49 protein-coding genes and 1 riboswitch (2 of these 50 running past the window's edge) are annotated in these 57,244 nt (G+C 61.8%); of the genes, 24 read left to right on the forward strand and 25 right to left on the reverse strand.

Annotated features, from left to right (window positions below; genetic code table 11):
* Window positions 1-959: the 3' portion of a mechanosensitive ion channel family protein gene (locus tag LW136_RS11240; RefSeq protein WP_234175217.1), read on the forward strand. It extends 295 nt beyond the left edge of the window; the window shows 959 of its 1,254 coding nt (coding positions 296-1,254); its start codon lies off the left edge, out of view; its stop codon occupies window positions 957-959.
* A 31-nt stretch (window positions 960-990) separates the two neighbouring features.
* Here the strand turns inward: LW136_RS11240 and atzF are convergent, their stop codons facing one another.
* The 8 genes from atzF to LW136_RS11280 all read right to left on the reverse strand — a co-directional run bounded on the left by atzF (window position 991) and on the right by LW136_RS11280 (window position 13,312).
* Window positions 991-2,793: an allophanate hydrolase gene (gene atzF / locus LW136_RS11245; protein WP_234175218.1), complete on the reverse strand. Its 1,803-nt coding sequence runs from the start codon at window positions 2,791-2,793 to the stop codon at window positions 991-993.
* 714 nt (window positions 2,794-3,507) lie between these two features.
* Window positions 3,508-7,212 (reverse strand): urea carboxylase, encoded by a 3,705-nt coding sequence (gene uca, locus LW136_RS11250; protein WP_102831695.1) that lies wholly within the window; start codon window positions 7,210-7,212, stop codon window positions 3,508-3,510.
* Between the two features lie 158 nt (window positions 7,213-7,370).
* Window positions 7,371-8,006 carry an urea amidolyase associated protein UAAP2 gene (locus LW136_RS11255; protein WP_234175219.1) on the reverse strand — a complete coding sequence of 212 codons (636 nt, stop codon included), beginning with the start codon at window positions 8,004-8,006 and terminating at the stop codon, window positions 7,371-7,373.
* 13 nt (window positions 8,007-8,019) lie between these two features.
* On the reverse strand, window positions 8,020-8,748 hold the full coding sequence (locus tag LW136_RS11260) for an urea amidolyase associated protein UAAP1 (protein WP_234175220.1): 729 nt from the start codon (window positions 8,746-8,748) through the stop codon (window positions 8,020-8,022).
* Between the two features lies 1 nt (window position 8,749).
* On the reverse strand, window positions 8,750-9,634 hold the full coding sequence (locus LW136_RS11265) for an ABC transporter ATP-binding protein (protein WP_234175221.1): 885 nt from the start codon (window positions 9,632-9,634) through the stop codon (window positions 8,750-8,752).
* A complete protein-coding gene (locus LW136_RS11270) occupies window positions 9,631-10,446 on the reverse strand; it encodes an ABC transporter permease (RefSeq protein WP_046619411.1) in 816 nt (271 codons plus the stop codon). The genes LW136_RS11265 and LW136_RS11270 overlap by 4 nt, the downstream gene beginning before the upstream one ends.
* A 170-nt stretch (window positions 10,447-10,616) precedes the next feature.
* Window positions 10,617-10,716, reverse strand: a riboswitch (guanidine-I (ykkC/yxkD leader).
* Between the two features lie 210 nt (window positions 10,717-10,926).
* Window positions 10,927-12,396: a methyl-accepting chemotaxis protein gene (locus LW136_RS11275; protein ID WP_102831697.1), complete on the reverse strand. Its 1,470-nt coding sequence runs from the start codon at window positions 12,394-12,396 to the stop codon at window positions 10,927-10,929.
* A 109-nt stretch (window positions 12,397-12,505) separates the two neighbouring features.
* Complete coding sequence (locus LW136_RS11280; protein ID WP_102831698.1) at window positions 12,506-13,312, reverse strand: TatD family hydrolase; 807 nt, start codon at window positions 13,310-13,312, stop codon at window positions 12,506-12,508.
* Window positions 13,313-13,481: 169 nt separating this feature from the next.
* On the opposite strand from LW136_RS11280, the gene LW136_RS11285 reads away from it, so the two are divergent.
* Entirely contained in the window at window positions 13,482-14,897 is a 1,416-nt protein-coding gene (locus LW136_RS11285) for an MltF family protein (RefSeq protein ID WP_234172941.1), read from the forward strand.
* 6 nt (window positions 14,898-14,903) lie between these two features.
* On the opposite strand, the gene LW136_RS11290 is transcribed toward LW136_RS11285, so the two are convergent.
* The 5 genes from LW136_RS11290 to LW136_RS11310 form a co-directional block, all read right to left on the reverse strand.
* Window positions 14,904-15,917 (reverse strand): lipase secretion chaperone, encoded by a 1,014-nt coding sequence (locus tag LW136_RS11290; RefSeq protein WP_234172942.1) that lies wholly within the window; start codon window positions 15,915-15,917, stop codon window positions 14,904-14,906.
* Between the two features lie 62 nt (window positions 15,918-15,979).
* On the reverse strand, window positions 15,980-16,915 hold the full coding sequence (locus LW136_RS11295) for a triacylglycerol lipase (protein WP_044314780.1): 936 nt from the start codon (window positions 16,913-16,915) through the stop codon (window positions 15,980-15,982).
* A 311-nt stretch (window positions 16,916-17,226) separates the two neighbouring features.
* Window positions 17,227-17,724, reverse strand: coding sequence for a transcription elongation factor GreB (gene greB, locus LW136_RS11300; RefSeq protein WP_102831701.1), 498 nt, complete (start codon window positions 17,722-17,724; stop codon window positions 17,227-17,229).
* Between the two features lie 40 nt (window positions 17,725-17,764).
* The gene (locus LW136_RS11305; RefSeq protein WP_234172943.1) at window positions 17,765-20,269 is read right to left on the reverse strand and encodes an ABC transporter permease; all 2,505 of its coding nucleotides are present in this window, start codon (window positions 20,267-20,269) and stop codon (window positions 17,765-17,767) included.
* Window positions 20,266-20,952, reverse strand: coding sequence for an ABC transporter ATP-binding protein (locus tag LW136_RS11310; RefSeq protein WP_003300121.1), 687 nt, complete (start codon window positions 20,950-20,952; stop codon window positions 20,266-20,268). The genes LW136_RS11305 and LW136_RS11310 overlap by 4 nt, the downstream gene beginning before the upstream one ends.
* An 11-nt stretch (window positions 20,953-20,963) precedes the next feature.
* On the opposite strand from LW136_RS11310, the gene LW136_RS11315 reads away from it, so the two are divergent.
* The 3 genes from LW136_RS11315 to LW136_RS11325 all read left to right on the forward strand — a co-directional run bounded on the left by LW136_RS11315 (window position 20,964) and on the right by LW136_RS11325 (window position 22,928).
* Entirely contained in the window at window positions 20,964-21,569 is a 606-nt protein-coding gene (locus LW136_RS11315) for an arylesterase (RefSeq protein WP_234172944.1), read from the forward strand.
* A gap of 43 nt (window positions 21,570-21,612) precedes the next feature.
* Entirely contained in the window at window positions 21,613-21,894 is a 282-nt protein-coding gene (locus tag LW136_RS11320; RefSeq protein WP_041013972.1) for a hypothetical protein, read from the forward strand.
* A gap of 68 nt (window positions 21,895-21,962) precedes the next feature.
* Window positions 21,963-22,928, forward strand: coding sequence for a L,D-transpeptidase family protein (locus LW136_RS11325; protein WP_234172945.1), 966 nt, complete (start codon window positions 21,963-21,965; stop codon window positions 22,926-22,928).
* Window positions 22,929-22,991: 63 nt separating this feature from the next.
* Here LW136_RS11325 and LW136_RS11330 read toward each other — a convergent pair whose 3' ends face one another.
* Window positions 22,992-23,246: an Lpp/OprI family alanine-zipper lipoprotein gene (locus tag LW136_RS11330; protein WP_003294452.1), complete on the reverse strand. Its 255-nt coding sequence runs from the start codon at window positions 23,244-23,246 to the stop codon at window positions 22,992-22,994.
* A gap of 392 nt (window positions 23,247-23,638) precedes the next feature.
* Here LW136_RS11330 and LW136_RS11335 point away from each other — a divergent pair, with 392 nt between their 5' ends.
* Window positions 23,639-23,932: a GNAT family N-acetyltransferase gene (locus LW136_RS11335; RefSeq protein WP_014820327.1), complete on the forward strand. Its 294-nt coding sequence runs from the start codon at window positions 23,639-23,641 to the stop codon at window positions 23,930-23,932.
* 30 nt (window positions 23,933-23,962) lie between these two features.
* Here LW136_RS11335 and LW136_RS11340 read toward each other — a convergent pair whose 3' ends face one another.
* Window positions 23,963-25,039 (reverse strand): 3-deoxy-7-phosphoheptulonate synthase, encoded by a 1,077-nt coding sequence (locus tag LW136_RS11340; protein WP_234172946.1) that lies wholly within the window; start codon window positions 25,037-25,039, stop codon window positions 23,963-23,965.
* A 264-nt stretch (window positions 25,040-25,303) separates the two neighbouring features.
* On the opposite strand from LW136_RS11340, the gene LW136_RS11345 reads away from it, so the two are divergent.
* On the forward strand, window positions 25,304-26,260 hold the full coding sequence (locus LW136_RS11345; protein ID WP_228207028.1) for a putative 2-dehydropantoate 2-reductase: 957 nt from the start codon (window positions 25,304-25,306) through the stop codon (window positions 26,258-26,260).
* 178 nt (window positions 26,261-26,438) lie between these two features.
* On the forward strand, window positions 26,439-27,413 hold the full coding sequence (gene cysB / locus LW136_RS11350) for an HTH-type transcriptional regulator CysB (RefSeq protein ID WP_003300132.1): 975 nt from the start codon (window positions 26,439-26,441) through the stop codon (window positions 27,411-27,413).
* A 73-nt stretch (window positions 27,414-27,486) separates the two neighbouring features.
* Here the strand turns inward: cysB and LW136_RS11355 are convergent, their stop codons facing one another.
* The gene (locus tag LW136_RS11355; protein WP_228207027.1) at window positions 27,487-28,221 is read right to left on the reverse strand and encodes a phosphoadenylyl-sulfate reductase; all 735 of its coding nucleotides are present in this window, start codon (window positions 28,219-28,221) and stop codon (window positions 27,487-27,489) included.
* Window positions 28,222-28,413: 192 nt separating this feature from the next.
* Here LW136_RS11355 and thrH point away from each other — a divergent pair, with 192 nt between their 5' ends.
* Entirely contained in the window at window positions 28,414-29,031 is a 618-nt protein-coding gene (gene thrH, locus LW136_RS11360; protein ID WP_003284573.1) for a bifunctional phosphoserine phosphatase/homoserine phosphotransferase ThrH, read from the forward strand.
* A 35-nt stretch (window positions 29,032-29,066) separates the two neighbouring features.
* On the opposite strand, the gene pabB is transcribed toward thrH, so the two are convergent.
* Genes pabB through rloA form a run of 4 tightly spaced genes read right to left on the reverse strand, consistent with a single transcriptional unit; the run spans window position 29,067 to window position 33,528 of the window.
* Window positions 29,067-30,413: an aminodeoxychorismate synthase component I gene (gene pabB, locus LW136_RS11365; RefSeq protein WP_228207026.1), complete on the reverse strand. Its 1,347-nt coding sequence runs from the start codon at window positions 30,411-30,413 to the stop codon at window positions 29,067-29,069.
* 59 nt (window positions 30,414-30,472) lie between these two features.
* A complete protein-coding gene (locus LW136_RS11370) occupies window positions 30,473-31,456 on the reverse strand; it encodes an alpha-L-glutamate ligase-like protein (protein ID WP_228207025.1) in 984 nt (327 codons plus the stop codon).
* A gap of 3 nt (window positions 31,457-31,459) precedes the next feature.
* Window positions 31,460-32,986, reverse strand: coding sequence for an osmotic stress tolerance membrane protein RloB (rloB, locus tag LW136_RS11375; protein ID WP_228207024.1), 1,527 nt, complete (start codon window positions 32,984-32,986; stop codon window positions 31,460-31,462).
* 5 nt (window positions 32,987-32,991) lie between these two features.
* Entirely contained in the window at window positions 32,992-33,528 is a 537-nt protein-coding gene (gene rloA, locus LW136_RS11380; protein WP_234172947.1) for a retropepsin-like aspartic peptidase RloA, read from the reverse strand.
* 266 nt (window positions 33,529-33,794) lie between these two features.
* Between rloA and LW136_RS11385 the strand changes: the two genes are divergently transcribed.
* From LW136_RS11385 to prpF, 5 genes are all read left to right on the forward strand, one after another.
* On the forward strand, window positions 33,795-34,520 hold the full coding sequence (locus LW136_RS11385; protein ID WP_234175255.1) for a GntR family transcriptional regulator: 726 nt from the start codon (window positions 33,795-33,797) through the stop codon (window positions 34,518-34,520).
* Entirely contained in the window at window positions 34,517-35,404 is an 888-nt protein-coding gene (prpB, locus tag LW136_RS11390) for a methylisocitrate lyase (protein WP_014820318.1), read from the forward strand. Before LW136_RS11385 ends, prpB begins: the two co-directional genes overlap by 4 nt.
* 95 nt (window positions 35,405-35,499) lie before the next feature.
* The gene (gene prpC, locus LW136_RS11395; protein WP_023444338.1) at window positions 35,500-36,627 is read left to right on the forward strand and encodes a bifunctional 2-methylcitrate synthase/citrate synthase; all 1,128 of its coding nucleotides are present in this window, start codon (window positions 35,500-35,502) and stop codon (window positions 36,625-36,627) included.
* 75 nt (window positions 36,628-36,702) lie between these two features.
* Window positions 36,703-39,306, forward strand: a complete 2,604-nt coding sequence (acnD, locus tag LW136_RS11400; protein ID WP_234172948.1) for a Fe/S-dependent 2-methylisocitrate dehydratase AcnD — start codon at window positions 36,703-36,705, stop codon at window positions 39,304-39,306.
* Window positions 39,307-39,422: 116 nt separating this feature from the next.
* Window positions 39,423-40,610: a 2-methylaconitate cis-trans isomerase PrpF gene (gene prpF, locus LW136_RS11405; protein ID WP_234172949.1), complete on the forward strand. Its 1,188-nt coding sequence runs from the start codon at window positions 39,423-39,425 to the stop codon at window positions 40,608-40,610.
* Window positions 40,611-40,702: 92 nt separating this feature from the next.
* On the opposite strand, the gene ppsR is transcribed toward prpF, so the two are convergent.
* Entirely contained in the window at window positions 40,703-41,521 is an 819-nt protein-coding gene (gene ppsR, locus LW136_RS11410; protein ID WP_014820314.1) for a posphoenolpyruvate synthetase regulatory kinase/phosphorylase PpsR, read from the reverse strand.
* A gap of 154 nt (window positions 41,522-41,675) precedes the next feature.
* Between ppsR and ppsA the strand changes: the two genes are divergently transcribed.
* The 7 genes from ppsA (at window position 41,676) to LW136_RS11445 (ending at window position 48,671) form a co-directional block, all read left to right on the forward strand.
* Window positions 41,676-44,045, forward strand: a complete 2,370-nt coding sequence (gene ppsA / locus LW136_RS11415; RefSeq protein ID WP_014820313.1) for a phosphoenolpyruvate synthase — start codon at window positions 41,676-41,678, stop codon at window positions 44,043-44,045.
* 167 nt (window positions 44,046-44,212) lie between these two features.
* Window positions 44,213-44,701, forward strand: a complete 489-nt coding sequence (gene rraA, locus LW136_RS11420) for a ribonuclease E activity regulator RraA (protein WP_213574357.1) — start codon at window positions 44,213-44,215, stop codon at window positions 44,699-44,701.
* An 82-nt stretch (window positions 44,702-44,783) separates the two neighbouring features.
* Window positions 44,784-45,779 (forward strand): zinc transporter ZntB, encoded by a 996-nt coding sequence (locus LW136_RS11425; RefSeq protein WP_046619384.1) that lies wholly within the window; start codon window positions 44,784-44,786, stop codon window positions 45,777-45,779.
* 56 nt (window positions 45,780-45,835) lie between these two features.
* A complete protein-coding gene (locus LW136_RS11430) occupies window positions 45,836-46,078 on the forward strand; it encodes a hypothetical protein (protein ID WP_014820310.1) in 243 nt (80 codons plus the stop codon).
* 2 nt (window positions 46,079-46,080) lie between these two features.
* Window positions 46,081-46,905 (forward strand): mechanosensitive ion channel family protein, encoded by an 825-nt coding sequence (locus tag LW136_RS11435; RefSeq protein ID WP_014820309.1) that lies wholly within the window; start codon window positions 46,081-46,083, stop codon window positions 46,903-46,905.
* Between the two features lie 83 nt (window positions 46,906-46,988).
* Window positions 46,989-47,579 carry an RNA polymerase sigma factor SigX gene (sigX, locus tag LW136_RS11440; RefSeq protein WP_014820308.1) on the forward strand — a complete coding sequence of 197 codons (591 nt, stop codon included), beginning with the start codon at window positions 46,989-46,991 and terminating at the stop codon, window positions 47,577-47,579.
* A 99-nt stretch (window positions 47,580-47,678) separates the two neighbouring features.
* Window positions 47,679-48,671 (forward strand): OmpA family protein, encoded by a 993-nt coding sequence (locus LW136_RS11445; RefSeq protein WP_234172950.1) that lies wholly within the window; start codon window positions 47,679-47,681, stop codon window positions 48,669-48,671.
* 251 nt (window positions 48,672-48,922) lie between these two features.
* Here LW136_RS11445 and acnB read toward each other — a convergent pair whose 3' ends face one another.
* Entirely contained in the window at window positions 48,923-51,532 is a 2,610-nt protein-coding gene (gene acnB / locus LW136_RS11450; RefSeq protein WP_234172951.1) for a bifunctional aconitate hydratase 2/2-methylisocitrate dehydratase, read from the reverse strand.
* Window positions 51,533-51,939: 407 nt separating this feature from the next.
* Between acnB and LW136_RS11455 the strand changes: the two genes are divergently transcribed.
* A complete protein-coding gene (locus LW136_RS11455; protein ID WP_046619376.1) occupies window positions 51,940-52,416 on the forward strand; it encodes a DUF1289 domain-containing protein in 477 nt (158 codons plus the stop codon).
* A 41-nt stretch (window positions 52,417-52,457) separates the two neighbouring features.
* Here the strand turns inward: LW136_RS11455 and LW136_RS11460 are convergent, their stop codons facing one another.
* Window positions 52,458-53,318: a universal stress protein gene (locus LW136_RS11460; protein ID WP_102831892.1), complete on the reverse strand. Its 861-nt coding sequence runs from the start codon at window positions 53,316-53,318 to the stop codon at window positions 52,458-52,460.
* A 178-nt stretch (window positions 53,319-53,496) separates the two neighbouring features.
* Here LW136_RS11460 and LW136_RS11465 point away from each other — a divergent pair, with 178 nt between their 5' ends.
* Complete coding sequence (locus LW136_RS11465) at window positions 53,497-54,102, forward strand: MiaE family protein (protein WP_044314721.1); 606 nt, start codon at window positions 53,497-53,499, stop codon at window positions 54,100-54,102.
* Here LW136_RS11465 and lpxH read toward each other — a convergent pair.
* The gene (lpxH, locus tag LW136_RS11470) at window positions 54,099-54,821 is read right to left on the reverse strand and encodes a UDP-2,3-diacylglucosamine diphosphatase (protein WP_102831718.1); all 723 of its coding nucleotides are present in this window, start codon (window positions 54,819-54,821) and stop codon (window positions 54,099-54,101) included. The genes LW136_RS11465 and lpxH overlap by 4 nt on opposite strands.
* A 6-nt stretch (window positions 54,822-54,827) precedes the next feature.
* Window positions 54,828-55,322 (reverse strand): peptidylprolyl isomerase, encoded by a 495-nt coding sequence (locus LW136_RS11475; RefSeq protein WP_003300175.1) that lies wholly within the window; start codon window positions 55,320-55,322, stop codon window positions 54,828-54,830.
* Between the two features lie 1,210 nt (window positions 55,323-56,532).
* On the opposite strand from LW136_RS11475, the gene ltrA reads away from it, so the two are divergent.
* Window positions 56,533-57,244, forward strand: the 5' end (the start) of a protein-coding gene (gene ltrA, locus LW136_RS11480; RefSeq protein ID WP_234172952.1) for a group II intron reverse transcriptase/maturase. It continues 1,028 nt past the right edge of the window; 712 of the gene's 1,740 nt are visible here — the first part of the coding sequence; it begins with the start codon at window positions 56,533-56,535; its stop codon lies beyond the right edge, outside the window.

Here is a 57,244-nt window from a genome sequence, read left to right on the forward strand (position 1 = left end):
AAGCCAACGGCCGGGCGCTCGAGGCGCAGGCGCGCGAGTGGGCGTCGGTTCTCGAAACTGCGCTGGCGCAGGCCAGCACACGGCGGACGTCGGAGCGAGCGCGCTTCGTGACCGACGTACGCGCCAGCGTCGATACTGCCTTCGCCCGGCTGGTGGAAGCGGCCATCAGCATCGTGCCGCGGGCACTGGCGGCGCTTCTGGTGATCGGCGTGTTCTGGGCCCTGGCGGCCGGCGTGCGGGGGCTGACGCGGATCATTTCCGAGCGGTTGGTGCGGGATCGAACGGTCGAGAACCTGATCAAGCAGGTCAGCTACTACACAGTTTGGCTGCTGGGCCTGATCGTCGCGGCCACCGCTTTCGGACTGGAACCCAGCACGTTGGCGACTGGCCTCGGCCTGACCAGTCTGGCCCTCGGTTTTGCGCTGAAGGACATTCTCTCCAACTTCGTCAGCGGCCTGCTGATCCTCACGCTGCGGCCGTTCAAACTCGGCGATCAGATCGTCATCGGCGAAACCGAGGGCACCGTCGAACGTATCGAACTGCGTGCCACCCAGATACGCACCTACGATGGTCGCCGTGTGCTGGTGCCCAATGCCGAGACCTTCACCTCGCGGGTGACCAACAACACAGCTGCTCCGGTGCGCCGTGCCAAGGTGTTGTGCCACCTGGGATATGAGGTCGAGGTGGCTCAGGTGATGGCACTGCTGAATGCGGCGGCCCTGGAAACCGAAGGGGTGATCGATACGCCGCCACCCCTCGTTGTATTGCTGGAACTGCGTGCTGATGGCCTGACGTTCCAGCTCAATTTTTGGTGCGACTCGAGGCGGTCCGACTTCATGCAGACTGCCTCGCGGGTGCGTATCCGTGTCATACGTGCTCTGCGCGACGCAGCCGTGGCATTACCGGACCCGGGCACTAGTACCGTTAGGCTTCTGGACGATCCGTCCGAACAGTCGTGATCACCAGAGGAGAAAGCTGCGTGGCAGTGCTTCAGTCGCGGCTGGCCAGCCAGGCTTTCCAGCCGCCAAAGCGGGTGATGTCTTCGGCGCCGTCGAGGCCGTAAGCGTCGCAGATAAACCCGGTTTCCCAGCGCCCATCGGCCAGCTCCACCTTGCCCAGGCCCAGCGGCGCTGGAATGCCGGTCAGGAACGAGCCCAGCTCGCTGCTGGGGATGTCCCAGACTTCCACGGCGATAGCCACGCCACCCTCGGTGACGCGTACCATCCCCGGGCGTAACAGCGGGCCGCCGGCCAGGGCGTAGAGCTTGTACGCCGCGCTGCTGGTGGTTGCCTCCAGCAGCCGACCGCCGCGCTGGCGAAGTTGCCAGTTCAGCGGCAGACCATCGAGGTGCGCGCCGCAGACCACCACTCCAGTCCGGTCGTTGCGCGCCGGATTCTGCGGGGCAGGTGTTGTGATCCCATTGCTGCCCACCAGGGCCAAGCCGATCCGGCGTTGCAGTGCATCGGCCAGGCTCAGCAGGTATTGGTCGGTGAACACACGGCCAAACAGCGTCACGCCCCAGGGCAGCTCGTTCTCCATAACGCCGGCAGGTACAGCCACGGCGGCGTAATCCAGCATGTTCATGAAGTTGGTGTAGTAGCCCAAGTCCGAGTTGCGCTTGACCGGTTCGGCGTGAAGCTCGGCGAGGGCCACCGGGCGCGGGTACGCGGGCGTCAGTACGCAATCGACCTCGGTCATGATCCGGTCGCAAATGGCCTTCAGCTGCTGCAGGCGGTATTGCGCTTCGAACAGCTGCACGGCGGTGGTGCCCGGTGCCTTTTCCAGTACCGCCTTTATCACCGGCAGGACGGCGTCGGGTTGCTGCTCGATCAGCTCGCCCGCCACGCTGTAGCGTTCGGCGACCCAGGGGCCTTCGTAGAGCAGGCGTGCAGCTTCGAGGAAGGGGGCGAAGTCCACTTCCACCGGCTCGCCGCCAATGGCTTTCAGGTTTTCGATGGTGGCGGCGAACAGCGCCGGGCTTTCCTGGCAGCCGAGAAACTCCGGGTTCTTCGGCACGCCGAAGCGGAAGGCTTTCACCCGGCCGAAGGCCGAGCCGTCGTTCCACAGCGGGTTGGCGCGGCTGTACTCGTCGCGCGGATCGAGCCTGGCGGTGAGCGCCAGCAGCTGACTGGCTTCGGCGGCGGTGGCGGTGAAGAAGGTCACGCAATCCAGCGTGCGGCAGGCTGGCACCACCCCGGCGGTGGAGATCAGCCCCTTGCTCGCCTTCAGCCCAACCAGGTTGTTCAGCGCAGCCGGCACCCGGCCAGAGCCGGCGGTATCGGTACCCAGCGCGAAGCTCGCCAGCCCCAGCGCCACGGCCAGCGACGAGCCGGCGCTGGAGCCGCCGGAGGGGTAGTCCGGGTGCACCGAGTTGCGGCACTCGCCGTAGGGCGAGCGGGTGCCGTTGAGGCCGGTGGCGAATTGGTCGAGGTTGGTCTTACCTAGCGGCACGGCACCGAGGGCGATCAGCTGCTCGACGATGGTGGCGCTGGTTTCCGGTGTATAGGCAAAGGCGGGGCAGGCAGCGGTGGTGGGGATGCCGGCCAGGTCGATGTTGTCCTTGATGGCGAAGGGGATGCCGTAGAGCGGTAGCTCGGCGGGCGTCTTGCTCTCCAGTGCGGCCAGGTAGGGCTCGAGTTCTTCGGCGCTCAGCAGGTGGATGAATGCGTTGAATTCGCCGTTCAGTTCGGCGGCCTTGGCGTGTAGTTCCAGGATCAGCTGGCGCGGGGTCGTGGTGCCGGCTTCATAGGCATTGCGCAGCGTGTCGAGGCGAAGATCGAAATGGGTCGTCATGGTTGGCTTCCTCTGTGGCAGGCCTGGTCTGTTCGGGCGGTCGGGATTCAGGTCAGGCTGGCGGCCGTTTCCCCTCACCCTAGCCCTCTCCCCAAAGGGGCGAGGGGGTTGATCCGGTGTTGCTGGCGGTCTGGTGGTCCGGCGTTGCTTTAGTGCTGTTAGTCCGGAGCCTTTGGTACGTCGTGGCGGAGGAACTTGGTTGGGCCTCTTTCCCCTCACCCCAGTCCTCTCCCCAACGGGGCGAAGGGGTTGATCCGGTGTTGCTGGCGGTCTTTGTGATCTGGCGTTGCTTTGGTGCTGTTAGTCCGGAGCCTTTGGTGTGTGTCGTGGCGAGGCATCTGGTTGGGTCTCTTCCCCTCACCCCAGCCCTCTCCCCAACGGGGCGAGGGGGTTGATCCGGTGTTGCTGGTGGTCTTTGTGGTCTGGCGTTGCTTTGGTGCTGTCAGTCCGGAGCCTGTGGTATGTCGTGGCGGAGGAACTTGGTTGGGCCTCTTTCCCCTCTCCCCAGTCCTCTTCCCAACGGGCGAGGGGGTTGATTCGGTGTTGCTGATGGTCTTTTGGTCCGGCGTTGCTTTCGTATCGCAGGCGCTGAGAGTTCGTTACGCGGCTCATGGCAATGCGCGAGCAGACCTGCGAGCCCGCGCCGAACCGGTCCCCTCTCCCTGAGGGAGAGGGCTAGGGTGAGGGGGAAATGGTCGGCAAAGACCACAGTTCTCAAACCTCCTCGATCACCACCACCCGTTGGCCGGCGCGCACCGGGGAGCCGGGTTGCACACGGATGTCCTTCACCACCCCGGCGACCGGAGCGATGAGCGGAATTTCCATCTTCATGCTCTCAAGGATCACCAGCACGTCGCCGGCAGCCACGCGCGCGCCCTCGGCCACCGACACCTGCCAGAGATTGCCGGCGATATGGCTTTCGATGCCGTGCTCACCGGCGCCAAGCGGGGTGTCTTCACCGAGATCGGCCGCTACTTCCTCGCTCTCGAAATGCGCCAGCCCCGATTCGATCCAGCGCTGGCGCTCGGCGTCGAAGGCGGCGCGCTGCTGGCTGCGGAAGGCCTCGATGCCTTCGGCTTCCTTGACCAAGAAATCCTGGTAGTCGGAGAGGCACAGCTCGGTCTCCTCGATCTTCAGCGGGTAGCGGCCCAGCGGGAAGACGCGGCGAATCTGCGTCAGCTCCTCGGCCGAGACCGGGTAGAAACGGATCTGGTCGAAGAAGCGCAGCAGCCAGGGCTGGCCGCCGAACGCCTCGAGCGCGCGGTAGCGGTTCCACATCTGCAGGGTGCGGCCAACGAACTGGTAACCGCCGGGGCCTTCCATGCCGTAGACGCACATGTAGGCGCCGCCGATGCCCACCGAGTTCTCGGCGGTCCAGGTGCGCGCCGGGTTGTACTTGGTGGTGACCAGGCGATGCCGCGGGTCCAGCGGGGTGGCCACCGGCGCGCCGAGGTAGACGTCGCCCAGGCCCATCACCAGATAGCTGGCCTCGAACACCGTGCGGTACACCTCGTCGAGGTTCGGCAGGTCGTTGATGCGACGAATGAACTCCAGATTGCTCGGGCACCAGGGCGCGTCCTTGCGCACCGTGGTCATGTACTTCTCGATCGCCAGCTGGCAAGCCGGGTCGTCCCAGGACAGCGGCAGGTGGACGATGCGCGAGGGGACTTTGAGATCCTGCGCGGCGCACACTGCGTCCCACAGCCCGGCGACGGTCTCCAGCAGCACGGCCAGCGGCAGGGTTTCCGGCAGGTAGTGGACCTGCAGCGAACGGATGCCGGGTGTGAGGTCGATGACGCCGTCGAGTCCCTTGGCTTCCAACGCCTGCATCAGCGCATGGCCGCGGAAGCGCAGCACCAAGTCCAGTTCCGGCGCGCCGATTTCTAGCAGCAGATGGGTGTCGCCGGAGAGTCGGGCGACCAGACGGGTGTCGTCCTGGCCGAGGTCGAGGACGATGGGGGAGGTGAGCGCATATTCCGCAGACTGCGCGTAAATGCCCACTCTCCCTCCGGGAGAGGGCTGGGGTGAGGGGCTTTTGCTGTCGGTTGAAACAGCCCTCACCCCGATCGCGGGCCGCCCCGGCCCCTCTCCCGGAGGGAGACGGGAGACAAGCGCGCACTCTTCGCGCCGGGCTCTTGCCAGCTCCCGCGCTGTGGCGATATCCACCGGGACAAAGCGCACTTTATCCCCTGCCTTAAGCTGCCCGAGCTGCCACAGGTCGGCTTCGATAATGGTCACCGGACAGACAAACCCCCCCAGGCTCGGGCCGTCCGGGCCGAGGATCACCGGCATGTCGCCGGTGAAGTCCACCGCGCCGATGGCGTAGGGGTTGTCGTGGATATTGGATGGATGCAAACCGGCTTCGCCGCCGCTCTCGCGCACCCATTCGGGCTTGGGCCCGATCAGGCGCACGCCGGTGCGGCTGGAGTTGAAGTGCACTTCCCAGTCGGTGGCGAAGAAGCGCTCGATATAGCCTTCGGTGAAGTATTCCGGCGCACCGTGGGGGCCGTAGATCACGCGAATTTCGCGCACCGCCGGCAGGGCGCTGCGCAGCTCGGCGGCCAGCGTGGCGCCGGCAGACGAGTCGGTCAGCGGTGCCAGATGCAGCACGTCGCCGGCACGCAGGGCGCGGCCGCCGTGGCCGCCGAACTGGCCGAGGGTAAAGGTGCTCTTGCTGCCCAGATACTCCGGCAGCTGCAGACCGCCGCGCACGCACAGATACGACCGCGCACCGGCGCCGGCAATGGTGCCGATCGTCAGGGTGCTGCCGGCCGGGATGAACAGCGCAGTGCTCATCGGCTGCGGCACGTCATCCAGCTTCAACGGTATTTCCGCGCCGGTCACCGCCACCACCGCGTCGGTGTTGAAGCGCAGGATCGGCCCGCTCATGGTGATTTCCAGCCCGGCGGCGTCTTCGGCGTTGCCGAGCAGGGCATTGCCCAGACGCAGGGCGCGGCTGTCCATCGGGCCGGACGGCGGCACGCCTACCGCCCAGTAGCCGAGGCGGCCAGGGAAGTCCTGTACGGTGGTCTGGGTGCCGGCGCTGATAATCTCGAAGGTATTGGCCTTGTAGCTGAGACCCTCCAGGCAGCGGGTCCAGGGGTTGCCGCTGGCGAACGGGGTAAAGGCAAGGATCTGGCGCAGGTAATCGCGGTTGGTTTCCACGCCGTAGAGCTGGGTGTCGCCGAGCGCCTCGTCAAGCGCTTGGCGAGCCTCCTCGCGGCTCGGCGCCCAGGTGATGACCTTGGCGATCATCGGGTCGAAATACGGCGGGATCTCGCAGCCAGCCTCGACCCAGGTATCGACGCGCAGGGCCTTGCCGTCGGCTACCGGGAAGCTCGCGGCGGTGAGCAAACCGGGGCTCGGCTGGAAATCCCGGCCGGGGTCTTCGGCATAGACGCGCGCCTGGATCGAATGCCCGCTGGGCTTCAGCGTCTTGGCCAGCTCCGCCAGCGGCGGCAGGTCGCCGGCGGCCAGCTTGATCATCCAGCGCACCAGATCGACACCCCAGACCTGCTCGGTGACGCCGTGCTCGACCTGCAGGCGGGTGTTCACCTCGAGGAAGTAGAAGCGCTGGGCCTCGGCGTCGTAGACGAACTCGACGGTGCCGGCGCTACGGTAGTCGACGGCCTTGGCCAGCGTGATAGCCGCTTCGCACAGTGCCTCGGCCATGCCGGCCGGCAGGTTCGGTGCCGGAGTTTCCTCCAGCACCTTCTGGTTGCGTCGCTGCACCGAGCAGTCGCGCACGCCGAGGGCGATGACGTCGCCGGCACCATCGCCGAACACCTGCACTTCCAGATGGCGGGCGCGCTTGATGTATTTCTCGATGAATACGCCCGAATCGCTGAAGTTGTTCTGCCCCAGGCGCTTGACCGCGTCGAAGGCCTCGGCGAGTTCCGCCGTCGAGCGGCACACGCGCATGCCGATACCGCCACCGCCGGCGGTGCTTTTCAGCATCACCGGGTAGCCGACCTGCTCGGCTGCGCCGAGGGCATCGGAAAGGCTGTCGAGCAGCTCAGTGCCCTCCAGCATCGGTACGCCGCGTTGTTTGGCCAGGGCGCGGGCGGTGTGCTTGAGGCCAAACACCCGCAGCTGTTCTGGCGTCGGGCCGACAAAGGCGATGCCGGCGGCTTCACAGGCTTCGGCAAAGGCGGCGTTCTCGGAGAGAAAGCCGTAGCCGGGGTGAATGGCTTTCGCGCCGGTTTCCCGGGCGATGCGGAGAATCTTCTCCACCACCAGATAGGTCTGCGCTGCCGGGCCTTCGCCCAGGCTGTGGGCCTCGTCGGCCTGCTGGATATGCAGGCTGGCGGCGTCGGCCTCGGAGTAGACGGCCACGCCTTTCACATCCAGGGCGCGCAGCGTACGCAGGATGCGGCAGGCAATGGCGCCGCGGTTGGCGATCAGAAGTTTGTCGAACATGTTCAGTAACCCTCGAAGGGCTGGCGGGCCGTCCCGCCTTTATTCATCTGCGCCACGGCCGTCCGTGGTTGGGGAGGGTTGCTTCGCTGTCGGCAGCTCGGGCCGCTGCCCGGCGCGCGCCTGCAGCAGCGGCAGCAGGTGGCGTCGTAACAGCGCCATCAGTCCCACACCAGCACCTCGGCGGGCGTCGGGTTCCAGCCGTTGCAGGGGTTGTTCAGTTGCGGGCAGTTGGAGATCAGCACGATCACGTCCTGATCGGCCTTGAGCTCCACGTACTTGCCCGGTGCGGAAAGGCCGTCCTCGAAGGTCAGGCCGCCCTCGGGCGTCACCGGAACGTTCATGAAAAAGTTGATGTTGGCGCCGATGTCGCGCTTCTCCAGACGGCCGTCGTGCAGGCTGGCGCGCAGAAAATTGTCGCGACAGCTGTGCATGTAGCGCTTGTCCAGGGCGTAGCGCACCACGTTGCTCTCCTGGGCGCAGGCGCCGCCGAGGGTGTCGTGGCGACCGCAGGTGTCAGCGACGATGGTCAGCAAGGGGTTGCCGAGGTTGGAATACAACAGTGTGCCGGCGGTGAGATGGACCTTGTTCTGTCGGCGCAGGGTGCGCTGCGGGTCGAAGCGTTCGCGCGGGTTCTTCGCGCTGAAGAACAACGTGTCGATGGCTTGATTGCCCTCGACATCCAGCAAGCGCAGGGTCTGTCCGGCCTTTACTTCGAACAGGTACGGCTCGCCGGCCGGGATCAGGTGGCGGAAGCTGGCGGTTTCGGGGTGCAGGCTGCTTTCTACGATGGTCATGTCGGCAACCTCCTCAGATGTAGAGTCGCTCGGTGTTGTGGAAGCCGCGGCCGTTCTCCGGACGCGAAGTGCGGCAGAGCACGCTGATGCCATCGCTCTGGACCTTGTGCCAGCTCAGCTGCACCGGTTTGGGTGCGTACAGCGGATTGGGGTCCAGCGGATGCTGCAAGGCGGTGAGGATCACCAGGGTGTCCATTGGCGCGTATAGCTCGATGTAGTCGCCCGCTTTGGAATTGTCGCTGTGGAAGGCAAAGGCGCCGTCGGCGGTGACGTCCACCCGGCTGAACAGATTGAGCACCATGAGCAGGTCCTGCAGGTTGAGGTTCCACTTGCCCATCTCCACCAGCAGGTTGTCGGTGCCGTTGCGGAAGAAGCCGTTGCGCAGTTCCTGATAGCGGCCCTGGCCGTACTTCTCGGCGACTTCATCGGCGTTCAGCACGCCGCCAAAGCTGTCGTGCCAGCCGCAGGTGTCGGCGGTGATGGCAGCCAGTACGCGGCCCATGTCCGAGTAGAGGCAATGACCGGCGGTGAGCTTGGCGGTGTGCTGGCACTTGAGGGTGTCGGGCAGGTTCAGCCGCTCGCTCTTCTCCTGGGCGTTGAGCAGCATCAAGCTGACGTTGGCGCCGCCTTCCAGATCGGTCAGGCGCAGCAGCTGGCCACGCTTGAGGACGAAGGAGGTGTGGCCGCCACCGGGAACGGTTTCCTCGTACAGCGTGGGGCGGATCGCGAGTGAAGCGCTCATGTCAGGCTCCTTGATAGGCAGTTCGGAATTTCTCGCTGAGGGCGACCGGAACGCCAGCGGACGCGCCGGGCGCGTGGCGGCCCTCGTGCAAGGGAATGTCGTAGGTCACCCGCGCGCCATAGGCACCCGGGGCGTGGGGATCGATGCGGGGCTTGTCGAAGACCAGGATGCGGCTGCCGAGGGTGAAGCCTTCCGACAGGTCGTGGGTGACCATGAACACCGTCAGCCGGGTTTCCCGCCACAGCTCCAGCAGCAGCTCATGCATGTCCTTGCGGATGCCCGGGTCGAGTGCGCCGAAGGGCTCGTCGAGCAGCAGCACGCGGGGCTTCATGATCAGCGCCTGGGCGATGGCCAGGCGCTGCTGCATGCCGCCGGACAACTGCGCCGGGTACTTGTCCAGCGCATGGCCGAGGCCGACCTTGTGCAGCATCTGCGCGGCCTGCTCGCGGGCATCGCGCTTGCGGTGACCAAGCAGACGGCCCAGTAGCGGGGCGCGCGGCAGTTCCAGGCCGAGGGCGACGTTGTCCAGTACGGTCAGGTGCGGAAATACCGAGTAGCGCTGAAAGACCACGCCGCGGCTGGCATCCGGTTCGTTTGCCAGCGGCTGGCCATCGAGCAGGATCTCGCCGCGGCTGGGCGCTTCCTGGCCGAGCAGCAGCCGCAAAAAGGTGGATTTGCCGCAACCGGAGGCACCGACCAGGGTGCAGAACTCGCCTTCGGCGATGTTCAGGTTTAGGCGCTCCAGCACGACCTGATCGCCGTACTGCTGCCAGACGTTCTTCACCTGAATGAAGGAGCCGGGGTCGCCGCCTGCGCGAATCCCTTGTTGCGTTGTGCATTGGCTCGACTGTGCGGCAACGGGTGCCTTGGCGTTGTTCTCGCTCATGCCTTGGCTCCTTCATACCAGGGGAACAGCAGCTGGGTCAGGCGCCGCAGCAGGTAGTCCATGGCCCAGGCCAGTAGGGTGATCCAGGCGACATAGGGCAGGATCACGTCCATCGCCATGTAGCGACGCACGAGAAAGATGCGGTAGCCCAGGCCATCGGTGGAGGCGATGGCCTCGGCGGCGATGAGGAACAGCCAGGCCGAACCGAGCACCAGGCGCAGGCTGATCAGCAGGCGCGGCATCAGCTGCGGCAGGACCAGGCGCAGGATCAGGGTCCAGGTGTTGGCGCCCAAGGTTTGCGCCTTGATCAGCAGCTCGCGGGGAATTTCTCGTGCTCGGTGTTCAAGGTCGCGAGCCAGGATCGGCGTGATACCGATGACGATCAGCATCACTTTGGACAGTTCGCCCAGGCCGAAGACGATGAACAGGATCGGCAGGATCGCCAGCGGTGGCACCATCGACAGCACCGTGAGCAATGGCGAGAGCGGCGCGCTGAACAGCGGCAGAGTGCCGGCAACGATACCCAGGCACAGGCCGGCCACTGCCGCGATGGCAAGACCGGTGCCGAGGCGCTTGAGGCTGGAGGCGGTGTCCTGCCAGAACAGATAGTCGCCGGAGCGTTTGTCGGGGGTGAAAGCGAGGCGTTCGACGGCTGCGCTCATCTGGCCGAAGCTGGGCAGCAACTTGTCGTTGGGGTTCAGTTCCAGGCGCTGGGCCGAGCTGGTCAGGTACAGCGCCAGCAGCATGGCGAAGGGCAGAATCGCCAGTGCCAACCAGCCGCTACGTCCGGGAGTGCGGTTGATCAGACGCATGGGCAGATACCCCGTGCAACGGCCGCGGCAACAGGTGGAATACTGTGAAGTTCGGGTGCGGCAGACGCCCTGGCGCAAGGCAGAGCGGAGAACGGCAAAGCCGTTTCGAGCGGGCACATGGCAAACCCTCCAGTGTTGGGAATAGCGCAGGAGCTGCGTGCAATCACGCTGTCTCCCGGGCTTTTATCCCGCCGTGTAACCTCGCTGGAGGTCGCCAACTCTCGGACCAGCCACTCGCGTCAACGAGTCGGAACCCTAGTCAGCTATTTCAAATTGTCTTCGCAGGTGCAGCAGCTTTTCTTCGCAAAGGATGCAAAGCAAGAGGGATGCCAATGCACAAAAATCGCGCGGTGCAGGCGTCGTGGGGAAGAGCGGCGCTAGGGGAGTGCCCTGTTTTGGGGCTGCGCTCGAGGCGGTGCATGCTTTTCGAGCGCGGAGGACGTTGCACGAGCGCAACGCCGCATTGGCAGGAAGCTAGAGCTAGAGCTTGAGCTGGCCGATGGCACGGCTCAGATCGGTGGATAGCGCGGCCAGCTCGGCACTGGTGCTGGCCGAGCTTACGGTCTGCTCCACGGTGCGTTCCGTGACGTCGCGGATGCCGGTAACCGAGCGGTTGAGCTCTTCGGCGACCTGGCTCTGCTGCTCGGCGGCAACGGCGATCTGCGTATTGCTTTCGCGCATCTGTGCTACCGCGTCGGCGATGGCTTCAAGTGCCTGCGCTGCTTCATGGGCCTCGCGCACGCAATCGTCGGCTTTCAGTGAACTCTCCTGCATGAACTCCACGGCGTCGCGAGTCATCGCCTGCAGGCCGGAGATCATCTGGGTGATTTCGTCGGTGGAACTTTGCACACGCTTGGCCAGGTTGCGGACTTCATCGGCGACCACGGCGAAACCGCGGCCCTGTTCACCGGCCCGGGCTGCTTCGATTGCGGCGTTGAGCGCCAGCAGGTTGGTCTGTTCGGCGATGCTGTGGATCACGTTGACGACGCCGTTGATCTTCTGGCTATCCGCGGCGAGCTGCTCGATCATCTCGCCGGTCTGCTGCACGCCCTGAGAGAGGCTGGAGATGGACTTCTCCACACGGCCGACGACCCGGTGGCCATCGCCCGCAAGGCGGTCGGCGTTCTGTGATTGATCGCGAGTTTCGCGTGCATGCTCGGCGATCTGGTGCACCGTGGCGCTCATTTCGTTGATGGCCGTGGCTGCCTGGTCGGTTTCACCCTGCTGACCGCGCATGCCCTTGTGCACGTCGTTCATGCTCGTGGCGAGCCGGCTCGCGCCCTCGTCGAGACGCGCAGCAGTCTGGGCGACGGTGCTGACCACGCGTTGATAGCCGCCCTGCATGGCGTTGAATGCGCTGGCCATCTGGCCGACTTCGTCACGGCTGTCCAGCGGAACCCGTGCCTGCAGGTCGCCACTGTGCTCCACGTGCAGCATGACGTCCTTGAGCGTGTTGAGGTGGCTGAGCAGAAAGCGGATAAGCAGTTGCGAAGCGCCGAGCAGGCCGAGCATCAGCACCGCGACCGCCACGGCGTAGCTGAAAAAGTGCTGGCTCAGTACCTGAACAGCGCTGGGCGCGCGGGCCAGTACAGCCAGCTTCTGACCATTCGTCGCGGAGATCAGGTGGGCGCCGACCACGGGATTGCTGGAGAACAGTCGGTCGTGGGCGAGGGTGGTCCAGCCGCTTTCGGCGATAGCCTGACCCTCGACCGCGGCGCGCTGATCTGCCTGGAACGCGATCAGGTCCGCACCCTGCGGCAGCGCAGCATCGGCCGGCCAACTCGCCAGCAGTGATGCACGCGCCTGCGCTGCAGCGACGGCGTCGGCGCTACGGGCGCTTTGCTCCAGTTGTACGGCGTAAAGCACCAGCAGCAACGCGATGACGAAGGTCACCATGTTCAGTGCCCAGAACTTGTACTTGAGCGACAGATCGCGAATCCAAACGGCCATGACTGCTCTTCTTCTATAGGAGGTTGCGCGCGCGTAGCGGAACGCTTGCTTGCACTGCGGCTTAACATTTAACGGCCGCCTGAGGCAGAGCTTGAGAAATTTCTGTGACTCAGTCGAGGTCCGGCAGGCCGAAGAACGCGCGCGCGCAGCGTGTGGTGTGAGCCGCCAGCGACGCTTCGCTCTCGCCGCGATGGAGCGCGACTTCGCGCAGCACTTCCAGCAGATAGGCCGGTTCGTTCTGGCCGCTCTTCGGTTTCGGGCGCAGGGTGCGTGGCAGCAGGTAAGGTGCGTCGCTCTCGAGCATCAGACGACCTGTAGGGATGTCCTTCACCAGGGGATGCAGATGGGTACCGCGGCGTTCGTCGCATATCCAGCCGGTGATGCCGACATGTAGGTCCAGGTCGAGATAGCCGTACAGTGCCTGTTTTTCACCGGTGAAACAGTGCACCACCGCCGCAGGGAGGTGGTCCCGAAACGGTCGCAGAATCGCCAGCAACCGGTCGCTGGCGTCGCGTTCGTGCAGAAAGACCGGCAACTGCAGTTCGACGGCGAGTTGCAACTGTTCCTCCAGCGCGCGCTCCTGTAGCGGTCGCGGTGAAAAATCGCGATTGAAGTCCAGGCCGCATTCGCCGACTGCGCGCACTTCGGGCTCGGCGAAAAGGCCGCGCAACTGGCTGGCGCTGTCAGTCGTCCAGTGGCTCGCATCATGCGGATGCACACCCGCGGTACTGAACAGGTGCAGGCGGGACTCGTCCAGTTGGCGACAGAGCTTGAGAGCAGCTTCGCTTTCTTCGAGGCTGGTGCCGGTAAGCACCATCTGCACGACGCCGGCCGCTCTGGCGCGCTCGACGACCGCAGGTGCGCTGGAGGCGAATGTCGGGTGGCTCAGATTGACGCCGATGTCGATAAGCTGCATGAATACCTCGAACTTAAAAACTAACTAAATCAATAATATAGGAGTTATAGCTAAACCAGTTTGGAGAGTAAACTGGCGGAATAAGCCAACCTGTGAGAACCTTTGCCACTTTTTGCGGGCAGGGAGCACCGCACCAGCGTTCTCTGCGTCTTCACACCGGTGCATCCCGATGCCACGATTGCTGCCACTCATGTTCTGCCTGCTGCTGGCCCTGATGCCAACGATGGCGACTGCGCGCGTGGCGGGTCCCGAGGCGTGGCAAGCGAACGACAAGGTACGTGATCTCGCCGAAATTCGCCGTAGTGGCGTACTGCGCGTGCTGGTCAATCAGAGCCGGAACAGCTCCGGTGAGGTGAAAGGCGAAGCGATTGGCGTCGAGTACGCGCGGCTGCGGGCCTTCGAGCAGTACCTGAATCGCAATGCTGCATCCGCGCGGCCGATTACCCTGAAGATCATCCCCAAAGCCAAGGATCAGTTGCTTGGCGCGCTGCAGCGCGGCGAGGGGGATCTGGTAGCGCCCGGCGAATTACTGCCGCTGGCGGGCATGAAAGGCATCAGCCGCAGCCGGCCGGTAGTCAGCGACGTGTCATTGGTGCTGGTCGGCCGCCAGGGCGGCCCACGCTATCAGCGTCTGGACCAGCTATCCGGGCGCAGCCTTGCGTTGCCACCTGGCAGCGCCGCAGGGCCGGCGCTCGCGCGGCTGAACAAGCAACTGATGGAGCGCAAGCTGGCGCCGATCGTTGCCGAGTGGGTCGACCCCACGTTGGCCGTCGAGGATGTGCTGGAGATGGTGCAGGCCGGCGTCTATCCGGCGACGGTGGTCGAGCAGACCATCGCCGAGCGCTGGGCCAAGGTCATGCCGAAACTGCGCATCGAGCAGCACCTGAGCCTGGGCGACAAGGCCAGCATGCACTGGTTCGTGCGGAACGACGCCAGTATGTTGCGCGCCAGTGCTGATCGCTTTCTCAAGGATTTCGACCTGCCAGACAACCAGGATGCCGCCTTCGAGCGCGTCTACCGGCGTCTGTACAAGGTCCAGTACCCGCTCGACCGAGTGGGCCGCCAGCGTCTGGAAAAGATTCGTCCGACCCTGCAGCGCTATGCCGAACAGATCGAGCTGGACTGGCTGAACCTCGCCGCCCTGGCGTTCAAGGAGTCCACCCTGAACCCCGCGGCGCGGGGCGCCGGCGGTGCCACGGGGTTGATGCAGGTGACGCCGGCCACGGCTCGTGCGATGGGTGTCAGCAACATCCACCAGTTGGACAACAACGTGCAGGCCAGTGCGAAGTATCTGGCGAACATCCGTCGCAACTTTTTCGCCAGCCCGCGACTGAACGAGCGTGAGCGCATGGCGTTCATTCTCGCCGCCTACAACCTCGGCCCGCAGCGCGTGCAGAGTATGCGCGCCGAAGCCCGTCGGCGCGGTCTGAACCCGGATCAGTGGTTCTTCCAGGTCGAGCGTATCGCCATGGAAACTGTTGGCATGGGCGTAGTGGCATACGTCAACAGCGTCAACAAGTACTACTTGGCCTACCAGCGCGAGCGCTATCTGCTCGAGGCCGACCGCAAGACCGCGGCCAACTGACCGCTCTCAGCGCTCCGCCACTTCCTGCTGCTGAAAGGCAGCGACAAGCCGCAAGCGTTCGCCCTCGTCAAACTGTTCGGCCTCCAGTTGCTCGATAGCGCTGCGACGCTCGACATCGTCCAGGCCGCGAGTGGCTTCGATACGCTGACGTTCCTGCCGATAGGCAGCAACCCGTTGCTGCCACTGCGCGCGCTGTCGATCCAGCGCTTCGAGTCGGGCGGCAGCCTCGCTGCCCACCAATTGCTGGCGCAGCTGGCGGATCTGCTGCGCATTGGCGCCCTGGGCCTGCAAGGCGACAGTTTGCTCTCGCAGCTCGCTTTGCAGCTGCGGCACGAGCAGCTCTTGCAGGTCGCCGGGCAATCCGGCGCGCAGCTGGTCGATGGCGCGGCCCTTGGCTTCGCTGTCCAGTGCTGAATCGGCTTGAATGGCCAGGCGCTCCAGGCTGAAGCGATCATAGGCCTCGTCCAGGGCGAAGAACGCCTGGTGAACAGCCGGCTCCAGCGCGCGTGCGCGCAACGCCTGCACGGCACTCAAGCGCTGGCGTAGCGCTGAAATGTCAGTGGTTCTCGAATAAATCGCTTCCAGATCAAGCAGTTGTCGCTTGTAGTTGAGATATTGGATGAGCACTGCTGATGCCTGGCTCTGGGCCGGCTCCGGCAGCTCGGCGACGATGTATCGGCGCAAGCGTTCGATACTGTTCTTCAACGGCTCCTCTCCGGCTGCGGCGAGAAAGTAATCGAACAGATGTCGAAGTTCGGCGGCGATTAGCAGGTTGCCGGCTTCATCCAGAAGGAACTGACCATCGACCTGGGTGCCCTTGAACGACGTCGGCAACTGCGGCGTGCCTTGCGGTGCCGGTCGGGCTTTCAGCGGCTGCCAGGGTGGTGTAGGGGCAGCCGTGGCGGGCGAGGTGGCCGATGGTGACTCGGCCACTGCAGTCGGGCCGGGTGTCGATCGGCTCTGCATGATGGTCAGGCTTAGCGCCACGGCCAGCACCAGAAGAATTATGTATTTGCTCATGGGGTGCTCGGTGATAGCGGCCGGGATCGACGATCCCGGCCTGGTTCACGAAGAGTCGCGCGTCAAAGGCCCGCGTTCTTCAGGCGGTTCGCGTGTTGGCGATAGACACTGACCGGATCGGTCTCGAACAGGCTGGTCAGCCCCATGAACTGATTGACCTCGTCCAGGTGGTTCATCCGGTAGTTATCGCGGATCACCATGCCCAGGTGCGAGCTGCAGCGCCCGACCAGTCCATCGTTGGGCCCGCTGAATGCCAGGGCTCCGGCACCCATCATGGCGTCGCTGATATCCAGTGGGTTGGTCAGCGGGCTGGTGCCACTCCAGGAGTAATAGCGCACGCCATTGACCTTGTAGGCGCCCTCGCCGCAAGCGGTGGTGGGAATGCCTTGCGGGAATTTGGCGTTGAAGCGGGCGGCGCCTTCGCTGTTGAGCGACTCCAGCGAGCCGAGAGAGTCCTGCGGGGCCGTGCTTGAGCTGCCGGAAACGAAATTGATGAAGCTGCCCATGGCGTTCACCAGTCCGGCGATGATCGCCTCGCCAGAGGAGCCCTCGGGGATCTTGCGGATCAGATCGGCGACGTCCGAACCCTTGTGAGGTGCGCCCACGCTGGTTACCGAGGCGATCAGGTCCGGCCGGACACCGGCTACATAGCGCACGGTCGGGCCGCCGTGGCTGTGGCCGACCAGGTTGACCTTTGGCTTACCGCTGATGGCGACGATTTCCTCCACCTGCGCAAGCAGTTCCTCACCGCGCAATTCGGACGTATTGAGCTGACTGACTTCGGTGACGTAGACCTGCGCACCGTCGCGGCGCAGCGCGCTGGGGATGCCGTACCAGTAATCGATGCCCAGCAGACTGTCGAAGCCGAGCATGCCGTGGGCGAGCACGATCGGGTACTTCGTAGCGGTGTAGCCGCTGCCAGTAGCAGCATGAGCCTGACCGGCAAGCGCCATGGCGCTACCGAGACAGAGAGCGAGCAAGGTTTTGTTCTTGTTCATGGACGTACTCTTCGAATGTGAATCGGGCTGTGGGCAGTCCATTGCCGTTCACCGCGCATGGCGCGTACTGCGCGCTGAAGAGCGCAGCATTCGTGCCATAAGTGCCGAGCGGGGGCGCGTCCGCTCTAGTCGGGCAATTACGACGGGAGGTGATATTGCGGTGATATCTGTGCGGCGTGCGGCCATTGTTACCGAGCGAAACGGCGCCTGGGTAAGAAAGTGATGATATTGCTTTTTAGCCGCCAATCGCTTTGAGAAGCCCGCATAATCACCGAAGATGATGACCGTAACGTCCGATATTGACCTGCCGGTCACTGATACTCGACAGCGACCACGTACCAGAGCTTCATCCCGGTCGGGGTTTGCACCTGGACTTCGGCATCCAGGCTTTTGCCCACCAACGCCCGCGCCAGGGGCGAATCGATGCTGATCAGGCCCTGGCGCAGGTCCAGTTCGTCAGGACCGACGATTCGGTAGCGCGCTTCCTCACCATCCTGGTCCTCCAGGGTCACCCAGGCGCCGAAATACACCTTGTTCAGGTCGCTGGGCCGGTCGCCTACGACCTTGAGCTTTTCCAGACGCTTGGTCAGGAACCGCACGCGACTGTCGATCTCTCGCAGCATCTTCTTGCCGTAGGTGTATTCCGCGTTCTCCGAACGATCACCCTGCGCCGCCGCTTCGCTCACCGATTGGGTCACCTGCGGGCGCTTGACGTGCCAGAGTTCGTGCAGCTCGGCACGCAGCCGAGCTTCGCCTTCTGGGGTGATCAGGGGCGTGCCGGCCGGGCGCGGTGGGCGATAGCGACTCATGGATTTGCGTCCTCGCTGAAAAGTCGCCGATTGTAGCGCTTCAACTCTCGCGCAGTACGGTCAGCGGGCTCGCATTCAGCGCGCGTCGAGTACCGATCAGACCGGCGCCACCGACCAGCAAAGCACCTATCAACGGCAGTACCAGCAGCCATGGGTGCGGCTGCCAGCGCAGATCGAATGCGTAGTGATAGAGCAGCGCGCTGACCAGCTCGCAGCCGAGTGCGGCGAGCAGGCCGCTGGCGGCGCCCAACAGGCCGAACTCGGCTCGACGCGCACGAAGCAGCAAGCCTCGCTCTGCACCGAGCGCCCTGAGCAACGCGCCCTGACGAATGCGCTCGTCCAGCGTCGCTTGCAGCCCGGCGAACAGAACCGCCAGTCCGGCGGCCAGGACGAACAGCAGTACGTATTCCACCGCCAGTGATACCTGCGCAAGGATGCTGCGCAATTGAGCCAGCAGCGCCTCGACCTGCAGCAGGGTGACCGAAGGAAACGCGCGGGCCAGCTCCACCAGTTCGCGTTCCTTGCCAGGCGGCAGGTGGAAGCTGGTCATGTAGGTGGCCGGCATGCCCTGGAGAGTGTCCGGTTCGAAGATCATGTAGAAGTTGGGCTGGAAGCTGTCCCAGTTGACCTCGCGCAGGCTGGTGACGCTGGCCTCGCGGGTCAGCCCGCCGATGGTGAAGGACAGTCGATCACCGACCTTCAATTGCAGGCTTTGCGCAAGTTCCGCCTCGACGGATACCCCGGGAATGTCCGCGTCGCCGTGATCGCCCCACCAGTTGCCCGCGACGATGTGATTGTCCTTCGGTAGTTCGGCGGCCCAGGTCAGGCTCAGGTCGCGGCGGATCGCGCGCTCACCCTGGGATTCCTTGCTGACCAGCTGGCGCACCGGCTCGCCGTTGATCGCGATCAGGCGTCCTGGCACGACCGGATACAGCGGCGCGGCATGGTCCGAGATGGCCGCGATGCGCTCGGCAAAGGCATCCTTTTCCGCCGGCAGTACGTTGAGTACGAAATGATTCGGTGCGTTGTCCGGCAGCTGGTCCTGCCAGGTATCGAGCAGCTCACCTCGCAGCAGCGCGATAAGCGCCATGGCCAGCAGGATCAGGCCGAAGGCAAGGGCCTGTCCGGCGGCAGCCAATGGATGGCGCAGCAACTGGCCGAGGCCCAGGCGCCAGCTCAGCGACGCACCGGCAAGCAGGCGGCGCATGGCCTTGAGCCCCATAAGAAGCAGGCCGCCAAGCAGCAGCGTAGCGAGCAAGCCGCCGCCGAGCAGTGCCAGCGTGATCTTCAGATCCAGGCTCAGCCGCCACATGATCAGCCCGAGGGCGAAAATCGCGGTCCCATAGACCAGCCACGCGCTAGGTGGTACCGGCAGCATGTCGCGGCGTAGCACGCGCAGCGGAGGCACGCGCCCCAGCCCCGCCAGCGGCGGTAGGGCAAAGCCTGCCAGGGCCACCAGCCCGGTTGCGATGCCTGCCGCGGCCGGCCAGATGCCGCCAGGTGGTATTTCCTGGGCGAGCAGATCGCGCAGCAAAAAGAACAGTCCGTGCTGCGCGGCCCAGCCGAGCAGCGCACCGGCGATGCTCGCCAGCAGGCCGAGCATGCCCAGTTGCAGGGCGTAGAGCAGAAGGGCGTCGTAACGCGACAGGCCCAGGCAGCGCAACAGTGCACTGGCATCGAAGCGCCGCGCAGCGAAGCGGGCGGCGGAGAGCGCGACCGCCACCCCGGCCAGCAGGATGGCGGCAAGGCTGGCCAGATTCAGATAGCGTTCGGCGCGACCAAGGGCACCGCCGATCTGGCGATTGCTGTCGTTGGCCGTTTCGATGCGTTGGTGCGCCTGCAGATCGCTTTGCAGTGATTGCTGATAGGCCGCCAATGCCGCGCTTTCACCTCGCCACAGCTCGCGATAACGGACGCGGCTGCCGGGTTGCACGACACCGGTCGCGGCCAGGTCGTCCAGGTGCATCAGCACCCGAGGCGTCAGGCTGTAGAAGTCGCCAACCCGGTCCGGCTCGTAGGTCAGCACGCGGGTCAGGCGCAGCGGCTTGTTGCCGACCTCGATGCTGTCGCCTATCTCCAGGTCAAGTGCTGCAAACAGCCGCGCCTCGGCCCAGGCTTCGCCGGGTGCAGGAGCGCCGCCGGGCTGCTCGGTTTGATAGGGCTGCGCAGCGCTGCGCAGGGTGCCCCGCAACGGATAACCGTTGCTGGCGGCCTTGACGCTGGCAAGCTGCAGATCCTCATCGGTCGCGATGACGCTGGAGAACTCGACGACCTGGGCATGCGCGAGGGCTTGCGCCGTGCCCGCTTCGATCTGCGCTGGCGCTGCCGGCGCGCTGCCGCTCAACACCAGGTCAGCACCGAGGAATTCGCTGGCGCGTAGCAGCATGGCGCCGTTCAGGCGTGCGCCGAAATAACCGATCGCGGTGCTGGCGGCCACGGCGATGACCAGCGCGAAGAACAGCACGCGCAACTCACCGGCGCGAGCGTCACGCAATAACTGCCGGTAGGCCAGGGTGAACAGGCGGGCCTTGGGCATGCGCATCATTCAGCCGCCTCGGCAGCGATCTGCCGACCGCCCTCGAGGCGAATCATGCGATGGCAACGTTTGGCCAGGCGCTCGTCATGGGTCACCAGCACGAGCGTGGTGCCACGCTCGCGATTGAGTTCGAAAAGCAGCTCGGTGATGTGCGCGCCTGTATGCGTGTCGAGGTTGCCGGTGGGCTCATCGGCAAACAGTACGTCGGGCTCGGCGGCGAAGGCGCGGGCCAGCGCAACCCGCTGTTGCTCGCCCCCCGAAAGCTGGCGCGGATAGTGGTGCAGGCGCTCGCCGAGGCCGACGCGGCCGAGCAGTTCGGTGGCGCGCTCGCGGGCATCGCGACGGCCATCCAGCTCAAGGGGCAGCATGACGTTCTCCAGCGCGTTCAGGCTGTCCAGCAACTGGAACGACTGGAAGACAAAGCCGACGTGTTCGGCGCGTACGCGTGCGCGCTGATCCTCATCGAGCGCGGCCAGCGCGTGGCCCGCGAGGTGCACTTCCCCAGAGCTCGGCAGATCCAGCCCGGCGAGCAGGCCGAGCAGGGTCGACTTTCCCGAGCCGGAGGTGCCGACGATGGCGAGGCTGTCGCCCTTGGCCAGCTGCAGCGAGAGGTCGGCCAGGATGCTCAGCTCGCCTTCCGCGCTGGGTACCACTTTGTTAAGGTTCCGGGCGTCGAGAATGTTGCCGCTCATGAGGGGATCCGATGCGAAAGTGGCTGAAATGCGGGGCTCTGGCGCTGCTGTGCTGGACTCAGGGAGCCCTGGCCGGAACCGTACTGGTGGTCGGCGATAGTATCAGCGCGGCTTTCGGGCTGGAAACCAGCCAGGGGTGGGTGCATCTGCTGCAGGAACGCCTGGTCGGGGCGGATGATTCGTGGCGTGTGGTGAACGCTTCGATCAGTGGCGACACCACGTCTGGCGGGCTCGCGCGGCTTGATCCGTTGCTCGAGGAGTATGCTCCCGAGGTGGTGATTCTCGAGCTGGGAGGCAACGACGGTCTGCGTGGACAGTCGCCAGCGCAATTGAAACAGAATCTTGCCGAGATGATCGATCGTAGCCGCGAGGCGGGGGCAGAGGTCCTGTTGCTTGGAATGCGCATGCCGCCCAATCTCGGGCAGCGTTACACCCGCGCCTTCGCTGACGCGTTCGACTCGCTGGCAGCGGAGAAACCGGTGGCTTATGTGCCGTTTCTGCTGGAGGGTGTTGGTGGCGTCGCTAGGATGATGCAAGCCGATGGCATTCACCCGACCGCAGAGGCCCAGACCCAGCTGCTGGATACTGTCTGGCCGGTGCTCGAACCCTTGCTTTGAGGCGTGCGCGCAGCTACTGTCGCGCCCTCGATTGGAGCCTCAGATGTCGCGCTCAGCCAGGACCCTTTACGCTTATCGAATCATCGTGCCGGACGAACAGTACGACATGTTCGCCTGCCGCGAGAATCGACTGCACCTGGCGTTGCGCCAGCTTGAGCTGAGCGGCAATGCGGACCGTACCCTGTGTGGCGGTCTGCTGCCTGCGCAGCCTCGCTGGAGGGAGCTCGAGCGCGCCACGCTGAAGGACCGACAGCTGTGTCCGAACTGCAGGCAGTTGCTGGAGGCGCGACGCAAGGGCCTTCCGTCCGCCACCGCTGCCTGGTAGCTCACGTTTCGCCCGGTTCACGTACAATCGCACCATTTCCATCATCCAAGTTCTCAAGGATTTTCTGAATGCTCTCGCGCGCGTTTGCAGTCGCCTCCTGTTTGTCACTCGCTGCTTTGCTTTCAGCAGGCTCCAGCGCGGCGCTCGAGCTGCCGCTGCCGCCGGAAGGCGACGACATCGTCGGTCAGATTCAGGTCATCAAGGCCAAGTACGAGGACACCTTCGCCGCCATTGGTGAAACCCATGACCTTGGCTATCTGGAGCTGGTGGCGGCCAATCCGGGTGTCGATCCCTGGTTGCCAGGCGAGGGCACGGACATCGTCCTGCCGACCCGTTTCATTCTGCCGCCGGGCCCGCGTGAAGGCGTGGTGATCAACATTGCCGAGTACCGCCTTTATTACTTCCCGGAAGGGAAGAACGTCGTGCACACCTTCCCCCTCGGCATCGGTCGCGAGGGTTGGGGCTCGCCGGTTGGTAATACGCGGATTTCGGCAATGACCAGCAACCCCGCCTGGTACCCACCGCAATCCATCCGTGACGAGCACGCTGCAGATGGCGACCCGTTACCGACAGTCGTTCCACCCGGACCGGATAACCCGCTGGGGCCGTTCAAGATGACGCTTTCGCTGCCCGGCTACCTTATCCATGGCTCGAACAAGAAGTTCGGGATCGGTATGCGCGTCAGTCATGGCTGCTTCCGCATGCTCAACCACAATGTGCTGGAGCTGGCGAAGATGGTGAAGGTGGGGACGCCGGTCCGCATCGTCGACGAGCCATACAAATTCGGCGTGAGTGAGGGCAAGGTGTATCTCGAAGCCCATGCGCCGCTGGAAGAGGGTGATCAGCAAACGCTCACCTTGATGGATAAGCATGCGGTCGTGATCAATACGCTACTCAAGCGCGACGATGCCGCGGGCAAGCTGCATCTTGACTGGGAAATGGTCCGCGAAATCATCGCTGGCGAGGACGGCCTGCCGATCCAGATTGCCGAGCAACGGACGGAAGTGGCTGCTCAGGAAGAACAGTTGTTTTGACTGCTGATCTAAGTGCATAAAAAAAGCCGACCTCAAAGGTCGGCTTTTTTTATTTCTACAAGCTTACTTGCGGCTGGCGCGTTCCAGCATACGCAGAGCACGCTCGTTGGCTTCGTCAGCGGTCTGCTGAGCCTTCTGAGCGGCGGCCAGAGCTTCGTCGGCCTTGCTGTACGCTTCGTCAGCGCGAGCCTGGGCGCGGGCAGCGGCGTCCTCGGTCGCGGTCAGGCGAGCTTCGCTTTCTTTGGTCATGCTGTTGCTGCAACCGGTAGCCAGAACTGCGGCCAGAGCCAGAGCAGAGAATTTCAGAACGTTGTTCATCTTGTTCCCCTTAAGGTGGAAATCCATAAGCAACTTCCGTTATGGAAAGTTTGCGCGCACATACTACCTAGAACTTAGCTTAAGTAAACGGAGCGAGCCTCGGAGCCACAGGTTTTTTTTCAAATGGCCTTTTGCTTTACCACCCCTTTGCGAAAGTTGGATAAAAAACATCCAGTGTTCGCCGGGAATACATGCACTCATAGTTGCCTGATCTTCTGTTTGATCGAAAGTTCCTTCAATGCCGCGCACAAATATTGATCAGCTGAGGCTGTTCGAACGGATGCGAAACAGGTAGAAAAGACACCTGTGTATGTTTCGGCTGCCAGTTCTGCGTCATGGACCGCAGCGTGATCGAGAACAAGAAGACAGGGCAATCCTGCTGAGGAGTCAAAATGAGCGATACGGTGCGTGTTCACCATGACCTGGCGGGGCATCGCTTCGAGGCCGTGATCGACGGTCATTGTGCCTATCTGGCCTATATGGATTTGGGCAAGCAGACGCTGGACATGTACCGGACCTTCGTTCCGGATGCGCTGCGTGGGCGAGGCATCGCTGCTGTGCTGACGCAGCACGCGCTCGAATATGCCGAGCGCGAGGGGTACCAGGTGATTCCGTCGTGTTCCTATGTCGAACGTTACATCGAGCGCAATCGACCGACCTCGGACAGGGTGGAACCGACCCCATAAAAAAACGCCGGGAGACCGGCGTTTTTCGTTTCAGTCGCGCTGCCGTCTTGGCAGTACGTCCTTTAGCTTGTCGTGCATGCTCATCACCGCCTTCTCGGTGGTTTCCCAGTCGATACAGGCATCGGTGATCGATACGCCGTACTTGAGATCACTCAGATCCTTCGGAATGGACTGGTTACCCCAGCCAAGGTGGCTTTCCACCATCAGGCCAACGATGGAGTTGTTGCCTTCCAGAATCTGATTGGCGACGTTGTCCATTACCAGCGGCTGCAGGGCTGGGTCCTTGTTGGAGTTAGCGTGGCTGCAGTCGATCATGACGTTGGGGCGGATACCGGCCTTGCTCAGTTCCTGCTCGCACAGCGCGACGCTGACCGAGTCGTAGTTAGGCTTGCCGTTGCCGCCGCGGAGCACGACGTGGCCATAGTTGTTGCCCTTGGTGGTGACGATGGAAACGCCGCCGGACTGGTTGATACCGAGGAAACGGTGCGGGCTGGAAACCGATTGCAGGGCATTGATGGCCACGGTCAGGCTGCCGTCGGTACCGTTTTTGAAGCCGACAGCGGAGGACAGGCCCGAGGCCATCTCGCGGTGAGTCTGGGATTCGGTGGTGCGTGCGCCAATCGCCGACCAGCTGATCAGGTCCTGCATGTATTGCGGCGAAATCGGATCGAGCGCCTCGGTCGCTGTGGGCAGGCCCATCTCGGCGAGATCGAGAAGCAGCTTGCGACCGATGTGCAGCCCGTCTTGGATCTTGAAGGAGTCGTCCATGTACGGATCGTTGATCAGGCCTTTCCAGCCGACGGTGGTGCGTGGCTTCTCGAAATACACCCGCATAACGAGGAAGAGGCTGTCGGACACCTTTTCTGCCAGCACCTTGAGACGCTCGGCGTACTCGTGGGCGGCCTTCAGATCGTGAATGGAGCAAGGGCCGATCACTATGAACAGGCGGTGATCCTTGCCGTCGAGAATGTCGCGTACCACCTGGCGCCCGTGGGAGACGGTCTGCAGTGCCGAGGCGGTCAGCGGAATTTCACGCTTTAGTTGCTCCGGCGTGATGAGGGTCACGTTGGAGGCAACGTTAAGGTCGTCGATTGGTAAATCAGCCATTTGTTACTCGTCAGGAATCACGGGAGCCGTCCGCCAGCGATCCCGGTGCGGCGGAACACAGCCTGAGGGCGCAGCGGGGAAACGGAACCTTATCGCTAAAGGCCGCACTCGACAACGAGATTGATGGCCTATTGAGGCTTGCCCCCAGTGCACCCATCCACGCTGCCACGCCAGTCACTGGGACGTTGCGTGCCGGACTGCTATCGTTCGACCTTTTACCGGCTGGCCCAACGAGCGCGGCCGGTCCACTGATCTGGAGTGCTTATGTCTGCAGCGAGTCCACGTATCGGCATCATCGGCACCGGTGCCATCGGCGGTTTTTACGGTTTGATGCTGGCGCGTGCCGGCTACGATGTGCACTTTCTTTTGCGTAGCGAATACGCCGCGGTGTGCGAGCGCGGCTTACAGGTGAACAGTGCCGTTCATGGAGCGCTGCAGTTGGAGCGGCCGCAGGTCTACCGCGATGCAGCGCAGATGCCGGCGTGCGACTGGTTGCTGGTCGGTGCCAAAAGCACCAGCAACGAAGCACTCGCGCCGATCATCGCACAGCTAGCCGCTCCTGGTTGCAAGGTCGTTGTACTGCAGAACGGTTTGGGGGTGGAAGATGCCATCAGGCCATTCCTCCCTGACACCGTACATCTGCTCGGTGGCTTGTGTGCGATCTGTGCCCATCGCTCGGCGCCCGGCGTGGTGGAGCATCAGGCACTGGGCGGGGTGAATCTCGGTTACCACTCGGGACCTGCCAGCGGCGACGAGCAGGCTCAACTTGCGCTGCTGAACGCGATGGTCGAGATGTTCCGTCAGGCAGGCGTGGACTCGTCGCCGATGCCCAGCCTGGCACAGGCGCGCTGGATGAAGCTGGTGTGGAATGTCCCGTTCAACGGGCTGTCGGCGTTGCTTGACGCGGGCACCGAGTCACTGCTCAGTAGCGATCACTCGCGCGCGCAGGTCAAGGCGATCATGCAAGAGGTCTGCACGGCGGCGCACGCGCTGGGCTGTTCGCTGCCGGAGGACTTTCCGGAAAAGCTGCTGATGGGCACTGCGCGTATGCCCGATTACCTGCCCAGCATGTATCACGATCGTTTTCAGAACCGGCCGATGGAGCTTGAAGCGATCTATGCGGCACCGCTTGCTGCCGCAGCGCAGACAGGCGTTTCGATGCCCAGAACAGAGATGTTGTATCACCTGTTGCGTTTTCTGGAGCAGCGCACTGGTGGCTGAGAGCAAACGCCAGGCCCGGTTTTCGCCGCGCTGCTAAGCTCAACGGCAGTCGCGGCGAGTCAGACCAAAGGTCGCACAGCAAACGCCAGGCGGAACATCTATCATCCGTTGGCGCGTCGTTCATAAGGTTATAAGTGTTGCGGCAGGCGCAGTGGTGCCTTTGCCTTGAGGGATTTCTATGAAGCTTCAACAACTGCGTTACATCTGGGAAGTGGCGCACCATGACCTCAACGTTTCGGCAACGGCGCAGAGTCTGTTCACCTCGCAACCCGGAATCAGCAAGCAGATCCGACTGCTGGAAGACGAGCTCGGCGTCGAGGTGTTCGCCCGCAGCGGCAAGCATCTGACCCGTGTCACGCCAGCGGGGGAGCGCATCATCACGACGGCAGGCGAGATCCTGCGCAAATGCGAGAGCATCAAGCAGATCGCTCAGGAGTTCTCCAACGAAAAGAAGGGAACCCTGAGCATCGCCACCACCCATACCCAGGCGCGCTACGCGTTGCCCCAGGTTATTAGCAGCTTTATCAAGCAATACCCTGACGTTTCCCTGCACATGCACCAGGGTACGCCGATGCAGATCGCCGAGATGGCCGCCGACGGCACAGTCGACTTCGCCATTGCCACCGAAGGACTGGAGTTGTTCGGTGATCTGGTGATGATGCCCTGCTATCGCTGGAACCGTTGTGTGATCGTGCCTCAGGGGCATCCGCTGGCAAAGCTCGAAAAGCTCACGCTCGAAGCACTCGCCGAGCATCCGATCGTGACCTACGTATTCGGGTTCACCGGCCGGTCCAAGCTCGACGAGGCGTTCGGGCACCGCGGGCTTTCGCCGAAAGTGGTCTTCACCGCCGCCGATGCCGACGTGATCAAGACTTATGTGCGGCTTGGGCTGGGTGTCGGGATCGTTGCGCGAATGGCTGTGGATTCCAAGCTCGACTCCGATCTGGTTGTACTGGATGCCAGCGAGCTGTTCGAATCCAGTGTCACCAAGATCGGCTTCCGCCGCGGCACCTTCTTGCGCGGCTTCATGTGCGACTTCATCCAGCAGTTTGCCCCGCACCTGGATAGGGACATGCTGGAGAAGGCGATCCAGTGCCGTAACAAGGCGGAACTGGATGAGCTGTTCGACGGCATGGAACTGCCGACTTACTGAGCCATGCCGAGCAGGCCGGGAGCCCAGCCTGCTGTCCTTTTATCGTTGCTTCGCTGCCAGCCCTGACTGAGTTTCAGTTCTTGGCGATCAGATTGCCGGCATGCAGCCCGCATTCCTTGTGAGTAGCTTCCTCCCACCACCAGCGACCTTCGCGCTCGTGCTGATTGGGCAGTACCGGGCGGGTGCAGGGCTCGCAGCCGATGCTGATGAAACCGCGCTCGTGCAGGCTGTTGTAGGGGATTTCCAGCATGCGGATGTAGCCCCAGACTTCCTCGCTGGTCATCTGCGCCAACGGGTTGAACTTGTATAGCGCGTTATCCGCTGTGGAGAAGGCCGTATCCAGCTCCAGCACCGATACCTGGCCGCGTGTGCCGGGGCTCTGATCGCGGCGCTGCCCGGTAGCCCAGGCGCGGACGGTGGCCAGTTTGCGTCGCAGTGGCTCGATCTTGCGAATTCCACAGCATTCGCCGTGACCGTCACGATAGAAACTGAACAGTCCTTTCTCATTTACCAGTGGCTGCAGCAATGCCGGATCGGGGGTCATGATTTCGATGGCAATGCCGTAGTGATCGCGTACCTGCTCGATGAAACGGTAGGTTTCGCTATGCAGTCGCCCGGTATCAAGGGTGAACACCTTGACGTTCTTGTTCAGCTTCCAGGCCATGTCCAGCAGCACCACGTCTTCGGCGCCACTGAAGGAAATCCACAGATCATCGCCGAACAGGTCGAAGGCGAGCTTTAGAACGTCTTGCGGGGATTTCTCGGCGTAGGCAGTGGCCAACGCGGCGACGTCGATAGATGGGCTCATCGGGCGGCTTCCTTATAGATGGCATTGGCGCTTCAGCGCTCTGAGGCCGCGGATGGTAGCAAAAGGCGTTTATGCCGCTAAATAACGTTTAGACACTCTGATCAGCTGCTTCGGGTATAAGCCTTGCGTTGCTTCGGTGGCGAGCTGCCGTTAGAGTGCCGCCTTCAATTTTCTGCATTGAGGAGTGGCCCCGTGGAAATAGCCTGTCTCGACCTGGAAGGTGTGCTGGTTCCGGAAATCTGGATCGCCTTTGCCGAGGCCACCGGAATCGAATCGCTCCGGGCGACCACGCGGGACATTCCCGACTACGACGTGTTGATGAAGCAGCGCCTGCGCATCCTCGATGAGCACGGTCTGAAGCTCGCCGACATCCAGAAGGTGATTGCGACGCTGAAGCCACTGGAAGGCGCCCCTGAGTTCGTCGACTGGCTGCGCGAGCGCTTCCAGGTGGTGATCCTGTCCGACACCTTCTACGAGTTCTCGCAGCCGCTGATGCGCCAGTTGGGATTCCCGACGCTGCTTTGTCACCGCCTGATCACTGACGAAACCGATCGCGTCGTGGACTATCAGCTGCGTCAGAAGGACCCCAAGCGTCAGTCGGTCATTGCGCTGAAGAGCCTCTACTACCGCGTCATTGCCGCGGGCGATTCCTACAACGACACCACCATGCTCAGCGAGGCCCATGCCGGCATCCTGTTCCATGCGCCGGACAACGTCATCGCCGAGTTCCCGCAGTTCCCGGCAGTGCACACCTTCGACGAGCTGAAGCAGGAATTCCTCAAGGCATCGAACCGCAAGCTCGCGCTCTAGTGAGTGAGGAAGCGACCGGTGCATGGCCGGTCGCTTCAGTCTGGTAGCTGCTCCAGTGTCTGCAGCAACACCTTCACCTTGTCGATCGATTCCTGGTACTCCGCCTGCCAGTCCGAGTCGGCGACGATGCCACCGCCGCCCCAGCAGCTGGCTTGCCCATCGCGGATGAGCAGTGTGCGAATGGCGATGGAGCTGTCCATTTCCCCCCTGACATCGACGTACAGCAACGATCCGCAATAGATTGCGCGGCGCGTCGGTTCCAGCTCGTCGATGATCTGCATGGCGCGGATCTTCGGCGCTCCGGTGATCGAGCCGCCGGGAAAGCTGCCGGCCAGCAGATCGAACGCGTCGTGGCCGTCGGCCAGTTCGCCGGTCACGCAGCTCACCAGGTGATGCACGTTGGGGTAGCTTTCCAGTGCGAACAGCTGCGGAACGCGCACGCTGCCGATGCGGCAGCTGCGGCCGAGGTCGTTGCGCAGCAGGTCGACGATCATCAGGTTCTCGGCGCGATCCTTGTCACTGGCGAGCAGCGCTTGCGCTTGTGCGGCGTCGCTGCGCTCGTCCGCACCGCGTGGACGGGTTCCTTTGATCGGGCGGGTTTCCACGTGGCCCTGCTGCAGGCGCAGGAAGCGCTCCGGCGAGAGGCTGGCAATGGCGCCGTCTTCCAGTGCAACGAAGCCGGCGTAAGGCGTTGGGCAAGCTTCTCGCAGCGCGCGATAGGCGTTCCATGGGTCACCCGAGCAGCCGGCACGAAAACGCTGGGTGAAATTGACCTGATAGCAGTCACCGGCCTGGATGTAGGTCTGAATGCGCTCGATGCCGTTCCGGTAAGTGTCGACAGAAAGATCGGCAGCGAAACGGCTGTGCAGCCTGAATGGAGCGCTTTCGACGGTGGTGGCTGAATCGAACAGCGCGATCAGTCGCATCTGCTCGGAAGAAGTCGTTGCTGGGTGAAACACCAACTGACTGGTGCGCCTCTGGTGATCGCTGATCAGCGCCCAGCCATAAAGGCCGAAACGCGCCAGTGGCAGACCGTTGTCGTCGAGGGCGCGCTGGGGCAGGGTCTCGAGGCGGGCACCGAAGTCGTAGCTCAACAGGCCGATCAGGCCTCCGGCAAACGGCAGCTCACAGCTCTCGGGCAGCTCGGCGGAGCCAAGTCCGCGCAACGCCTGGCGCAAACGGTGGAAGTAATCACGCCCTGATTCATCGTCGCGTGGCTCGTGCACGGCCAGTGGCCAGGCGCTGAGAATGTCGAAGCGCCCACGCTCGGCCTTCGGCCTGCCCGAATCGAGCAGCACCGCCCTTGGGGCATGGCGGATGTGCTCGAACCAATAGGCGGGATCGGCCTGGTAGGGCAGGGCATGCAGCGTGCAGATGGACATGGGTCGAGTCGATGAGGGGGCAGCCCGAGAGGATACGCGGGCTACCCGGCTTGCGTCATTCAGGCGTGGGGCGGGACATGGCCGAACAGCTCCTGGGAGAACTTCACCCGCTCCTCCGGCGTTTCCTGGATGCCTTTCTCCTTGAGTTCCGCCAGGCGGTTCTCGACTGCATGGGCCCGGTGCGTCAGCCCACAGTCGTTGGCGATCTGGATGTTCAGGCCAGGACGCGCATTCAACTCGAGAATGAGTGGGCCCTTGTCCTGATCGAGCACCATGTCGACACCGATATACCCGAGCCCGCAAAGCTCGTAGCAGCCGGCGGCCAGCTTCATGAAGCCGTCCCAGTTCGGCAACTGCACGCCATCCACCGCGTTGGTGGTGTCCGGGTGTTTGGTGATCTTGTTGTTCAGCCAGGTACCACGCAGGGTGATGCCGGTGGCCAGATCCACACCGACGCCGATGGCTCCCTGGTGCAGGTTGGCCTTGCCGCCGGATTGACGGGTTGGCAGGCGCAGCATCGCCATGACCGGGTAGCCCATCAGCACGATGATGCGAATGTCCGGCACACCTTCGTAGCTGATGCTCTTGAAGATCGGGTCGGGGGTGACGCGATATTCGATCAGTGCGCGGTCACGATGGCCGCCCAGCGAGTACAGCCCGGTGAGGATATTGGAGATCTGATGCTCGATCTCCTCATGGGTCATGATCTTGCCCGAGACGGTCCTGTAACGGCCCTCAAAACGATCGGCTATCACCAGGATGCCGTCGCCACCGGCGCCCTGGGCCGGCTTGACGACGAAATCGGTGTGATCCTTGACGATATCCTTGAGCTTGTCGATGTCCTTTTCGGTTTCGATGATGCCGTACATCTCCGGCACATGAATGCCGGCCTCGATGGCGCGCTCCTTGGTGATGATCTTGTCATCGACGATCGGATACAGGTTGCGCTTGTTGTACTTGAGCACATAGTCCGCGTTGCGGCGGTTGATGCCCATGATTCCCTTGGCCTCGAGGGCCTTCCACGTCTTGATCAGACCGAACATGGCTCAATCCTTCAGAAAGGCTTTGAAGCGGAACAGCTCGGTCAGGCGGTAGCCGCGGTAGCGACCCATCGCCAGCATGAAGCCCACCATGATCAGCAGCACCGCTGGGAAGGTGAAGATGAAGTAGGTCAGCTCCTGAATGTTCATCAGCATGAAGGCCAGGCTCGCGGCGATCAGGGTGCCGACCGCCACCTTGAAGGCATGGCCGCCGCCACGTTCTTCCCAGGTGATCGACAGGCGCTCGATGGTCATGGTCAGAATCACCATCGGGAACAGGGAGACCGACAGGCCGCGCTCCAGGCCGAGCTTGTGACTGAGCAGGCTGATCACGGCGATCAGCACCACGACGAACGTCAGTACCACCGAGAGGCGCGGCAGCATCTGCAGTTTCAGGTGTTCCAGGTACGAACGCAGCGACAGGCCCAGCGCCGTGATCAGCGTGAACAGGATGATGCCGAAGCCGATCTGGGTTTCGCGGAATGCCAGGGCAATCAGTACCGGGGTGAAGGTTCCGAGGGTCTGCAGGCCGCCGAGGTTGCGCAGGATCAGGATCACCAGCACGCCGATCGGGATCATGATCATGATCTGGTAGGTCTGCTGGGTCTGCAGGGGCAGGCCATACAGCGAGTACTCGAGGAAGTCGGCGTCGGTGTTCTCGTCGGTCAGCTTGGCCAGGCGGATGGCGTTCATTTCGCTGTTATTGAGCGTGAAGGTCACCTGCGGATTGCGTCCGCCTTCCAGATTGATCAGCGGCTCGTCACCGGTCCACCAGACCAAGCGGTCATTCGGCAGGCCTTGCTCGCCGGTGCCGGGGTTGAAGAACAGCCACTTGTCGCCGTTGAAGCTGCGTAGCCAGAGTTCCGGGGTTTGCGGCTGGTCTGCGTTCAGGCGAATGGTATGCACGCGCTCCATCGGCACGTGAGCGATGGACAGCAGCAATTCGATGACGCGTGCCTTGTTCGGGATGGATGCATCGCCGCCCAGTAGCAGCTTGACGTTGTCATCGTTGGAATTGTTGACCCGCTTGATGGCTTCGCTGATGAAGGTTTCCACATCAGCGGAATGCTGACGAATCGGAGAAAGCAGCGCTTCGGCAGCGATCTTCTCGGCGCCTTCCACCGGAAGACTGTCGCGGAAGATCGGCCCGGTGGCCTTGGTCTGCTCACCGCTGTAGCGCTTGGTGAGCACGAGGCGGTAATAGAGCGTCTGGTTTCCGCTCGCACGGCGCGCAGACCAGGTGACGCGGCGGTTGCCGTCGGCCCGGTTGATGCTGACGCCGTAGTTGTTGGATATGAAGCTTTCGTTGAGGCTGACGAATTCCTGATTCAGTGGCGGCACGTACATCTGCAGCTTGACCGGCTCGCGTGGGCTGGCCTGGAACTCGACCTTGGCGTCGATATTCCACAGGTCATCGGTTTCGTCTTCGGTAACCGGAATGCCCAGTATGAAGATCTGGTAGGCGGTGATCGAAATTCCCAGAGCGACGAGGATGAAGATCAGGACTTTCAGATGCAGAGTGAGAGCGCGCATGGGTATTACTCGTCAGCGTCAGATTCGTTGAGGCAACCGGGTTTGCCGGCAATAAAGGTGCGACTTGGGTCGACCAGGGCGCCGAAGCGGGTGAGCGCGTCGGAACCGATCAAAAGTGGGTATTGGAAAGCGGTACGGTCCGTGAGGTTCACTTCGATTGTGCGTTTGGCCTTGCCCATGCACAGATCGAGTTCGATAACCGGGCGCGCCGTGTAGGTTTTTTCCTCTTCCGGATCATAGTCGCCAGCCCGGCGCTTGATCTTGCTGATGCGTGCCAGCGGGCGCTCGATGGGGTGTGCGTGGGCGCTGTCGACGGCAAGGTAGAAGCGCACCCACGACTCGCCTTCACGCTTGAATCGGGTGATGTCACGCGCACTGAGCGACGCGGTTTGGGCGCCGGTGTCGAGCTTGGCGTCCACTTCCAGATTGAAGTCGGGGATTCCAACGTGTTCGTTCAGACCGTAAATCGTATTGTCGGCAGCGGTGCTGATCGCGGGCAGGAGTAATGTACAGAACAGCAGGAAGTGGGCTTTTACTCTCATGGAACCTGTTGTCTTAAGGAAGGGATGACTAGAGATCGAGTGGCGACAGGCATTGCGGGCAAGCGCCGGGAGCGCGAAAGGCTGGCATTCTAGCATGCTGGTTTCACGGCGCTACAAGGCGCTCTGCCCTGGCTCAAGCTAATCTCGATCAGGTTGCCGCTTTTACGACTTTAGTAAAGGTGTCGACAATCTGCGTAGGCGGGCTGTTGACTGGTCGGCAATGCAGGCGTACTTTCGCCGCATCGAAACCTGAATTGTCGACAATCATGCTGGATACCGTTGAGCTTCACCCATCCGCGCAACAGCTCGACAGTGGCACGCTGGCCGAGCATGTGTTTCGTCTGATCCAGGCTACCATCGTCAAAGGCGAGATTGCCCCGGGTAGCAAGATCTCCGAGCCGGAGCTGGCGCGTACCTATGGCATAAGCCGCGGGCCGTTGCGCGAGGCGATCCACCGGCTGGAAGGGCAGAAGCTGCTGGTCCGCGTGCCGCATGTTGGCGCGAGGGTGGTGTCGCTCAGTCATGCCGAGCTGATCGAGCTCTACGAGATTCGTGAATCCCTGGAAGGCATGGCCTGCCGCCTGGCGGCCGAACGCATGACTGAGGCGGAAATCGACGACCTGCGCCGGGTACTGAGCACCCACGAGCGCGATGAGGCGTTTCAGGCCGGTGTCGGCTATTACCAGCAGGAAGGCGACTTCGACTTCCATTACCGGATCATTCAGGGCAGCGGCAACCGCACACTGGCCAAGCTGCTGTGCGACGAGCTCTATCAGCTGGTGCGCATGTACCGCATCCAGTTCTCCACCACGCCGAACCGTCCGCATCAGGCCTTCGCCGAACACCACCGGATTCTCGATGCCATCGCCGAACGCGATGGCGAACTGGCGGAGCTGCTGATGCGCCGCCATATCGCCGCTTCCAAGCGCAATGTCGAACGTCACTTCACGGGCGTTCTTGAGCAAACACCACATGAAAGGGGTAATGCATGACTCTTCCTTCTGCCGGTCAGCGTTTCCGTGACGCCGTCGCCAGCGAGCATCCGCTCCAGGTCGTCGGCGCGATCAACGCCAACCACGCCTTGCTGGCCAAGCGTGCCGGCTTCAAGGCCATCTATCTGTCCGGCGGCGGCGTTGCTGCCGGCTCGCTGGGTCTGCCGGATCTAGGCATCACCGGGCTCGACGATGTGCTGACCGACGTGCGCCGCATCACCGATGTCTGCGATCTGCCGCTGCTGGTGGATGTCGACACCGGCTTCGGCTCCTCGGCGTTCAACGTGGCGCGTACCGTCAAGTCGATGATCAAGTTCGGCGCCGCGGCGATCCACATCGAGGACCAGGTCGGTGCCAAGCGTTGCGGCCATCGTCCAAACAAGGAAATCGTCTCGCAGCAGGAGATGGTCGACCGCATCAAGGCGGCCGTGGACGCGCGCACCGACGACAGCTTCGTGATCATGGCGCGTACCGATGCGCTGGCGGTGGAAGGTCTGAACTCCGCTCTGGATCGTGCCGCGGCCTGCATCGAAGCGGGTGCCGACATGATCTTCCCCGAGGCCATCACCGAGTTGGCGATGTACAAGACCTTCGCCGACCGCGTGCAGGCGCCAATACTGGCCAACATCACCGAGTTCGGTGCCACGCCGCTTTACACCACCGAAGAGCTGGCCAGCGTCGACGTCTCCCTGGTGCTCTACCCGCTGTCGGCGTTCCGTGCCATGAACAAGGCCGCGGAAAATGTCTACACCGCGCTGCGCCGTGACGGCACGCAGAAGAACGTGATCGACACCATGCAAACCCGCATGGAGCTCTACGATCGCATCAACTATCACACGTTCGAGCAGCACCTCGACGCGCTGTTCGCTCAGAAGAAGAGCTGACGAGAAGGCCCCATTGGGTTTGCCAATGGGGCCTTTGCGATCCATTTTTCAACGTGATTTGCAGTATCCAGAACAAATCCAAGAAGGAGATAGCAATGGCTGAAGCAAAAGTTTTGAGCGGCGCGGGCCTGCGCGGACAGATCGCCGGACAGACCGCCCTGTGTACCGTGGGCAAGACCGGTGCCGGGTTGACCTATCGTGGTTACGACGTGCGCGACCTGGCGGCCGAGTGCGATTTCGAGGAAGTGGCCTACCTGCTGTTCTATGGTGAGCTGCCGAACACCCAGCAACTGGCCGATTACAAGAATCGCCTGAAGACCATGCGTGACCTGCCGCAGGCACTGAAGGAAGTGCTCGAGCGTATTCCGGCGAGCGCCCACCCGATGGATGTCATGCGTACCGGTTCGTCCGTACTTGGCACGCTGGAGCCGGAGCTCAGCTTCGACCAGCAGCGCGACGTGGCCGAGCGGCTGATGGCCGCCTTCCCGGCGATCATGTGCTACTGGTATCGCTTCACCCACGACGGTGTTCGCATCAACTGCACCAGTGATGAAGAGACCCTGGGCGGCCATTTCCTCGCGCTGCTGCACGACAAGAAGCCGAGCGACCTGCACGTCAAGGTGATGAACGTCTCGCTGATCCTCTACGCCGAGCACGAGTTCAACGCCTCGACCTTTACCGCCCGTGTCTGTGCCTCGACGCTCTCCGACCTCTATTCCTGCGTGACTGGTGCCATCGGTTCGCTGCGCGGTCCGCTGCATGGCGGCGCCAACGAAGCGGCGATGGACATGATCGAGCAATGGAAGAGTCCGGAAGAAGCCCGCGAAGCGATCCTCGGCATGCTCGAGCGCAAGGACAAGATCATGGGCTTCGGCCACGCGATCTATAGCGTTTCCGACCCGCGCAACGAGGTGATCAAGGTCTGGGCCGAAAAGCTCGCGGATGAAGTGGGCGACACCGTGCTCTACCCGGTCTCGGTCGCCGTTGACGAAACCATGTGGGAGCAGAAGAAGCTCTTCCCGAACGCCGACTTCTACCATGCGTCCGCCTATCACTTCATGGGCATCCCGACCAAGCTGTTCACGCCGATCTTCGTCTGCTCGCGCGTCACCGGCTGGGCGTCCCATGTGTTCGAACAACGCAGCAACAACCGGATCATTCGGCCGAGCGCCGAGTACATCGGTCCGGAGCAGCGCAAGGTTGTCCCGATCGCCCAGCGTTGATCGGAGCGGAGGAGCTCGTCGTCGGGCTCCCCGCACCTTGCCCCACAGAACATTACTGAATTGAGTTCTTCCGGCATGAATACACAACACCGCAAACCTTTGCCAGGTACTGGGCTTGACTACTTCGACACCCGTGAGGCGATCGAAGCCATTCAGTCGGGTGCCTACGACAAGCTGCCCTATACCTCCCGCGTCCTGGCCGAACAGCTGGTGCGTCGCTGTGAGCCCGAAGCGCTGACCGATTCGCTGAAGCAGATCATCGAGCGCAAGCGCGACCTCGATTTTCCGTGGTATCCGGCTCGTGTAGTCTGCCATGACATCCTCGGCCAGACCGCGCTGGTCGATCTCGCCGGCCTGCGCGATGCGATTGCGGAGCAGGGCGGCGACCCGGCGAAGGTCAACCCGGTGGTGCCGACCCAGCTGATCGTCGATCACTCGCTGGCGGTTGAATTTGCAGGCTTCGACCCGGATGCGTTCGAGAAGAACCGTGCCGTCGAGGAGCGCCGCAACGAGGACCGCTTCCACTTCATCGAGTGGACCAAGACCGCGTTCAAGAACGTCGACGTGATCCCGGCCGGCAACGGCATCATGCACCAGATCAATCTGGAGAAGATGTCACCGGTGATTCAAGCCCGTGGCGGCGTGGCCTTTCCGGACACCTGCGTGGGTACCGACTCGCACACCCCGCACGTCGATGCGCTGGGTGTGATCGCCATCGGCGTTGGCGGCCTGGAGGCCGAAACCGTGATGCTCGGTCTGCCTTCAATGATGCGCCTGCCTGACATCGTCGGCGTACGTCTGACCGGCAAGCGTCAGCCTGGCATCACCGCCACGGATATCGTCCTCGCGCTGACTGAGTTCCTGCGCAAGGAACGTGTGGTCGGAGCTTGGGTCGAGTTCTTCGGCGAAGGCGCCGACAGCCTGACCATCGGCGATCGCGCGACCATCTCCAACATGTGTCCGGAATACGGTGCCACCGCTTCGATGTTCTACATCGACCAGCAGACCATCGATTACCTCAAGCTGACCGGTCGCGAGCCGGAGCAGGTTGCGCTGGTCGAGCAGTACGCCAAGGAAACGGGCCTGTGGGCGACGGCTCTGAAAGGCGCCGAATACGAGCGCGTGCTCGAATTCGATCTGTCCAGCGTGGTGCGCAACATGGCGGGCCCGTCCAACCCGCACAAGCGTCTGCCGACCTCGGCGCTGCACGAGCGTGGCATCGCCGACGAAGACAAGCTGGCTGCAGCGCGCGCCGAAGAGGCCGAAGGTCTGTTGCCCGATGGTGCGGTGATCATTGCCGCTATCACCAGCTGCACCAACACCTCCAACCCGCGCAACGTGGTGGCCGCCGGCCTACTGGCGAAAAAGGCCAACGAGTTGGGCCTGGTGCGCAAGCCTTGGGTGAAGACGTCCTTCGCGCCGGGTTCCAAGGTCGCCAAGCTGTACCTGGAAGAAGCTGGGCTGCTCAGCGAGCTGGAAAAACTCGGTTTCGGCATCGTCGCCTACGCCTGCACCACCTGTAACGGCATGTCCGGTGCACTGGACCCGGTGATCCAGCAGGAAATCATCGAGCGCGACCTGTACGCCACTGCAGTTCTCTCCGGTAACCGCAACTTCGATGGCCGTATTCACCCGTATGCCAAGCAGGCCTTCCTTGCCTCGCCGCCGCTGGTGGTCGCGTACGCCATCGCCGGTACCGTGCGTTTCGACATCGAGCAGGACGTGCTGGGCACCGACAAGAACGGCAATCCGATCACCCTGAAGGACCTCTGGCCGTCCGACGAGGAGATCGACGCCATCGTCGCGTCCTCGGTGAAGCCTGAGCAGTTCAAGCAGATCTACATCCCGATGTTCGATCTGGGCACCATCGAGGAAGCCAAGAGCCCGCTATACGACTGGCGTCCGATGTCCACCTACATCCGTCGTCCGCCGTACTGGGAAGGCGCGTTGGCTGGCGAGCGCACACTGAAAGGCATGCGTCCGTTGGCGATCCTGCCGGACAACATCACCACCGATCACCTGTCGCCATCCAACGCCATCCTGCTGGATTCGGCCGCCGGTGAGTACCTGGCCAAGATGGGCCTGCCGGAAGAGGACTTCAATTCCTACGCAACCCACCGCGGCGACCATCTGACCGCGCAGCGGGCGACGTTCGCCAACCCGCAGCTGGTCAACGAGATGGCGGTGGTCGACGGCAAGGTGCAAAAGGGTTCGCTGGCGCGCGTCGAGCCGGAAGGCAAGGTGATGCGCATGTGGGAAGCCATCGAAACCTACATGACTCGCAAGCAGAACCTGATCATCGTGGCCGGTGCCGACTACGGCCAGGGCAGCTCGCGTGACTGGGCGGCCAAGGGCGTGCGCCTGGCGGGTGTCGAGGTGATCGTCGCCGAAGGCTTCGAGCGTATCCACCGTACCAACCTGGTGGGCATGGGCGTGCTGCCGGTCGAGTTCAAACCGGGCACTACGCGCCTGACCCTTGGCCTCGATGGCACCGAAACCTTCGATATCGAAGGCGAGCTGTCGCCGCGCTGCGATCTGACGCTGGTCATTCATCACAAGAGCGGTGAAGAAACCCGCGCTCCGGTCACCTGCCGCCTCGATACGGCGGCGGAAGTAAGCGTCTACCAGGCCGGCGGCGTGCTGCAGCGTTTCGCCAAGGACTTCCTCGGGCAGGCGTGACCGGCCGTCCTCGTAGGGTGGATGGCGCTTTTCCATCCACCGCACCAGCCCGCGCGGTGGATCGGTCAAGCGTGATCCACCCTACAACCCATTCATCTTCCAGCCAGGACTCACTCATGGCTCATCAAACCCAGATCAGAATTCCCGCGACCTACATGCGTGGCGGCACCAGCAAGGGCGTGTTCTTCCGGTTGCAAGACCTGCCGGAAAGCTGCCAGGTGCCGGGCGCTGCGCGCGACAAGCTGTTCTTGCGCGTGATCGGTAGTCCCGACCCTTATTCGGCGCACATCGACGGCATGGGCGGCGCCACGTCCAGCACCAGCAAATGCGTCATCCTGTCTAAGAGCACTCTACCTGATCATGACGTCGAATATCTCTATGGTCAGGTGTCGATCGACAAGCCCTTCGTCGACTGGAGCGGCAACTGCGGCAACCTTTCAACCGGCGCCGGCGCGTTCGCGCTTCATGCCGGCCTGGTGGATGCCGAGCGTATTCCGCAGAACGGCACCTGTGTGGTGCGGATCTGGCAGGCCAACATCGGCAAGACCATCATCGCCCACGTGCCGGTGGCCAACGGCCAGGTGCAGGAGACCGGCGATTTCGAGCTGGACGGCGTGACCTTTCCGGCTGCCGAGATCGTGCTGGAATTCCTCGATCCGTCCGACGACGGCGCGGAAGGCGGTTCGATGTTTCCCACCGGGAATCTGATCGATGAGCTGGAGGTCCCGGGCATCGGTACGCTCAAGGCGACCATGATCAGCGCCGGCATTCCCACTGTGTTCGTCAATGCCGAGGACATCGGCTACCAGGGTACAGAACTGCGTGAGGACATTAATGGCGATCCGGATGCCCTGGCTCGTCTGGAGTCGATTCGTGTGGCCGGTGCTCTGCGAATGGGCTTGATCAAGACCGCGGAGGAGGCGCTGACCCGTCAGCACACGCCGAAGGTTGCGTTCGTTTCCCAGCCGAAAAGCTATCGGGCGTCTTCCGGCAAGAACATCGATGCAGGTGAGGTCGATCTGCTCGTGCGGGCGTTGTCCATGGGCAAGCTGCACCACGCCATGATGGGCACCTGTGCGGTGGCCATTGGCACCGCGGCGGCAGTGCCCGGTACGTTGGTCAATTTGGCCGCAGGTGGTGGCGCGCGCCAGGCCGTGCGCTTCGGGCATCCGTCCGGCACGCTGCGGGTCGGTGCCGAGGCGAAGCAGGTAGACGGTCAGTGGACGGTTACCAAAGCGATCATGAGCCGCAGCGCGCGCGTACTGATGGAAGGCTGGGTACGTGTGCCAGGTGACACTTTCTGATGCGCTTCAACTGCCGGAAATCGAATTCTTCCGGCTGAAAAACGCAAAAAGTCCGCACCAAGCGGACTTTTTGTTGTCTAGCGAAGCGGCACTTATTTGAGTCGACGCTCGACGCCTTTCTCCACGAGGATCTTTGCAGAGATTTCCTCGACGGAGAAATGGGTCGAGTTGATGTAGTTGATGTTCTCGCGGCGGAACAGGCTTTCCACCTCGCGGACTTCGAATTCGCACTGAGCGAAGCTGGCATAACGACTGTTGGGTTTGCGTTCGTGGCGAATGGCGGCCAGGCGATCCGGGTCGATGGTCAAGCCGAACAGTTTGTCCTTGTACTCCTTGAGGGCGCTCGGCAACTGCAGGCGCTCCATGTCGTCCTCGGTCAAGGGGTAGTTGGCAGCGCGGATGCCGTACTGCATCGCCATATACAGGCAGGTCGGTGTTTTGCCGCAGCGGGAAACGCCGACGAGGATGAGGTCCGCCTTGTCGTAGTAGCGAGTGCGGGCGCCGTCATCGTTATCGAGGGCGAAGTTAACCGCCTCGATACGCTCCATGTAATTGGCGTTGTGGCTGATGGAGTGGGATTTACCAACGGAGTAGGAGGAACGTGACATCAGCTCATGTTCCAACGGCGCAAGAAAGGAAGAGAAGATGTCGATCATGAAGCCATTGGATTCGGCCAGAATGTCACGGATTTCCTGGTTCACCAGGGTGTCGAAGATGATCGGCCGGCCACCGTCCTTTTCCGCGGCATTATTGATTTGCTGTACCATGGCCCGCGCTTTTTCGGCGGTGTCTATGTATGGGCGGGTCAGCTTCGTGAAGGTAATGTTCTCGAACTGTGCCAGAAGACTCTGGCCCAGGGTTTCCGCGGTGATGCCTGTGCCGTCAGAAATGAAGAAAGCAGTTCGTTTCATGTGCCTTGGGCCTTAAGTCGAGAACGGTTCCCAGCTATAGTAGGCCCTTCGCCGAGCCCGGTTGGCGGGCATTGTTACTTATTTTGCAGGGTCGGGCCACAGTCGTGCGGCCAGGCTCCGGTTGAGTTTCCAACACTAATGTGGAGAGATCACCTTGGTAGAGTACGTAGTTTCCCTCGATAAGCTCGGCAATCATGACGTTGAGCGTGTAGGGGGCAAGAACGCCTCCCTCGGCGAGATGATCAGCAACCTCGCAGGCGCGGGTGTTTCGGTGCCTGGCGGTTTCGCCACTACGGCCCAGGCCTATCGTGATTTCATGGAGCTCAGCGGTCTCAACGAGCAGATCCATGCGCTTCTCGATGCGCTGGACGTGGATGACGTCAATGCCCTCGCCAAAGCTGGCGCGCAGATTCGCGGCTGGGTGATGGAAGCTGAATTCCCGCCTCAACTGGATGCCGACATCCGCACCGCATTCGCGGAAATGTCCGGCGGCAATGACAACATGGCGGTCGCGGTACGCTCCTCGGCCACCGCCGAAGACCTGCCGGATGCGTCTTTCGCCGGCCAGCAGGAAACCTTCCTCAACATCCGCGGCGTGGACAACGTGATCCGCGCAACCAAGGAAGTGTTCGCTTCCCTGTTCAACGACCGTGCGATTGCCTATCGCGTGCACCAGGGCTTTGACCACAAGCTGGTTGCCCTGTCCGCCGGCGTGCAGCGCATGGTGCGTTCGGAAACCGGCACTGCAGGTGTCATGTTCACTTTGGACACCGAATCCGGCTTCCGCGGTGTGGTGTTCATCACCGGCGCCTACGGCCTGGGTGAGACTGTCGTTCAGGGCGCGGTCAATCCGGACGAATTCTATGTCCACAAGCACACGCTGGAAGCCGGTCGCCCGGCAATCCTGCGCCGCAACCTGGGCAGCAAGGCAATCAAGATGGTGTACGGCGCCGAAGCCAGCGCCGGCAAGTCGGTCAAGACGGTCGACGTCGACCAGGCCGATCGCATGCGCTTCTGTCTGACCGACGAAGAAGTGACCAACCTCGCCAAGCAGGCCATGACCATCGAGAAGCACTACGGGCGTCCGATGGACATCGAGTGGGCCAAAGATGGCGACGACAACCAGTTGTATATCGTCCAGGCACGTCCGGAAACCGTTAAGAGCCGCAGCAGCGCCAATGTCATGGAGCGCTACCTGCTGAAGGAAAAAGGCACCGTGCTGGTCGAAGGTCGTGCCATCGGTCAGCGAATCGGCGCCGGCCCGGTCAAGGTCATCCACGACGTCAGCGAAATGGACAAGGTTCAGCCGGGCGATGTGCTGGTTTCCGACATGACCGACCCGGATTGGGAACCGGTGATGAAGCGCGCCAGCGCCATCGTCACCAACCGTGGCGGGCGCACCTGCCACGCGGCGATCATCGCCCGCGAGCTGGGGATTCCGGCGGTCGTGGGTTGCGGTAATGCCACCGAGTTGCTGAAGGACGGTCAGCGCGTGACCGTTTCCTGCGCCGAAGGCGACACCGGTCTGATCTTCGATGGGGAGCTGGGCTTCGACATTCGTCAGAACTCCATCGACGCCATGCCGGAACTGCCGTTCAAGATCATGATGAACGTCGGCAACCCTGACCGTGCCTTCGACTTCGCGCATCTGCCGAACGAGGGCGTCGGCCTGGCCCGCCTCGAGTTCATCATCAACCGCATGATCGGCGTGCACCCAAAGGCGCTGCTGAACTTCGACGGTCTGCCTGCAGATGTGAAGAGCAGCGTGGAGAAGCGCATCGCCGGCTACGACGATCCCGTCAACTTCTACGTCGAGAAGCTGGTCGAGGGCGTAAGCACCCTGGCCGCCGCGTTCTGGCCGAAGAAGGTCATCGTGCGCCTGTCGGACTTCAAGTCGAACGAGTACGCCAATCTCATCGGCGGCAAGCTGTACGAGCCGGAAGAAGAGAACCCGATGCTCGGCTTCCGCGGTGCGTCCCGCTATATCAGCGATTCGTTCCGTGACTGCTTCGAGCTCGAATGCCGCGCGATGAAGAAAGTCCGTGACGTGATGGGCCTGACCAATGTCGAGCTGATGGTGCCTTTCGTCCGCACTCTGGGCGAAGCGTCGCAGGTCATCGATCTGCTGGCGAAGTACGGCCTCAAGCGCGGCGAGAATGGCCTGCGCGTCATCATGATGTGCGAGCTGCCGTCCAATGCGCTGCTGGCAGATGAGTTCCTGGAGTTCTTCGATGGCTTCTCCATCGGCTCGAACGACATGACCCAGCTGACCCTCGGCCTGGACCGCGACTCCGGCATCATCGCCCACCTGTTCGATGAGCGTAATCCGGCGGTGAAAAAGCTGTTGGCCAACGCCATCCAGGCATGCAACAAGGCCGGCAAGTACATCGGTATCTGTGGTCAGGGTCCTTCGGATCACCCGGATCTGGCCAAGTGGCTGATGGAGCAGGGCATCGAGAGCGTCTCCCTGAATCCGGACTCGGTGCTCGATACCTGGTTCTTCCTGGCCGATCGCGAGATCTGACGGTTGAGTCGGTAACAAAAAAACGGGGCGTCAGCCCCGTTTTCGTTGGCGCTGATAATCGTCATTCCAGCGATTTCGTTCCGCCTAGAGCGTCCAGCGGCTAATATGCGCGCCTATATGGCTGTACGCTGGATGTCGCCGTAATTTCCAAGCAGAAGGAGTTTCCCATGCAATACGTCACGCCTGATCTGTGCGATGCCTATCCGGACCTGGTGCAGGTCGTCGAGCCGCTGTTCAGCAACTTCGGTGGTCGCGATTCCTTCGGTGGCGAGATCGTGACCATCAAGTGTTTCGAGGACAATTCGCTGGTCAAGGACCAGGTCGACGTCGACGGTGCGGGCAAGGTGCTGGTGGTCGACGGCGGCGGCTCGCTGCGTCGTGCGCTGCTGGGTGACATGCTTGCCGAGAAAGCCGCACGCAATGGTTGGGAAGGTCTGGTTATCTACGGTTGCGTTCGTGACGTCGATGTTCTCGCGCAGACCGAGCTTGGCGTTCAGGCCCTGGCCAGTCATCCCATGAAGACCGACAAGCGCGGCATCGGTGATCTCAACGTTCCGGTGACGTTTTGCGGTGTGACGTTCCGTCCCGGTGAATACGTATACGCCGATAACAACGGCATCATCGTGTCGCCTGAGCCGCTTTCCATGCCGGAGTAAAGCCGGCTCTAACGGCTGTGCGTGCCATCACTTCTGAGCCCGGCGATGCCGGGCTTTTCATGACCAGCGACGGAACGGATAGATGCGGGAAACCGAAAGCGAACAGCGCGGGCTGATCCACGCCTTTGTTCTCGATGGCAGCGGCGGGGCTCGCCAGATCGGCTATAGCGATCTGCCTGAGCTGCAGCTTGCGGCCAATGAGAGCATCTGGCTGCACTGGGATCGTGGCCAGCCCCAGGCGCAGGATTGGTTGCGCAGGCAAAGCGGGCTCAGTGGGTTCGCTTGCGATGTGCTGCTTGAGGAGAACACGCGCCCGCGCGTCTTGGCGCTGCCGCAGGAAGGGCTCTTGCTGTTCTTGCGGGGGGTGAATCTGAACCCCGATGCCGAGCCGGAAGACATGGTTTCCGTGCGCGTATTCGCCGATCAAAAGCGGGTCATTTCGCTTCGCCTTCGGCCGCTGCGCTCCACCGAAGTAGTGATTCGATTGCTGTCGGAAGGTAGGGGGCCGAAATCGACCTCTGAACTGCTGCTCTATCTGGCAGAGGCGATGACAGAGCGAGTCGATGATCTGGTCACTCAGCTGGCCGAGCGCATTGACGCCGTGGAGGAGCGGCTCGAGGGAGATGAGCAATACACCTTGGAACATGCTTCGATGCTTTCCTTGCGCCGGCAGGCCGCGAGCCTGCGGCGCTTCCTGCTGCCGCAGCGCGAGCTCTACGGCCAGATGACGCGTAATCAACCGAGCTGGTTTGCCGAGGATGACACTGAATACTGGAACGAGCTGAGTAACCGGCTCATCCGTTATCTGGAAGAACTCGAGATGGTCCGCGAGCGCGTGAATCTGGTGTTGGAGTCGGAGCATCGCAGGCTGAGCGAGCGGATGAACCGCACCATGTACCTGCTGGCTATAATTACCGGCTTTTTTCTGCCGCTCAGCTTCCTGACTGGGCTGCTGGGGATCAATGTGGGTGGTATTCCCGGGGCCGAGTTTTCCTACGGGTTCGTCGTTGCCTGCCTGCTCATCGGCGGCGTTGCGCTGTTGCAATGGTGGATACTGCGCCGCCTGCGTTGGGTGTGAATGTGACTCCCACCTAACCGTAAGCCGTCTAGACCACATACTTTAGCGAGGTTTGCATGCGCGATCCCTTCGAAGAATCCCTGCGCGATCTGCTCAACAAGCCCTCGGTTCATGATGACGACGCTTGTCTGGGCCGTGTGTTGAAAACGGCCAACCGGCAGGTTGGTGCCGGTGACCTGTTTGCACTGATCGGTCACTGGCTGCAGGCCTTGATGATCGCAGTCAACAGCGGCTCAGGTCATGTCGCTCCGGTTTCTCGCCGAGAAACACCTAACTGTTCGTTCGATAAGGCTGATTGATCATGGAATTCGATCCCTGGACCCAGAGTCTGTTGTCGGCGATGAGCTCCCTTTGGGCTTCCGTCGCCGCGTTCATTCCCCGATTGTTCGGCGCATTGGTCGTCGTCCTGCTTGGTTTCGTCGTCGCAAAGCTCCTCGACACCCTGCTTTCCAAAGTGCTTGCCAAGGTGGGCCTGGACCGGCTGATGGCGGGTACCGGTCTGACCAAGCTGCTGGGGCGGGCGGGGATCCGCATTCCGGTTTCCGCGCTGATCGGCAAGGTCGTGTACTGGTTTGTGCTGCTCATTTTTCTGGTTTCAGCCGCTGAATCGCTGGGGCTTGAGCGAGTGTCGGCAACGCTGGATATGCTGGCCCTCTACGTACCTAAAGTCTTTGGCGCGGCACTGATTCTGCTAGCAGGCGTGCTCTTGGCGCAGTTGCTCAGCGGCCTGGTGCGTGGCGCTGCCGAGAGTGTCGGGCTGGACTATGCCAACGGCCTGGCGCGGATGGCGCAGGGGCTCGTGATCATCATCAGCATCTCCGTTGCGATCGGACAGCTCGAGGTCAAGACTGAACTCCTCAACTATGTCATCGCCATCGTGCTGATCACCGTCGGCTTGGCAGTTGCGCTTGCGTTTGGACTCGGCAGTCGCGAGCTGGTATCGCAGATACTGGCTGGCATCTATGTGCGTGAGCTTTACGAGGTAGGGCAGCGCGTGTGCCTGGCGGATATCGAAGGACAGATCGAGGAAATCGGAACGGTCAAGACATTGCTACTGACCGACGACGGCGAACTGACCTCTGTCGCTAACAGAGTACTGCTCGAACAACGCGTCGGCAGCCGTTAGCCTTGCGATTCTGGTAAAGTACGTCGCCTTTTTTCCGGTTTCCTTAATGGTGGCCGTGCCCCCGACTGCCGGCTCGAAGCGTCTTGACTAAAACCCCATCGTCCATATCGCGCTACGACCCTCGCCAGCTCACCGACGAAGAGCTGGTGCAGCATGCTCATGTCGAACTATTTCATATAACGCGTGCATATGAAGAGCTTATGCGGCGATATCAGCGCACACTGTTCAATGTATGTGCGCGTTACTTGGGGAACGAGCGGGACGCCGACGATGTATGTCAGGAAGTTATGCTCAAGGTTTTATATGGGCTGAAAAACTTCGAGGGCAAATCGAAATTCAAGACGTGGCTATATAGCATCACTTATAATGAATGCATTACTCAATATCGCAAGGAGCGCCGCAAGCGGCGTTTGCTTGACGCACTCAGCCTCGATCCGCTTGAAGAGGCATCCGACGAGAAGGCGCCGAGAATCGAGGAGAAGACTGGGCTCGACCGGTGGCTCGTGCATGTGAATCCGATCGATCGAGAGATACTGGTGTTGCGTTTTGTTGCTGAACTTGAGTTTCAAGAAATCGCGGACATCATGCATATGGGTTTGAGTGCAACGAAGATGCGATACAAGCGTGCGCTCGATAAGCTGCGGGAAAAATTTTCCGATACTACTGAAACTTAATCCTGGAAACTTGTCTTATACCTTGCGAACAGCTTGGGCATACAGACAGCCGGTTTCCTTAGATTGTTCTGACTCTAACCACCAGATGGGGATTTACGGATGAAACTTAAAAACACCTTAGGCGTCGTTATCGGTTCGATGGTTGCCGCCACTTCTCTCAGCGCGCTGGCCCAAGGACAGGGCGCCGTAGAGGTGGAAGCGTTCGGTAAGCACTATTTCACCGATAGCTCGCGTGACGTGCAGCGTGACGGCGAGCTTTATGGCGCTGGCGCCAGCTACTTCCTTACCGATGATGTTTCCCTGGGCCTGTCCTACGGCGAATACCATGACCTGACCTCCAAGGATCCGTTCGGCGCCGATGGCAGCCACAAGAACATCAAGGGCAGCCTTACTTCGCTGGATGCTGCCTACCACTTCGGCGCGCCAGGCGTAGGTCTGCGTCCGTACGTCTCCGCTGGTGTGGCTCATCAGAGCATCGGCCAGGCGACTCGTGGCGGTCGTGACAGCAGCACCTTCGCTAATGTTGGTACCGGTCTGAAGTACTACTTCACCGAGAACTTCTTTGCCAAGGCCAGCGTCGACGGCATGTACAACATCGATGCAGACGAAGCTGAGTGGATGGCTGGTGTTGGTGTCGGTCTGAACTTCGGTGGTGGTGCTCGCGAGGTTGCAGCAGTCGAGCCGACTCCAGAGCCGGCTCCGGCTCCGATTGTCGACAACGAACCAGAGCCTGCTCCTGAGCTGGTCCGTGTCGAACTGGACGTCAAGTTCGATTTCGACAAGTCGCGCGTTCGTGAAGAAAGCTACAGCGATATCAAGAACCTCGCTGACTTCATGCAGCAGTACCCGCAGACCAACACCACTGTTGAAGGTCACACTGACTCCGTTGGTACTGACCAGTACAACCAGCGTCTGTCCGAGCGTCGTGCCGAAGCAGTGCGCAACGTTCTCGTCAACGAATACGGTGTTGAGGGTGGCCGCGTGAACTCCACAGGTTACGGTGAGTCCCGTCCGGTTGCCGACAACGCCACTGAGGAAGGTCGTCAGATCAACCGTCGCGTTGAAGCAGAAGTGGAAGCTCAGGTTCAGTAATCTGAGTTAGCTACGTCTAGAAAAGCCCGGCTAGTCCGGGCTTTTCTTTGTCTGTGGGAAAAGACTATCTAGTGGCAATCCCTTTTCTCGATGGTGTTTTTGCTGCGGCTGTGCTGCATGGTGATGGCTGGTGCGGCCGGTGCGCATTGCTGTACAGGCGTTGGTCGCCGCTCCGATTGGAAGGGTGCAGCGGCGATGGAGGCAATAAAAAACCCCGCCGAGGCGGGGTTTTTTATTGCCTTACGGCGTCATCAGACTTCGACGACCTTGATCTTGGCCTTCTCCGCAGCGTCACGGAATTCGGCGATCTGGTCGAAAGACAGGTAGCGATAGATATCGGCAGCCATGCTATCGATGTTCTTCGCGTATTCCATGTACTCCTCGACGGTCGGTAGCTTGCCGGTGATGGACGCTACTGCCGCCAGCTCTGCCGAAGCCAGGTAGACGTTAGTGGCGTCACCCAGACGATTCGGGAAGTTACGAGTGGAGGTAGAGACCACAGTGGACCCGGTTTGCACGCGAGCCTGGTTACCCATGCACAGCGAGCAGCCCGGCATTTCCATGCGCGCGCCAGCCTTGCCGTAGATGCCGTAGTAGCCTTCCTCGGTCAGCTGATGAGCGTCCATCTTGGTCGGCGGAGCCAGCCACAGACGGGTCGGAATGCCACCCTTGACCTTGTCGAGCAGCTTGCCGGCAGCGCGGAAGTGGCCGATGTTGGTCATGCAGGAGCCGATGAAGACTTCGTCGATCTTCTCGCCAGCAACGGTGGACAGCAGGCGGGCATCGTCCGGGTCGTTCGGCGCGCAGAGCACGGGCTCTTTCACTTCGGCCAGGTCGATTTCGATCACCGCAGCGTATTCGGCGTCCTTATCTGCTTCCAGCAGCTTCGGATCGGCGACCCACGCTTCCATCGCTTGAGCGCGGCGCTCCAGGGTGCGGGCATCACCGTAACCTTCGCTGATCATCCAGCGCAGCATGGTGATGTTGGACTTCAGGTACTCGGCGATCGAGTCTTCCGGCAGCTTGATGGTGCAGCCGGCAGCCGAACGCTCGGCGGAGGCGTCGGACAGCTCGAATGCCTGCTCCACGGTCAATTGGTTGAGACCTTCGATCTCGAGAATGCGACCGGAGAAAATGTTCTTCTTGCCCTTCTTCTCGACAGTCAGCAGACCCTGCTGAATGGCGTAGTAGGGGATGGCATGAACCAGGTCACGCAGGGTGATGCCGGGCTGCATCTGACCCTTGAAGCGCACCAGTACGGATTCCGGCATGTCCAGCGGCATGACGCCAGTGGCGGCGGCGAAGGCGACCAGGCCGGAACCGGCCGGGAAGGAGATGCCGATCGGGAAGCGGGTGTGCGAGTCACCACCGGTACCAACGGTATCCGGCAGCAGCATGCGGTTCAGCCAGCTGTGGATGATGCCGTCGCCCGGACGCAGGGACACGCCGCTGCGGTTCATGATGAAGTCCGGCAGGGTGTGGTGGGTGTTGACGTCGATCGGCTTTGGATATGCAGCTGTGTGGCAGAACGACTGCATGACCAGATCGGCGGAGAAGCCCAGGCAAGCCAGATCCTTCAGCTCGTCGCGAGTCATCGGGCCAGTGGTGTCCTGGGAGCCGACGGTGGTCATCTTCGGTTCGCAGTAGGTGCCCGGACGAACGCCCTTGCCTTCCGGCAAGCCGCAGGCGCGACCGACCATCTTCTGCGCGAGGGTGAAACCTTTGCCACTGTCAGTCGGCGCTTCCGGCTTCTTGAACAGGGTGGACGGTGCCAGACCCAGCTCGGCGCGGGCCTTCTCGGTCAGGCCGCGGCCGATGATCAGCGGAATACGACCGCCAGCACGGACTTCGTCCAGCAGGACGTCGGTCTTCAGTTCGAAAGTGGTGACGACTTCATCGGTGCCGTGCTTGCAAACCTTGCCAGCGTATGGGTAGACGTCGATCACGTCGCCCATGGCCAGGTTGCTGCAGTCGAATTCGATCGGCAGGGCACCGGCATCTTCCATGGTGTTGTAGAAGATCGGGGCGATCTTTGTGCCGAAGCAGAAGCCACCAGCGCGCTTGTTCGGCACGTTCGGGATGTCGTCACCGAAGAACCATAGCACGGAGTTGGTAGCCGACTTGCGCGAGGAGCCGGTACCGACCACGTCGCCGACATAAGCAACTGGGAAGCCCTTGGCTTTCAGTTCTTCCATCTGCTTGATTGGGCCGACCGAGCCCGGTACGTCCGGGTTGATGCCTTCACGGGCCATTTTCAGCATGGCCAGCGCGTGCAGTGGGATGTCAGGGCGCGACCAGGCGTCTGGAGCAGGCGACAGATCGTCGGTGTTGGTTTCGCCAGTGACCTTGAATACGGACAGGGAAACTTTTTCGGCAACTGCCGGGCGGTTGGTGAACCACTCGCCTTCGGCCCAGGACTGCATCACAGCCTTGGCATGCTCGTTACCGGCCTTGGCCTTTTCGGCCACGTCGTGGAAAGCGTCGAACATCAGCAGGGTGTGCTTCAGTTGCTCGGCGGCAACGGCGGCCAGTTCGGCGTTATCCAGCAGCTCGACCAGAGTGGCGATGTTGTAGCCGCCCTGCATGGTGCCCAGCAGTTCGACAGCGCGCTGCTTGCTCAGCAATGGCGAGGAGGTTTCACCTTTGGCCAGGGCGGACAGGAAGCCGGCCTTGACGTAGGCGGCTTCGTCGACGCCAGCGGGGACGCGGTTAGTGATCAGGTCAACGAGGAATTCTTCTTCGCCGGCTGGCGGATTCTTCAGCAGCTCAACCAGGCCTGCGGTTTGGTCGGCGTTCAGCGGCTGGGGCACGACGCCCTGGGCGGCACGCTCTTCTACGTGTTTGCGATAGGCTTCAAGCACAGTTTTTACCCTCATCATTGGTCCCTTGGGTGTTTCGGGACGCGCATCCGGAAGCTGTTTTCAAAGTTTTACGCCGGGCGGGCGAGGCCGGATGGGCAGGGTAAAGATAAATCTGCGCATCCGGCACGCAGCCGGTTCAACTGTGCTCGTGACGCTTTGAAAACAGCTTCGTATGGAATGTGGCGCCAAAAACGGCGGGCCGATACTACTGGAAATGGCCCCAAAAGTTAAGTCGAGCGCCAGCGACGGCCGCCGCCAAGGCGTCGTGAGCTTGCGTGAAAAGATTTCGCTCGGGCCCGCGGGGCCTGGGCTTGTGGCGGCGCAAGAGGGGCCCACGCTTTAAACAAAGATGACCCTGGTAGGACAAAAGTCTAAGATGCTCGGCCCGCCATCAACCTGCTTCGGTCATGTCCTCACAGCGCATCAAAACCCCTTGCATTGGTCTGTGCTCGACGGTGTACGGCGATATCGTCTGCCGTGGGTGCAAGCGATTCCATCATGAGGTGGTTAACTGGAACGCCTATGGCGAAGAGGAAAAGCGGGCGGTATGGCGGCGTCTGGAAATCCTCCTGGCGCAGGTCATGACGGCCAAGCTCGAAGTGTTCGATGCTCAGCTGTTGCGCCAGCAGCTGGAGGCTCGGCAGATCCGCTTTGTAGTGGAGCAGTCTCCCTACTGCTGGGCCTATCAGTTGATCGCGCGCGGTGCGCGGCTGATTCAGCAGCTCGAAGCCTATGGCGTTGCTTTGCTACCCGAATTCCGTGATCGACCGCTGCCTGAACTGCGCGACGCGATCGATCAGGAGTTCTTCCTGCTTTCCGAGGCTCATTACGAGCGCTACATCGCGCCACGCTTTCTAGCGGAAGGTATCGACTTCAAGGTCTGATGAAGCCCACGGGCCAGCGTTTTCGTTCGAAGCGGTCTGACTCAGTGGCGAACCAGGTCTTCGAGGTGATCGATGATGTCGTTGGGCTTGAGTACCAGGACATCGCTTTCCAGCGTGTCGAGCACCACCTCGGCAGTGTTACCCATCAGTGCGCCAGAGAATCCGGTCCTTGCCACTGTGCCAATCACTGTGACGACTGCCTTGAGCTGGTGGCAAACGCGCGGAATCAGCGCATCGGCTGGGCCTTCCTCGACATGTAGCTGAGCGTCAGGAATCTGAAAGTCTTCCTGGAACTGCTTGCAGGCATCTCTATACCGAGCTTCGATGGTTTCCTTGAGTTGGAACGCCGGGTCGGCGGCGGAAAGCATCGCTGAAGGATGCGCACTGATGACGTGCAGCTTGCCGTCGGCGAGGCTGGCGATCTCGTAGCCGTGATTGATGATGGTCGCGTGCAGCGTGCGGTGTTCCAGATCGGCGTTGCCGACGTCCACCGCGGCGAGAATGTTTCCACCTGTCCATGGCTTGTCAGTTTTCACCATCAGCACCGGGCTGGGGCAATAACGCAGCAGCTTCCAGTCCTCGGGAGTGAGCAGGGCGCGCTTGAGGGGGTTGTCCGGCACGTGCTGCTTGACGACCAACCCGCAACCTTCGGCCTGCTGCACGTTGATGATGGTCTGATGGATGCTCTCGTGCCACGCCTGCTGGGTGGACACCTGATGGCCCTCGCTAGCCAGCTGTTCGCTCAGTGCGGTCAGGTGGGCACCGTGGTCGTGCTTGGTATCGCACACCAGCAGGTGCAGGCGGGACTGGCTGACACTTGCGATCAGTCGCGCACGTTTGAGTGCCAGCTCTTGCGGCTGGTTCGGGTCAATTACCACGAGGATGCAGCGAATGGCTTGCATGATCGGCTCCATTTCCAGATTCAGGTTGGTCAACTATAGACAAGCCTGCGATGCCGGCCGTGATGTATATCAAGCAAGGCTGGCTGCTCCGCGCGGCATTCGCAATAATGCCCGTCCGGTGTCCGGCGGTGCCATTTAACTGTCGGCTTATTAAGTTCCTGAATATGCAAGGCTAGACATGCTTCCTGATCTCAACGAATTCCTCGGTTGTGCCACACCCGCCGCATGGGTGGATGCAGCGTTGCAGAATCAGGATGTGATGCTCATCGATCATGGAAACTGCGAGAAGAAGGCGGCAGGTGCGGCGTTCCAGTTGATGTTCCGCTACGTTGACAAACCGGACCTGCAGAACAAGATGTCGCGCCTCGCCCGTGAGGAGCTGCGTCATTTCGAGCAGGTGCTGGCAATCGTTCGCCGACGAGAGATCCAGCTGCGGAACGTTGGGTCGTCACGCTATGCAGCCGGCCTGCGCGAACTCGTACGCAATCATGAGCCGTACCGGCTGACTGATACGCTGGTGATCGGTGCCTTTATCGAGGCACGCTCCTGTGAGCGTTTCGCCATGTTGGTGCCGCATCTGGATGAGGAGCTGGGCAAGTTCTATCACGGGCTGCTCAAGTCGGAAGCGCGGCACTTTCAGGACTATCTCAAGCTGGCGTACCAATATGGCGATGCGGCCGATGTCGATACGGCGATCATTCGGGTACGTGAACGCGAGCGCGAACTCATCGAAAGCCCGGACGCCGAGTTTCGCTTCCACAGCGGCGTGCCGCTGGCGGCTTAGTTCAGATCGAACGGGGCCTGTTGAAAGCCGCTCTCGTCGACCTGTAACGCCCAGCCTTGCTGGTCCCAATCGCCGAGCACGATTCGCTGCGCCGGACGGCCGTCGACTTCCAGTTCATGTGTTGCGGGGCGATGGGTGTGGCCGTGGATCAGGGTCCGCACGCCATGCTCGGCGAGTACTCGAGGGATCAGCTCCGGGGTGACATCGATGATGTCCGAAGCCTTCATGCGCGTCTGGGCGCGACTTTCATTGCGCAGCTTGCGCGCGAGTTTTCGGCGAGTGGACAACGGCAGATGACGCAGGATGAACAGGCTGAGCGGATTGCGCAGCAAACGCCGTAGCCGCATGTAGCCTTCATCGCGGGTGCACAGGCTGTCGCCATGCATCAGCAGGACGCGCTCACCGCCGAGCTCGACCACACTCGGGTCGCCCAGCAGCGTACAGCCCGCCGCGCGGCAGAAGCCCTTGCCCAGCATGAAGTCACGGTTGCCGTGCATCAGGTAAATGCGCGTACCGCGTTCGCTCAGGGCGCGTAACGCGTCGGCGATCGATTGCTGGAAGGGTGTCATGGCATCGTCGCCGATCCAGACCTCAAAAAAGTCGCCGAGTATGTACAGCGCTTCGGCCTGGCGCGCGCGAGTGGCGAGAAAATGCAGAAACGCCCGGGTAATGTCCGGGCGTTTCTCTTCCAGGTGCAGATCGGAGATCAGCAGAATCACTCGCGATTACTCGACGATTTCCGCTTTCTCGATCACCACGTCTTCCACTGGAACGTCCTGGTGACCGGATTTCATGGTGGTCGCCACGGCCTTGATCTTCTCGACCACGTCCATGCCTTCGGTCACCTCGCCGAACACGGCGTAACCCCAGCCCTGAACGGTTGGCGCGCTGTGGTCGAGGAAGTCGTTGTCCTTCACGTTGATGAAGAACTGCGCGGAGGCAGAGTGCGGCTCCATGGTGCGGGCCATGGCCAGGGTACCGGTCTTGTTCGACAGGCCGTTGTTGGCCTCGTTCTTGATAGGGGCGCGAGTCGGCTTCTGCTTCATGCCAGACTCGAAACCGCCGCCCTGGATCATGAAGTTGCTGATCACGCGGTGGAAGATGGTGCCGTCGTAGTGACCGCTCTTCACGTATTCCTTGAAGTTGGCAGTGGTTTCCGGTGCCTTGTCTTCGAACAGGTTGACGGTGATGACGCCGTAGTTGGTGTGCAGTTTGATCATCGGGGATGAGATTCCGTTTTCGTGGGGCTGGCCAAGTGCGGGACAGGCCGCTGCAAGGGTCGTCGTACCGAATGCCGTCAGGCGCTGATGGCAGTGCCGCCTTGGGCGCATTGCTCTGTCAGGGGGTTGACGGGTCCGCTATGATAAGCGCTTTGGTGCGACACGTGTGCACGTGTCGCGCTTGGTTTGGTTAACTGCACCATGGCTCCAAACCCTTTGTTTCAAGGGGTTAATGCTTAAAACAGCAGCTAATGTACCCGGCTCAGCCTGGTAATCCTACGCTTCGGACGCTCTGCGTTTTTACGAGGCTAGGCAATGAATCTGCATCAATTCGCACCCAAAATGGGTCCGCAATGGGGTGTAGAAACCAGAAAGTTGCAATCTAGCCTAGCTCGATTGTTACAAATAATGTCTAACCCAGAGGGTGAATTCCGCCCTCTGGGCAGATTTCGTCCCTCACGTTGGGCATCGAGCCTTTATTACCGTCGTGAGACGTTGGGGGACGTTAAACCAAGCGCGGAGCGTCAAGCTCCGAATCGCATTGCTCAGCTCTGCTTGTTCAGGGAGTACCGAGCCTGGCGTGTACCCGCCAGTTCATTAGATCGGCATGCGTCAGGGGCCAACCCTGGGGTGTGAAGCCCGATTAACAATGTCTCGCTCGCAAGAGGGTGTTATCCGGTGACGGAGAACGCTTCGCGTCCGAATTGCACGGACGCGACGAAGCTAATGACCTAACCCGCATGGCTAACGCATGTGAATCGTCGCCAGAACCCTCGTAACTATCGACGGGCCTACGGCAATTATTGGCCTCAGCCAAAAACGGCATAGCAGTTGGCATCACAGTCAAAGCTTGTGATGCGGTACCACACAACTGTCGGGGGATAGACGAAGCCTAAACGGGGAATAGATGCGACTCGGGGAACGTGGCAATCCCGACCACTCGCCTGGTCAGCAACATCGGTCAGGCAGGCAAACCGCAAGGGGCGCTGATGGGTGTGGGGAATGGGAGGATGCAAAAAGCGAAGGGCTGCCTGTAATGGGTGGCATACCGGTTGAAACATCACCGGCAGGGGCAACCCTGGCTGACGTGCATCTGGTTTACGAGCGCAAAACATAGCCGCTGATTCCAGCGATAACAAACGACCCTATGGGCGATTACTGCCCATAGGGGAGTAGTCCGTCCTGAATGTCGTGATTTCAGGAGGACAGTATGAAAACGCAACCAGCAGCACCGGTCGCGTCTGCGTCCTTCGACGGGATGAAGAACTGGCACGATCTTGATTGGGCCAGGGTTCAACAAACCGTTCGGAAAACGCAGCTAAAGATTGCGCAGGCAACTGGGGAAGGCAACTGGCGCAGGGTTAAACGCCTGCAACGACTGCTGACCCACTCGTTCTATGGCCGCTGTCTGGCTGTAAGGCGAGTCACGGAGAACCGGGGTCGCAAGACGCCGGGTGTCGATGGAGAAACCTGGGGAACGCCTCAGGCCAAGCTCCAGGCCGTGGGACGTCTGTCGAAAAAGCGAGGCTATCGGCCCAAGCCGCTACGGCGGGTATGGATACCGAAGGCCGGCAAGCCAGAGAAACGCCCACTGGGTATCCCGACGATGTTGGATCGGGCCATGCAGGCGCTGTATCTGCAAGCGTTGGAACCTGTAATCGAAAGCACCAGCGATCCGAAGTCCTATGGATTTCGCCCGGATCGTTCGACTGCTGACGCAATGGTCGAGCTTTTCCACCTGCTGTCGCCACAAACGGCGCCGGTCTGGATTCTGGAAGGCGACATCAAAGGTTTCTTCGACAACATTAACCATGAATGGCTGTGCCGGAATGTTCCGATGGACAGGACGGTGCTGCGCAAGTGGTTGAAGGCCGGGGTTATCGACCGGCGACAACTCATGGCTACGGAGGCCGGGACGCCGC

The organism is Stutzerimonas kunmingensis, assembly GCF_021432085.1.
Lineage (GTDB): Bacteria > Pseudomonadota > Gammaproteobacteria > Pseudomonadales > Pseudomonadaceae > Stutzerimonas.

What these genes read in the sequence shown, in the direction of transcription:
- LW136_RS11290 (WP_234172942.1), bottom strand. Translation starts at nt 15,917, where the DNA reads ATGAGCAAATACATAATTCTTCTGGTGCTGGCCGTGGCGCTAAGCCTG.
- LW136_RS11270 (WP_046619411.1), bottom strand. Translation starts at nt 10,446, where the DNA reads ATGCGTCTGATCAACCGCACTCCCGGACGTAGCGGCTGGTTGGCACTG.
- LW136_RS11435 (WP_014820309.1), top strand. Translation starts at nt 46,081, where the DNA reads ATGGAATTCGATCCCTGGACCCAGAGTCTGTTGTCGGCGATGAGCTCC.
- LW136_RS11335 (WP_014820327.1), top strand. Translation starts at nt 23,639, where the DNA reads ATGAGCGATACGGTGCGTGTTCACCATGACCTGGCGGGGCATCGCTTC.
- pabB (WP_228207026.1), bottom strand. Translation starts at nt 30,413, where the DNA reads ATGTCCATCTGCACGCTGCATGCCCTGCCCTACCAGGCCGATCCCGCC.
- greB (WP_102831701.1), bottom strand. Translation starts at nt 17,724, where the DNA reads ATGAGTCGCTATCGCCCACCGCGCCCGGCCGGCACGCCCCTGATCACC.
- LW136_RS11425 (WP_046619384.1), top strand. Translation starts at nt 44,784, where the DNA reads ATGCGGGAAACCGAAAGCGAACAGCGCGGGCTGATCCACGCCTTTGTT.
- LW136_RS11265 (WP_234175221.1), bottom strand. Translation starts at nt 9,634, where the DNA reads ATGAGCGAGAACAACGCCAAGGCACCCGTTGCCGCACAGTCGAGCCAA.
- cysB (WP_003300132.1), top strand. Translation starts at nt 26,439, where the DNA reads ATGAAGCTTCAACAACTGCGTTACATCTGGGAAGTGGCGCACCATGAC.
- LW136_RS11320 (WP_041013972.1), top strand. Translation starts at nt 21,613, where the DNA reads ATGTCGCGCTCAGCCAGGACCCTTTACGCTTATCGAATCATCGTGCCG.
- rloA (WP_234172947.1), bottom strand. Translation starts at nt 33,528, where the DNA reads ATGAGAGTAAAAGCCCACTTCCTGCTGTTCTGTACATTACTCCTGCCC.
- LW136_RS11460 (WP_102831892.1), bottom strand. Translation starts at nt 53,318, where the DNA reads ATGCAAGCCATTCGCTGCATCCTCGTGGTAATTGACCCGAACCAGCCG.
- LW136_RS11455 (WP_046619376.1), top strand. Translation starts at nt 51,940, where the DNA reads ATGTCCTCACAGCGCATCAAAACCCCTTGCATTGGTCTGTGCTCGACG.
- acnD (WP_234172948.1), top strand. Translation starts at nt 36,703, where the DNA reads ATGAATACACAACACCGCAAACCTTTGCCAGGTACTGGGCTTGACTAC.
- LW136_RS11445 (WP_234172950.1), top strand. Translation starts at nt 47,679, where the DNA reads ATGAAACTTAAAAACACCTTAGGCGTCGTTATCGGTTCGATGGTTGCC.
- LW136_RS11315 (WP_234172944.1), top strand. Translation starts at nt 20,964, where the DNA reads ATGCGAAAGTGGCTGAAATGCGGGGCTCTGGCGCTGCTGTGCTGGACT.
- prpC (WP_023444338.1), top strand. Translation starts at nt 35,500, where the DNA reads ATGGCTGAAGCAAAAGTTTTGAGCGGCGCGGGCCTGCGCGGACAGATC.
- ppsR (WP_014820314.1), bottom strand. Translation starts at nt 41,521, where the DNA reads ATGAAACGAACTGCTTTCTTCATTTCTGACGGCACAGGCATCACCGCG.
- rraA (WP_213574357.1), top strand. Translation starts at nt 44,213, where the DNA reads ATGCAATACGTCACGCCTGATCTGTGCGATGCCTATCCGGACCTGGTG.
- LW136_RS11385 (WP_234175255.1), top strand. Translation starts at nt 33,795, where the DNA reads ATGCTGGATACCGTTGAGCTTCACCCATCCGCGCAACAGCTCGACAGT.
- LW136_RS11305 (WP_234172943.1), bottom strand. Translation starts at nt 20,269, where the DNA reads ATGATGCGCATGCCCAAGGCCCGCCTGTTCACCCTGGCCTACCGGCAG.
- LW136_RS11370 (WP_228207025.1), bottom strand. Translation starts at nt 31,456, where the DNA reads ATGTTCGGTCTGATCAAGACGTGGAAGGCCCTCGAGGCCAAGGGAATC.
- prpB (WP_014820318.1), top strand. Translation starts at nt 34,517, where the DNA reads ATGACTCTTCCTTCTGCCGGTCAGCGTTTCCGTGACGCCGTCGCCAGC.
- prpF (WP_234172949.1), top strand. Translation starts at nt 39,423, where the DNA reads ATGGCTCATCAAACCCAGATCAGAATTCCCGCGACCTACATGCGTGGC.
- LW136_RS11475 (WP_003300175.1), bottom strand. Translation starts at nt 55,322, where the DNA reads ATGATCAAACTGCACACCAACTACGGCGTCATCACCGTCAACCTGTTC.
- LW136_RS11285 (WP_234172941.1), top strand. Translation starts at nt 13,482, where the DNA reads ATGCCACGATTGCTGCCACTCATGTTCTGCCTGCTGCTGGCCCTGATG.
- rloB (WP_228207024.1), bottom strand. Translation starts at nt 32,986, where the DNA reads ATGCGCGCTCTCACTCTGCATCTGAAAGTCCTGATCTTCATCCTCGTC.
- LW136_RS11260 (WP_234175220.1), bottom strand. Translation starts at nt 8,748, where the DNA reads ATGAGCGCTTCACTCGCGATCCGCCCCACGCTGTACGAGGAAACCGTT.
- LW136_RS11325 (WP_234172945.1), top strand. Translation starts at nt 21,963, where the DNA reads ATGCTCTCGCGCGCGTTTGCAGTCGCCTCCTGTTTGTCACTCGCTGCT.
- LW136_RS11330 (WP_003294452.1), bottom strand. Translation starts at nt 23,246, where the DNA reads ATGAACAACGTTCTGAAATTCTCTGCTCTGGCTCTGGCCGCAGTTCTG.
- LW136_RS11275 (WP_102831697.1), bottom strand. Translation starts at nt 12,396, where the DNA reads ATGGCCGTTTGGATTCGCGATCTGTCGCTCAAGTACAAGTTCTGGGCA.
- LW136_RS11295 (WP_044314780.1), bottom strand. Translation starts at nt 16,915, where the DNA reads ATGAACAAGAACAAAACCTTGCTCGCTCTCTGTCTCGGTAGCGCCATG.
- LW136_RS11255 (WP_234175219.1), bottom strand. Translation starts at nt 8,006, where the DNA reads ATGACCATCGTAGAAAGCAGCCTGCACCCCGAAACCGCCAGCTTCCGC.
- LW136_RS11340 (WP_234172946.1), bottom strand. Translation starts at nt 25,039, where the DNA reads ATGGCTGATTTACCAATCGACGACCTTAACGTTGCCTCCAACGTGACC.
- LW136_RS11280 (WP_102831698.1), bottom strand. Translation starts at nt 13,312, where the DNA reads ATGCAGCTTATCGACATCGGCGTCAATCTGAGCCACCCGACATTCGCC.
- LW136_RS11355 (WP_228207027.1), bottom strand. Translation starts at nt 28,221, where the DNA reads ATGAGCCCATCTATCGACGTCGCCGCGTTGGCCACTGCCTACGCCGAG.
- atzF (WP_234175218.1), bottom strand. Translation starts at nt 2,793, where the DNA reads ATGACGACCCATTTCGATCTTCGCCTCGACACGCTGCGCAATGCCTAT.
- LW136_RS11345 (WP_228207028.1), top strand. Translation starts at nt 25,304, where the DNA reads ATGTCTGCAGCGAGTCCACGTATCGGCATCATCGGCACCGGTGCCATC.
- LW136_RS11465 (WP_044314721.1), top strand. Translation starts at nt 53,497, where the DNA reads ATGCTTCCTGATCTCAACGAATTCCTCGGTTGTGCCACACCCGCCGCA.
- LW136_RS11310 (WP_003300121.1), bottom strand. Translation starts at nt 20,952, where the DNA reads ATGAGCGGCAACATTCTCGACGCCCGGAACCTTAACAAAGTGGTACCC.
- LW136_RS11430 (WP_014820310.1), top strand. Translation starts at nt 45,836, where the DNA reads ATGCGCGATCCCTTCGAAGAATCCCTGCGCGATCTGCTCAACAAGCCC.
- uca (WP_102831695.1), bottom strand. Translation starts at nt 7,212, where the DNA reads ATGTTCGACAAACTTCTGATCGCCAACCGCGGCGCCATTGCCTGCCGC.